At 64.1% G+C, this 57,671-nt stretch carries 48 protein-coding genes (1 of these 48 running past the window's edge); 31 read left to right on the top strand and 17 right to left on the bottom strand.

What is annotated here, in order from left to right; all coding sequences use genetic code 11:
* The 3 genes from BM175_RS14905 to BM175_RS14895 form a co-directional block, all read right to left on the bottom strand.
* Nucleotides 1–688 carry the 5' portion of a FadR/GntR family transcriptional regulator gene (locus BM175_RS14905; protein ID WP_425285281.1) on the bottom strand. It extends 20 nt beyond the left edge of the window, so only the first 688 of its 708 coding nucleotides appear in the window; its start codon is at nucleotides 686–688; its stop codon lies beyond the left edge, outside the window.
* Between the two features lie 325 nt (nucleotides 689–1,013).
* A complete protein-coding gene (locus tag BM175_RS14900; protein WP_425285280.1) occupies nucleotides 1,014–2,834 on the bottom strand; it encodes a TRAP transporter large permease subunit in 1,821 nt (606 codons plus the stop codon).
* Nucleotides 2,835–2,975: 141 nt separating this feature from the next.
* Nucleotides 2,976–4,028, bottom strand: a complete 1,053-nt coding sequence (locus tag BM175_RS14895) for a LacI family DNA-binding transcriptional regulator (RefSeq protein WP_090964369.1) — start codon at nucleotides 4,026–4,028, stop codon at nucleotides 2,976–2,978.
* Between the two features lie 105 nt (nucleotides 4,029–4,133).
* Here BM175_RS14895 and BM175_RS14890 point away from each other — a divergent pair, with 105 nt between their 5' ends.
* From BM175_RS14890 to BM175_RS14870, 5 genes are all read left to right on the top strand, one after another.
* Nucleotides 4,134–5,150, top strand: coding sequence for a TRAP transporter substrate-binding protein (locus BM175_RS14890; RefSeq protein WP_090964367.1), 1,017 nt, complete (start codon nucleotides 4,134–4,136; stop codon nucleotides 5,148–5,150).
* A gap of 85 nt (nucleotides 5,151–5,235) precedes the next feature.
* On the top strand, nucleotides 5,236–5,775 hold the full coding sequence (locus tag BM175_RS14885) for a VOC family protein (RefSeq protein ID WP_090964365.1): 540 nt from the start codon (nucleotides 5,236–5,238) through the stop codon (nucleotides 5,773–5,775).
* 5 nt (nucleotides 5,776–5,780) lie between these two features.
* Complete coding sequence (locus BM175_RS14880; protein ID WP_090964363.1) at nucleotides 5,781–7,046, top strand: ribulose-bisphosphate carboxylase large subunit family protein; 1,266 nt, start codon at nucleotides 5,781–5,783, stop codon at nucleotides 7,044–7,046.
* Nucleotides 7,046–8,311, top strand: coding sequence for a four-carbon acid sugar kinase family protein (locus BM175_RS14875; protein WP_090964361.1), 1,266 nt, complete (start codon nucleotides 7,046–7,048; stop codon nucleotides 8,309–8,311). The genes BM175_RS14880 and BM175_RS14875 overlap by 1 nt, the downstream gene beginning before the upstream one ends.
* Nucleotides 8,312–8,452: 141 nt before the next feature.
* A complete protein-coding gene (locus BM175_RS14870) occupies nucleotides 8,453–9,742 on the top strand; it encodes a hypothetical protein (protein ID WP_139224653.1) in 1,290 nt (429 codons plus the stop codon).
* A gap of 2 nt (nucleotides 9,743–9,744) precedes the next feature.
* On the opposite strand, the gene BM175_RS14865 is transcribed toward BM175_RS14870, so the two are convergent.
* Both BM175_RS14865 and BM175_RS14860 read right to left on the bottom strand, forming a co-directional pair.
* The gene (locus BM175_RS14865) at nucleotides 9,745–9,978 is read right to left on the bottom strand and encodes a hypothetical protein (protein ID WP_139224652.1); all 234 of its coding nucleotides are present in this window, start codon (nucleotides 9,976–9,978) and stop codon (nucleotides 9,745–9,747) included.
* 883 nt (nucleotides 9,979–10,861) lie between these two features.
* The gene (locus tag BM175_RS14860) at nucleotides 10,862–14,515 is read right to left on the bottom strand and encodes an SIR2 family NAD-dependent protein deacylase (RefSeq protein ID WP_175526871.1); all 3,654 of its coding nucleotides are present in this window, start codon (nucleotides 14,513–14,515) and stop codon (nucleotides 10,862–10,864) included.
* Between the two features lie 698 nt (nucleotides 14,516–15,213).
* Here BM175_RS14860 and BM175_RS14855 point away from each other — a divergent pair.
* The 3 genes from BM175_RS14855 (at nucleotide 15,214) to BM175_RS14845 (ending at nucleotide 18,016) form a co-directional block, all read left to right on the top strand.
* Nucleotides 15,214–16,488, top strand: a complete 1,275-nt coding sequence (locus BM175_RS14855; RefSeq protein WP_244546024.1) for a hypothetical protein — start codon at nucleotides 15,214–15,216, stop codon at nucleotides 16,486–16,488.
* Between the two features lie 433 nt (nucleotides 16,489–16,921).
* Nucleotides 16,922–17,680, top strand: coding sequence for a DNA/RNA non-specific endonuclease (locus BM175_RS14850; protein ID WP_175526870.1), 759 nt, complete (start codon nucleotides 16,922–16,924; stop codon nucleotides 17,678–17,680).
* A gap of 6 nt (nucleotides 17,681–17,686) precedes the next feature.
* The gene (locus BM175_RS14845) at nucleotides 17,687–18,016 is read left to right on the top strand and encodes a hypothetical protein (RefSeq protein WP_244546023.1); all 330 of its coding nucleotides are present in this window, start codon (nucleotides 17,687–17,689) and stop codon (nucleotides 18,014–18,016) included.
* A gap of 9 nt (nucleotides 18,017–18,025) precedes the next feature.
* On the opposite strand, the gene BM175_RS23240 is transcribed toward BM175_RS14845, so the two are convergent.
* From BM175_RS23240 to BM175_RS14820, 5 genes are all read right to left on the bottom strand, one after another.
* Nucleotides 18,026–18,151, bottom strand: a complete 126-nt coding sequence (locus BM175_RS23240) for a hypothetical protein (protein ID WP_280141117.1) — start codon at nucleotides 18,149–18,151, stop codon at nucleotides 18,026–18,028.
* A gap of 74 nt (nucleotides 18,152–18,225) precedes the next feature.
* Complete coding sequence (locus BM175_RS14835) at nucleotides 18,226–18,462, bottom strand: hypothetical protein (protein ID WP_090964347.1); 237 nt, start codon at nucleotides 18,460–18,462, stop codon at nucleotides 18,226–18,228.
* A 16-nt stretch (nucleotides 18,463–18,478) separates the two neighbouring features.
* On the bottom strand, nucleotides 18,479–19,786 hold the full coding sequence (locus BM175_RS14830; protein WP_244546022.1) for a PAN domain-containing protein: 1,308 nt from the start codon (nucleotides 19,784–19,786) through the stop codon (nucleotides 18,479–18,481).
* Between the two features lie 2 nt (nucleotides 19,787–19,788).
* Complete coding sequence (locus BM175_RS14825; RefSeq protein WP_139224650.1) at nucleotides 19,789–20,076, bottom strand: excalibur calcium-binding domain-containing protein; 288 nt, start codon at nucleotides 20,074–20,076, stop codon at nucleotides 19,789–19,791.
* 112 nt (nucleotides 20,077–20,188) lie between these two features.
* Nucleotides 20,189–20,551 (bottom strand): hypothetical protein, encoded by a 363-nt coding sequence (locus BM175_RS14820; RefSeq protein WP_139224649.1) that lies wholly within the window; start codon nucleotides 20,549–20,551, stop codon nucleotides 20,189–20,191.
* A 342-nt stretch (nucleotides 20,552–20,893) separates the two neighbouring features.
* Between BM175_RS14820 and BM175_RS14815 the strand changes: the two genes are divergently transcribed.
* The 3 genes from BM175_RS14815 to BM175_RS14805 all read left to right on the top strand — a co-directional run bounded on the left by BM175_RS14815 (nucleotide 20,894) and on the right by BM175_RS14805 (nucleotide 23,755).
* Nucleotides 20,894–21,358: a hypothetical protein gene (locus BM175_RS14815; RefSeq protein WP_090964343.1), complete on the top strand. Its 465-nt coding sequence runs from the start codon at nucleotides 20,894–20,896 to the stop codon at nucleotides 21,356–21,358.
* 2 nt (nucleotides 21,359–21,360) lie between these two features.
* Nucleotides 21,361–22,560, top strand: a complete 1,200-nt coding sequence (locus BM175_RS14810; protein WP_090964341.1) for a hypothetical protein — start codon at nucleotides 21,361–21,363, stop codon at nucleotides 22,558–22,560.
* Between the two features lie 244 nt (nucleotides 22,561–22,804).
* Nucleotides 22,805–23,755, top strand: coding sequence for a hypothetical protein (locus tag BM175_RS14805; protein ID WP_090964340.1), 951 nt, complete (start codon nucleotides 22,805–22,807; stop codon nucleotides 23,753–23,755).
* 32 nt (nucleotides 23,756–23,787) lie between these two features.
* Here the strand turns inward: BM175_RS14805 and BM175_RS14800 are convergent, their stop codons facing one another.
* On the bottom strand, nucleotides 23,788–25,257 hold the full coding sequence (locus tag BM175_RS14800; RefSeq protein WP_090964338.1) for a YARHG domain-containing protein: 1,470 nt from the start codon (nucleotides 25,255–25,257) through the stop codon (nucleotides 23,788–23,790).
* A gap of 151 nt (nucleotides 25,258–25,408) precedes the next feature.
* Complete coding sequence (locus BM175_RS22435) at nucleotides 25,409–25,684, bottom strand: hypothetical protein (protein ID WP_139224648.1); 276 nt, start codon at nucleotides 25,682–25,684, stop codon at nucleotides 25,409–25,411.
* Between BM175_RS22435 and BM175_RS14795 the strand changes: the two genes are divergently transcribed.
* From BM175_RS14795 to BM175_RS14765, 8 genes are all read left to right on the top strand, one after another.
* Complete coding sequence (locus tag BM175_RS14795; RefSeq protein ID WP_090964336.1) at nucleotides 25,677–26,765, top strand: type I restriction endonuclease; 1,089 nt, start codon at nucleotides 25,677–25,679, stop codon at nucleotides 26,763–26,765. The genes BM175_RS22435 and BM175_RS14795 overlap by 8 nt on opposite strands.
* Before the next feature lie 407 nt (nucleotides 26,766–27,172).
* Entirely contained in the window at nucleotides 27,173–28,441 is a 1,269-nt protein-coding gene (locus tag BM175_RS14790) for a hypothetical protein (protein WP_139224647.1), read from the top strand.
* A gap of 31 nt (nucleotides 28,442–28,472) precedes the next feature.
* Nucleotides 28,473–29,246, top strand: a complete 774-nt coding sequence (locus BM175_RS14785; RefSeq protein WP_090964332.1) for a hypothetical protein — start codon at nucleotides 28,473–28,475, stop codon at nucleotides 29,244–29,246.
* Nucleotides 29,246–30,577: a hypothetical protein gene (locus tag BM175_RS14780; protein ID WP_090964330.1), complete on the top strand. Its 1,332-nt coding sequence runs from the start codon at nucleotides 29,246–29,248 to the stop codon at nucleotides 30,575–30,577. Before BM175_RS14785 ends, BM175_RS14780 begins: the two co-directional genes overlap by 1 nt.
* 75 nt (nucleotides 30,578–30,652) lie before the next feature.
* The gene (locus tag BM175_RS14775; protein WP_090964328.1) at nucleotides 30,653–31,648 is read left to right on the top strand and encodes an OmpA family protein; all 996 of its coding nucleotides are present in this window, start codon (nucleotides 30,653–30,655) and stop codon (nucleotides 31,646–31,648) included.
* 660 nt (nucleotides 31,649–32,308) lie between these two features.
* The gene (locus BM175_RS14770) at nucleotides 32,309–32,692 is read left to right on the top strand and encodes a hypothetical protein (protein WP_090964326.1); all 384 of its coding nucleotides are present in this window, start codon (nucleotides 32,309–32,311) and stop codon (nucleotides 32,690–32,692) included.
* 11 nt (nucleotides 32,693–32,703) lie between these two features.
* Nucleotides 32,704–33,105 carry a hypothetical protein gene (locus BM175_RS22430; RefSeq protein ID WP_139224645.1) on the top strand — a complete coding sequence of 134 codons (402 nt, stop codon included), beginning with the start codon at nucleotides 32,704–32,706 and terminating at the stop codon, nucleotides 33,103–33,105.
* Nucleotides 33,106–33,372: 267 nt separating this feature from the next.
* The gene (locus BM175_RS14765; protein WP_090964324.1) at nucleotides 33,373–35,394 is read left to right on the top strand and encodes a hypothetical protein; all 2,022 of its coding nucleotides are present in this window, start codon (nucleotides 33,373–33,375) and stop codon (nucleotides 35,392–35,394) included.
* Nucleotides 35,395–35,634: 240 nt separating this feature from the next.
* On the opposite strand, the gene BM175_RS14760 is transcribed toward BM175_RS14765, so the two are convergent.
* Nucleotides 35,635–36,732 (bottom strand): type II TA system antitoxin MqsA family protein, encoded by a 1,098-nt coding sequence (locus BM175_RS14760; RefSeq protein WP_090964322.1) that lies wholly within the window; start codon nucleotides 36,730–36,732, stop codon nucleotides 35,635–35,637.
* On the bottom strand, nucleotides 36,725–37,069 hold the full coding sequence (locus BM175_RS22425) for a hypothetical protein (RefSeq protein ID WP_139224644.1): 345 nt from the start codon (nucleotides 37,067–37,069) through the stop codon (nucleotides 36,725–36,727). Before BM175_RS22425 ends, BM175_RS14760 begins: the two co-directional genes overlap by 8 nt.
* A 353-nt stretch (nucleotides 37,070–37,422) precedes the next feature.
* On the opposite strand from BM175_RS22425, the gene BM175_RS14755 reads away from it, so the two are divergent.
* From BM175_RS14755 to BM175_RS14745, 4 genes are all read left to right on the top strand, one after another.
* Nucleotides 37,423–39,369 (top strand): tetratricopeptide repeat protein, encoded by a 1,947-nt coding sequence (locus BM175_RS14755; protein WP_175526869.1) that lies wholly within the window; start codon nucleotides 37,423–37,425, stop codon nucleotides 39,367–39,369.
* Between the two features lie 105 nt (nucleotides 39,370–39,474).
* Nucleotides 39,475–39,621 carry a hypothetical protein gene (locus BM175_RS22760; protein WP_175526868.1) on the top strand — a complete coding sequence of 49 codons (147 nt, stop codon included), beginning with the start codon at nucleotides 39,475–39,477 and terminating at the stop codon, nucleotides 39,619–39,621.
* An 89-nt stretch (nucleotides 39,622–39,710) separates the two neighbouring features.
* Complete coding sequence (locus tag BM175_RS14750; protein WP_425285279.1) at nucleotides 39,711–40,907, top strand: YcaO-like family protein; 1,197 nt, start codon at nucleotides 39,711–39,713, stop codon at nucleotides 40,905–40,907.
* Complete coding sequence (locus BM175_RS14745; RefSeq protein ID WP_090964318.1) at nucleotides 40,904–41,776, top strand: TfuA-like protein; 873 nt, start codon at nucleotides 40,904–40,906, stop codon at nucleotides 41,774–41,776. The genes BM175_RS14750 and BM175_RS14745 overlap by 4 nt, the downstream gene beginning before the upstream one ends.
* A 236-nt stretch (nucleotides 41,777–42,012) precedes the next feature.
* On the opposite strand, the gene BM175_RS23355 is transcribed toward BM175_RS14745, so the two are convergent.
* The gene (locus BM175_RS23355; RefSeq protein WP_090964316.1) at nucleotides 42,013–42,285 is read right to left on the bottom strand and encodes an integrase core domain-containing protein; all 273 of its coding nucleotides are present in this window, start codon (nucleotides 42,283–42,285) and stop codon (nucleotides 42,013–42,015) included.
* A 408-nt stretch (nucleotides 42,286–42,693) separates the two neighbouring features.
* Here BM175_RS23355 and BM175_RS14735 point away from each other — a divergent pair, with 408 nt between their 5' ends.
* The 8 genes from BM175_RS14735 (at nucleotide 42,694) to BM175_RS14700 (ending at nucleotide 53,169) form a co-directional block, all read left to right on the top strand.
* Nucleotides 42,694–44,154 carry an alpha/beta hydrolase gene (locus tag BM175_RS14735; protein ID WP_090964314.1) on the top strand — a complete coding sequence of 487 codons (1,461 nt, stop codon included), beginning with the start codon at nucleotides 42,694–42,696 and terminating at the stop codon, nucleotides 44,152–44,154.
* A 192-nt stretch (nucleotides 44,155–44,346) separates the two neighbouring features.
* Nucleotides 44,347–45,639, top strand: a complete 1,293-nt coding sequence (locus BM175_RS14730) for a GTPase-associated system all-helical protein GASH (protein WP_090964312.1) — start codon at nucleotides 44,347–44,349, stop codon at nucleotides 45,637–45,639.
* Nucleotides 45,640–45,800: 161 nt separating this feature from the next.
* On the top strand, nucleotides 45,801–46,595 hold the full coding sequence (locus tag BM175_RS14725) for a TRAFAC clade GTPase domain-containing protein (RefSeq protein WP_139224643.1): 795 nt from the start codon (nucleotides 45,801–45,803) through the stop codon (nucleotides 46,593–46,595).
* Nucleotides 46,592–47,419, top strand: a complete 828-nt coding sequence (locus BM175_RS14720) for a TRAFAC clade GTPase domain-containing protein (RefSeq protein ID WP_090964308.1) — start codon at nucleotides 46,592–46,594, stop codon at nucleotides 47,417–47,419. Before BM175_RS14725 ends, BM175_RS14720 begins: the two co-directional genes overlap by 4 nt.
* Nucleotides 47,416–49,893: a GAP1-N1 domain-containing protein gene (locus BM175_RS14715; protein ID WP_244546020.1), complete on the top strand. Its 2,478-nt coding sequence runs from the start codon at nucleotides 47,416–47,418 to the stop codon at nucleotides 49,891–49,893. The genes BM175_RS14720 and BM175_RS14715 overlap by 4 nt, the downstream gene beginning before the upstream one ends.
* Nucleotides 49,890–50,936 (top strand): caspase family protein, encoded by a 1,047-nt coding sequence (locus tag BM175_RS14710; protein ID WP_090964304.1) that lies wholly within the window; start codon nucleotides 49,890–49,892, stop codon nucleotides 50,934–50,936. The genes BM175_RS14715 and BM175_RS14710 overlap by 4 nt, the downstream gene beginning before the upstream one ends.
* 604 nt (nucleotides 50,937–51,540) lie before the next feature.
* A complete protein-coding gene (locus BM175_RS14705; RefSeq protein ID WP_090964302.1) occupies nucleotides 51,541–52,608 on the top strand; it encodes a spore photoproduct lyase family protein in 1,068 nt (355 codons plus the stop codon).
* A 225-nt stretch (nucleotides 52,609–52,833) separates the two neighbouring features.
* The gene (locus BM175_RS14700) at nucleotides 52,834–53,169 is read left to right on the top strand and encodes a DUF5983 family protein (RefSeq protein ID WP_090964300.1); all 336 of its coding nucleotides are present in this window, start codon (nucleotides 52,834–52,836) and stop codon (nucleotides 53,167–53,169) included.
* Between the two features lie 142 nt (nucleotides 53,170–53,311).
* Here BM175_RS14700 and BM175_RS14695 read toward each other — a convergent pair whose 3' ends face one another.
* Nucleotides 53,312–56,554 (bottom strand): beta strand repeat-containing protein, encoded by a 3,243-nt coding sequence (locus BM175_RS14695; RefSeq protein ID WP_139224641.1) that lies wholly within the window; start codon nucleotides 56,552–56,554, stop codon nucleotides 53,312–53,314.
* 93 nt (nucleotides 56,555–56,647) lie between these two features.
* Nucleotides 56,648–57,457, bottom strand: a complete 810-nt coding sequence (locus tag BM175_RS14690; protein WP_090964296.1) for a DUF4347 domain-containing protein — start codon at nucleotides 57,455–57,457, stop codon at nucleotides 56,648–56,650.
* Nucleotides 57,458–57,671 lie beyond the last annotated feature (214 nt).

Raw genomic sequence — 57,671 nt, 5'->3', positions numbered from 1 at the left:
GACGGGTCCGGGTCAGCGCGCGGTAGCGCTTGATACCGCCCTGGAGGTGATGACGCATCGCCTCCCTGGCGCCCTCGGGGTCGCGACCCGAGATCGCGTCACCGACCGCCTCGTGTTCCTTCAGGATGATGCGGTCGCGATTGGGAAGGGGGTCAACGCCGCCCATCACCGTCCGGAACTTCACGCGCGGGATGATCCGCTTGCCGATGTGCTCCAGAAAGGTCTGGAAGCGCGTGTTGTTCGTCGCCTTGGCAATGGCCATGTGGAACGCGAAGTCGGCCTCGTCGGTCGGCTCGCCGCGTTCCACCCGTTCGCGAAACTCGTCGATGAGCGACAGTATCTCCGCCTCCTGCGCGGGAGACGAGCGCATAGCCGCAAGGCCGGCGGCTTCGACCTCGACCCCGATGCGCAGTTCCAGTTCCTCGATGATGTCCGAGATCTTGTCGGTCGCCTGTCGGAAGAGCTCCAACTCCGCGCTCGGCCGCTTTGGGCCGATCACGAAGACGCCGACGCCGTGCCGCGAGTCGACCAGGCCGTCGGCACGAAGCGCCGCGATCGCTTCCCGGATCACCGTCCGGCTGTAGCCGAAGCGGGACACGAGGACCGGTTCGGTGGGCAGTTGATCACCCGGCGCATAATCGCCGTCCTCGATCTGCTGACGCAAAACTTCGGTGACGATCTCCCGCAGGGGGCGGGACTGGGTTGCGACGCGTGCTCGAGCCAAATGCGCTTCCGCCACAATGCGGCGGCCTCCATGAGCGAGCTATAACAGAGGCCCGCACGTCATCATATGACTGGCATTGGTTTGTGTCTATCGCTGTGCGAAGAATGCGGGAGCTTTGGAAGACAAAGCAGTCGGCTGCCTTTGGACGCTGCGGGCCATCAAAGCTGCGCCGCGATTGAATCGTTGTTCCACGTCTGCTGTCTCGCCGATCGACGGTCTGGCCGGGTCTTAAGCGGAGCGACGGCTTTCCGCCGGACAAATCCGAAAGCCGGCTGTCAGCTTGCGGCTCTCAAAGGTATCCAATCGAGAACGCAGGCACCACGGCGATAAGGAGTAGGCCGACGAAGAGGGCCGCAATGTAAGGCCAGATCGCGCCCATCGCCTCGTCGGGCGACACGCTGCCGATCTTGCAGGCGATATAGAAGCCGACCCCGATCGGCGGGGCCATGAGGCCGATGTTCATGGCCGTCACCACGACCATCGAATAGTGGATGTCGTGGATGCCGAGGTTCTTGGCGATGGGAAACATGATCGGAGCCATGAGCACGAGCGCGGGTAGCCCTTCCAGCACGCATCCAAGCGCCATGAACACCGCGATCGTGACCAGCATGTAGGTGAGCCAGCCGCCGGGGAGATCGGTGACGAGCGCAGCCATGTGGAACGCAAACCCGGTCTGCGTCAGGGTCCAGGCCATGGCCGAGGCGGTGCCGAGGATCAGGAGGATGGCGCCCGACAAAGCGGCGGTCTCGACCAGCATGGCGTACATTTTCCGGGGACGGATGCCGCCGTAGAGGACGGCCCCGATCACCAGCGCGTAGAGGACGGCAATGGTCGAGACTTCCGTGGCGGTCGCCACGCCGCTCCCGACGGCCGAGCGGATCAGGAAGGGCAGGACGAGCGCCGGCGCCGCAACGAGGGCGGCCTTGCCGACCGTTCTCATCGGCGCGCGGCGGATGCCCTCCATCGCCTCGCCGCGCGCCTTCCAGCGGGCAAGAATTGCGAGCACCGCAAGCAGTACCATGGCGATCACGAAACCGGAGGTGAATAGCCCGGCGATCGAAACGCCGGCGACCGATCCGAGCACGATCAGCACGATCGAAGGGGGCACCGTGTCGGCCATCGCAGCGCCGGTGGCGAGCAGCGCGATCATCTCCTTGGGCTTATGGCCGCGCCGCTTCATTTCCGGAAACAGGGCGGGCGCCACCGTCGCCATGTCGGACACCTTGGAGCCTGAAATACCGGACACCAGGAACAACGAGCCGAGAAGGACGTAACTCATGCCGGCCTTCACATGGCCGAGAAGCGACGCCAGGAACTCGACGATCGCGCGGCCCATGCCGGTGGCATCGAGGATGCAGCCGAGCAGCACGAAGATCGGCACCGAGATCAGGATCAGTGCGGACATGCCCTCGTCCATCCGCCCGATCATCACCATGGTCGGAATGGACGTCGTGAAGGTGAGGAAGGCGAGCGCGCCGAGGCCGAAGCAGAAGGCGATGGGCACGCCGAGCGCCAGGAACACGGCGACGAAGCCGACAAGGAAAACCAGGATGTTGCCGTAGCCGAACGATGCGAGGCCGGGGGAAAAGACCCAGAGTGCTGCGAGAACGAGGCCGATCGCAGCGAGGCAACCCGCGACATTCATCGGCGTCCCCGAGCGGAACGCGTCGCGCAGAACAAGAAGCAGCATGAGGCCGATGCCGACGGGGAGAGCGGCGACGCGCCAACCCATCGGGATGTTGAGCGCCGCCGAGGTGAGATAGGATTCCTCCACCACGTATTCGATGGCCGGCTCCAGAAGGGCCGCGAGAAAGGTTGCGACGAGCAGCAGGCCGAGCGTCGAAGCGAGCCCCCGGAGCCGCTCGGGCAGCATGTTGAGAAAGATCGTCAGCCGCAGATGCTCGGCCCGGTCGATGGCGATCGCGGAGCCCAGCATGGCCAGCCACAGGAACGCGATCGAGGCCGCCTCGTCGATCCAGACCACGGGAATGGAGAAGACGTAGCGCGACACGACGCCCATCAGAAGAAGCCCGATGATGCCGACGAGCAGAAGCGCGGCGACCGCTTCCACGGGCCGCATCAGCGGCGAGCCGGAGCGCACCTCCAGCATCTCCTCGGCCAGGGCCCCGTAGGTCGTCTCGTCCGTGTGCGCCAGCGACATCGCGGCCTCCTCCCGATGGGTCGATGCGGCCCCTCGGCCGCTTGAATTTTCGTCGGCGCCGGGGCGGTCCTCCTCCGCCCCTGCCCCCCCTCAAGGCAGGTTCTCGCGGAACACGACCTCAATTCGCATGGTCGCGCCCGCCGCCTCGGCCGGCCGGCCGGCGCGCATGTCGGCGAAGATCGCCGCGCAACGGCGCACCGTGTCCTCGGCGCTTTGGGTGATCACCGCGTCCATCGTGCCATCCACCAGGTATTCCCGCGTGTCGGGCGTCAGCCCGTGGCCGACGAAGACGATGTCGCGCTCGCGTCGCGCGTCCTTCAACGCCCGCCCGACGCCGGACGCGCCGCCGCCGATATTATAGATGCCGGCGAGATCGGGATGCTGCGACAGGAGCATGCGCATCTGCCGATGGTTCAACGCCTCGTCGTCCTGCCCCTCGCGCAGGCCGACCACCTCGATGCCCGGATGCTCCTCCTGCAGGAGGTCGAGGAAGCCCATCTCGCGCTCGCCATGGGCACGGTAGCCGAGGCTGCCGGCGATCATCGCGACCTTGGCGGGGCGCCGTGTGATGAAGCGGGCGAGGAGATAGGCCGCCATCCGCCCGGCCGCGCGGTTGTCGAGGCCGAGATAGGCGGTTCGACCGGGGCTCGCGACATCGGAAATGAGGGTGACAACGGGCACGCCGGCCGCGCCGATGCGCGTCACGGCCTCGCGCACGACGGGGTGCTCGATGCCCATGAAGGCGATGCCGGCGGCGGACTTGGCGTGCTTCTGGAGCGCCTTGGCGAGAAGCTCGGGGTTGAAGGAGCGGATGTGCTCCACCGTCGGGCGCAGCGACAGGCGGTCGAACTGGGGCGCCATCTCGGTGATCTGCCGGCCGAGCTGCGTGAGGTAGCGGTTGGTGCCCTCCGGCAGAAGGAACACGATCTGCCCCTTGGGCACCACGTCGCGCGCGCGCTCGTCGCTCTCGTCGACGTAGCCGAGCTCGGCCGCCGCCTGCATGACGCGGCGGGTCGTGAGCGCCTTGACGCCGGCGCGTCCGTTCAGCACCCGATCCACCGTCGCGGTGGAGACGTCGGCGAGCCGGGCCACGTCGGTGATGGTGGCGCGCCGCCGCACGGATCCGTCTTCGATCACGCTCATCTAATTACATCATTTCACATCAAAATCATGATTTGACCCAATCATTGGTATGATCGATTTTGCATGGAGGGAAGCCCAAATCGATCCCTGGGGAGGAAAACCGACATGACGCTCACCCGACGCACGCTGCTGCAGGGCCTCGCCGCCGTTCCGGCCGCCGCCACGCTCTTCTCGATCCCGCGCTATGCCCATGCCGCCGAGATCACGCTGCGCTACGGCAACAACCTGCCGCTCAGCCACCCGCTCAACATCCGCGCCAAGGAAGCCGCCGACCGCATCGCCAAGGAGAGCGACGGCCGCGTCGAGATGCAGATCTTCCCGGCGAACCAGCTCGGCGGCGACACGGACATGCTGTCCCAGGTCCGCAACGGCGCGCTGACCTTCTTCACGCCGTCGGCGCTCGTGATCGCGACCCTGGTGCCGGTCGCGGCGATCAATGCCGTCGGTTTCGCCTTTTCCGACTACGACCAGGTCTGGGCGGCGATGGACGGGCCGGTCGGCGCTCACGTGCGCAAGGCCATCGAGGGCTCGCGACTCCATGCGCTGGAAACGATGTGGGACAACGGCTTCCGCCAGATGACCACGAGCGGCGAGCCCATCACGTCCGCGGCCTCGCTTTCGGGCCTCAAGATCCGCGTGCCGGTCTCGCCGATCAGCATTTCCATGTTCTCGGGGCTCGGCGCCGCGCCGGCCAGCCTTCAGTTCTCCGAGGTCTACACGGCGCTCCAGACCAAGGTCGTTGACGCGCAGGAAAACCCGCTGCCGATCATCCAGGTCGCCAAGCTCTACGAGGTGCAGTCCTCCTGCGCGCGCACCAACCACATCTGGGACGGCTACTGGTTCATCGCCAACGGCCGGCAGTGGTCGGACATGCCCGACGACGTGAAGGAGATCGTCTCGCGCGCCATCAACGAGGCGGGCCTCCAGCAGCGCGCGGACATCAAGGCGCTGAACGCTTCCGTCGAGGCGGACCTCTCGGGCAAGGGCCTGACGTTCAACGAGGCCGATACCGAAAGCTTCCGCGCCAAGCTGCGCGAGGCCGGTTTCTACGGCGAGTGGAAGGAAAAGTTCGGCGAGGAAGCGTGGGGCCACCTCGAAAGCGCCGTCGGCACGCTCGCCTGACCGGCCGGGCGGTCCGCCCTGACCGCCCATTCCCTTCCTTCAAGGCGGGCGCTGCCCGCCAGCCATCCCCAGCGAAAGGCGTTCCATGAGCCGATTCTTCGGTGAGATCAAACAGGCCGGCTATGTCGTCGACGACATCGAAGCGGCCATGGACCACTGGTCGCGGGTGCTCGGCGTCGGGCCGTTCTTCTACAAGGAGCGGGTACCGATCGAGAACTACCAGTATCGCGGGACAAGCCACACGCCGCACAACTCGGTGGCCCTGGCCAATTCCGGTCCCCTGCAGATCGAACTCATCCAGACCCGCAACGACGCCCCGTCCATGTATCGCGACTTCCGCCAGGCGGGTCATCGCGGCCTCCAGCACGTCGCGTACTGGACGCAGGACTACGACGCCGATCTCGCGCGCCTGATCGCGGAAGGGTTCGAGCCCGTGATGAGCGGCGAGGTCGGCGAGCGCGGCCGCTTCGTCTACTTCGACACCGAGTTCCATCCTGGCACGGTGATCGAGCTGTCGGAGGTGGCGGGGCCGAAGGGGCGGATGTTCGACATGATCCGCGCGGCGTCCGAGAACTGGAACGGCCGGGATCCGGTGCGTCCGTTCCCCGATCTGGCGAAGGTCTGAAGGCCGTGAGCGCCGAGACCTTCGAGGCGACCTATCTCGTCGAGACGCCGCTGCCGCTGGAGACGGTGGCGGAGATCATGGCGGGCGAGCAGTCCTGCGGCACCTTCGCCCGCGTCGAGGGCGAGACCGATGCCCTGCGCGAACGCGCCCGGGCGATCGTCGTCTCGGTCGCGGACATCGGCGAGGTGGCGCACCCCTCCGCGCCGAGCGCCTGGCTGCGCCGGCGCGGCGAGACCCGCGCCTCGCGTCGGGGCCGGGTGGTGATCCGGTTTCCCGTGGCCAATGTCGGGGCGAACCTTTCGACGCTGGCCGCAACCGTCTCCGGCAACCTCTTCGACCTCGGCGAGACGACCGGGCTGCGCCTAGAGGATGTCCGGGTTCCCGCCGCCTACCGCCGTCGCTTTCCCATGCCGCGCCACGGTGTCGTGGGTACGCGGCGGCTGACAGGCGTCGCCAATGGGGCGATGATCGGCTCGATCATCAAGCCCAATGTCGGCCTGTCCGCAGCCGAGACCGGCGAACTCGCGGCACGCCTGTGCGCCGCCGGGCTCGACTTCATCAAGGACGACGAAATCTCCGCCGATCCCGACCACGCGCCGCTCGCCGAGCGCATTCCCGCCGTGATGCGGGCGGTCAGGGCGCACGAGGACCGCACGGGCAAGTCCGTGATGGTCGCCTTCAACATCACCGACGAAACCGACGCCATGCGCCGGCATGCCGACCTGATCGCCCGAGAGGGCGGCACCTGCGCGATGGTCAGCCTCAACTGGTGCGGCTTCTCCGCGGTGGAAACGCTGCGCCGGCACACCGACCTCGTGCTCCACGGCCATCGCAACGGCTACGGCGCCTTTTCGCGGCACAAGGCGCTAGGGATCGGCTTTCGCGCCTACCAAACGCTCTGGCGGCTTGCCGGCGTCGACCACATGCATGTCCACGGTCTTTCGGGAAAGTTCGCGCAGGAGGATGACGAGGTCATCGACAGCGCTCGCGCCTGTCTGACGCCCCTGGCCGGGGACGACGACCGTGTCCTGCCTGCCTTCTCCTCCGGGCAGTGGGCCGGCACGGTGGCGCCGACCTATGCGGCAGCCGGAACCAGCGACCTCCTGTTCATGGCGGGTGGCGGCATCATGGCCCATCCGGGCGGGCCGGCGGAGGGAGTTGCCAGCATCCGGGCTGCTTGGGCTGCGGCCGAGAACGGAATCGATCTCTGCGAGGCGGCCCGTACCGATCGGGTTCTGACGCAGGCGCTCGACTTTTTCGGCGCGCGCTGATGGACGCGCCACGCTACGGCTGGTTCGGTGACGACTTCACGGGTGCGACGGATACGCTCGCGACGATCAGCGAAAGGGGACACCGCGCCTTCCTGTTCCTCGGAGTTCCCGATGCGGCTTGTCTACGCGCGGCGGGGCCGCTCGATGCGGTCGGCATCGCCAGCGCCACGCGATCGATGGGGTCGGGCGAACTGCGCGCGGCGGTGGAGCCGGCCGGCCGTTTTTTTCGCGCGCTCGGCGTCCGCTTGGTCCATTACAAATGCTGCTCGACCTTCGACAGCGCGCTGGAGGTAGGGAATCTCGCGATCGCTCTCGAGACCCTTCGCCCTTTCGTCGACCAACCGACCGCCGTGATCTTGGGCGGCCAGCCCTCGCTCGGCCGTTATTGCGCTTTCTCCAACCTCTTCGCCGTCGCGGGCGAAGAGACCCATCGGCTTGATCGGCATCCGACGATGAGCCGACACCCCGCGACGCCCATGGGCGAGGCGGACCTGCGACGGCATTTCGCGACGCTTGGTCTCGAAACGGTCGAGGGGATTCACTACCCGCTTATGGATGACGCACCGCATCTACTAGATCGACTCACCTCGTCGAGGGACGAAGCGGTCCTCTTGGATGCATTGACGCAGGAGCATGTGTCCGTGGCGGGCACAGCTTTGAGACTGCTGTCGGAAAAAGGCTCCGTTCTGGCAATGGGGGCGAGCGGAATCGCCGAAGCCTTCTTTCAAACCCGCCAATCACCGACACGCGCGGCAACCGACGATCTGGAGGTTTCGCAGGTGCTGGCCTTAGCTGGATCCCTGTCGCCGACTACCCGTGCGCAAGTCCTTGCATCGCGACGCTACCGACGGCTCCAGATCGATCCGATCGCTCTAGGCGTCAGCAGTGCCTATCGGGAGGACCTTTTGGCGGAGGCGATGAAGATCCTGCAGGTTGGCGACAATCTTCTCCTTCACACGATGTCACTGGATGGTTCAACACCCGATACAGCCGAGGCCTCGCTCGCTCCGGAAGGAGCTAAGCTCGTCTGTGCGATCCTAGCCCAGTGTCCGGTTCGTCGCGTGTTTGCCGCCGGCGGCGACACCTCAAGCCATCTCGTCCAAGCGCTTGGCTTTTGGGGTCTTGGTTTCGTTGGCCGCGCTGACAAGGGCGTCTCGATCTCCCGAGCGCGCTCCGACCGACCCGATCGCGACGGCATGCTGCTGCTGCTGAAAGGCGGTCAGATGGGAGGTCCTGACCTAATGGATCGGTTCGTCGGACGTTGAGGTACTCAATTCCTCACCGGAATTAGAAACTCTAGCTACTCGCGGCGACAAGTGTCGAAGGCAGGTTGCTCGCTATGCGGTGGTACACTCCCATGGACGAAGCGATTCTTTCAGCGGCTGCGCAAACTCGAGGGACTTCGCATGTGCCCGTGGTTGGTCGACGAGAATCTTGGGCGTTTGTTTCGCGCTCGCTCGAAAAATGTCCTGCAAGCGATGGATCGCTCCGGGCATGCGGGACGCCTTCCAAAAGTAATGACAGGCCCGCGGGCACATTTCTTGGCGGCCGCTTACCGTCGACTCGTGAAGGGCATGGCAGATCCAGCAACGCAAACCCCGCTTCGTGCTTGGGTCAGGGAATTGAAGCGAGCCGGTCCTCCTCCATACGAGTTCGACGATACCCGCAGAACGCTGTGGTTGAGTAGGGTCGGACTCTGGGACATCGATCCGAATGAGCAGGTCGAGCTCGAGCAACACCATCTTTATGCTTATGCTCAATGGCAGGCTGCCGATCCCTCCCTTTGGGGTAACCCGGCGGCTGGAATCGTTCATTCGGCTGTACAGTTGGGGTTCGCCTCTGAATTGGAATGGGCTGGCGGCAAGAAGGAGCCTACGTTCACGGACGCGCTTGTTGCCAGGATCGGCAAGGAGGCTGCGGAGTTGCTCGATTCGATTAACATGTCGCCGACCGATCTTCCTCCCGGCATGTTTCTGCACTTCCTCACGGTTAACATGCAGACGTCGAGAGACGAGCTCGACAGTGATCTCGCCATCGTCGTCGGATTGAGGATTGAAGGGAGACCTGTTTATAGGGTGTGCTTGCTTCAAGCGAAGTGGAGGCCGGACCACGGTGGCAAGATCGGCGTGCGCGGCGGTCGCCAGCTCACTGGCCTGCGCGGGACGGGGATGGGCTTCTACCTGTTCTATCCGGCAAGTTCACCTGAGAAGTATGACCGCTTCCGGTTTGCCTCCGTCGTCTCTGCGGAAGACGTCTTCCAGGACGTCTGGGGCTTGGGTGAACCCCCCCGGTTCCAAAGCGTGGACACGCTGGGTTCGCCGTTTGGAAACGCTTGGGATCTACCGACCTTCGTTTCGCGGTTGCTGGACCCGATGGTTTCCGGGGCTTGGCTGACTTTCGACACGTTAGACGAAGTCAAAGAAGCACTCCGAGGGGAACGGGTTCTTCCCTTGACGCAACGGCGGCTTGTGGCATTCGATACCACGGAGAACGATATGCTCGTCGCCACGCTGGAAAGTCTGTACGACCCCGGACCTGACGAACCCGAACCGGACAAACCCCAACCGTTCATCACCAAGCGTCGCTTGAAGCCGCCGCCGGCGCACGACCTCGACAATGATCCAGAAGACGAGCCAGAGGGAGCGGAAGAGGAACTGAGGTTTCGGAGGCAGCGAGGTTGGAACCCCTTCGGATAGTCCTAGCAGAGAAACAGCGAAATCTGCTCGGCAACCACAAGGCCGTTGGCCCTCGACCGACAGGGTTCAGGCGCAGTGGCAGCCAGTTCCTGCAGCATGTCCCAGTCCGGGCCCACATCGACCAAGCGGTAGATGGCTTCTTCCACGGCAGGATAGCTTTCCGGGGGCACGGTCAGCAGCAAGGCTTCGATAAGAGCGCGGCGGTGCTTCGGCATCCGAAGGAGGCGGTCGCGCACCGTTTTCGCAAGCCGACGACTTCGTGTCCCGCAGGGTGCGCGAAGCGCTTGGGCCGAGCCGTCGGCGCGAAAGCATCGGTCGCGGAATAGACGGCGGAGCCACTGTATGTCTTCGCGGGACGGCGTGGGACCGCCGATCGAGGTGCGTGCCGATGTGGATGAGCTCGCCGTTCCCGAGCGGGAGCGTCTGGTTGGAAGGATGTCTTGCAAGGCGGATGCGCGCGTAACGGCATGTGAGGTATCCACGGCGATTGTGTTGGCTTCGCCTGACCCGGCGAGCGCGAGACCGGAGACGGGCGTCGACGGTATGGACGGCGCCGTTGGCCTGAGTTGTTCCAAAGACGCCTCCCCGTTCATTTCCCTCAACGTTGCGGGGAAACAGCACAAGAGGGAAGCCCGCGAGTGGTCACGGCGGAAGTTGAGTTTCGAAGCTTCCGAAGCGGCATACGTCCGAGTTTTCCCAGGCGATACCCGCCTTAATGGGACTGGCCGGCGGTCGCGCTCGCCGATTGCAACAGCGATGCGCACGTTCGGTGAACCCAGGTTGGCGACCTTGTCCATGGCTCTCGCAGCGGCATGCACTGGAAATCCGAATAATCTCATGCGGCTATCGGAAGCTCTACCCTTCAGCCTGCATCGAGATTGCGCCGGAGCCCAAGTTTGGCCTTTCAGCGGAGGTATCAGCGTCCAAAATTCGGACGCCGATCAGGCGTCAGTTTTGCAGGCCGTTTGACCGCTAGACCGCCCCCGGGGCGGATCAGAAACAAGCCGCCGTCTAAACTGTCAGTTTCAAGCTGCGTCAATTGGATTTGTCGATGTCCCTTGTTGCGTGATTCGAAGCTGTCGCGGGGCGCGGAACCCACGCTAAAAACGCAGCGGCTTCTCAGGCGCCGCCTATGACGACCATCGGGGCATTCCTGATTTCGGGGAGTTCGTCGCCTTCTTGCACAGCGATCCAGCGGTCTGCGGCGGCAGAGGACACCCCGAGTTCGACCAGGACCCTCGACAAGGTGACGCAAGAGGCCCTGACGAGGGTCAGACGCGCGCTCTCCTCGTCCGTACCACGCCAATCGCCGTAATTCGTCTCTTCGAGGAGTTCGTGGAGCGCGAAAGAAACACGTTCGATCTGTGTCGGGGACAGCGTTCCGGCCGACGCGACCAACGCAACCGCCTGCAGGGCCTGCGGCAAAGCCGTCTGCACCCGGAGCGCGACGTGGGCGACGACGTCGTCGACCAGCGTGGCGGGAAGCGGACCGATGGCAGGGTCGTTCGGTGCGCGCGACCAGCCGACGAGCGTAGTGAGCGCAGCCGAAATCCTGCGGTCGCATCTCGAGAGCAAGCCGCCCCTCAATTTGGTCGTACCGGCATCTATGTCGACGATACCCAACCGGATCGCCTGAGGCACCAGCGTGAGGTGGTCCGGCAGGCGCGGATCGGTCAGGAGTTGCCGAATGGCGCCCAAGCGTTCCTCGCCCATCGTCTCTGCAGTCATGGCCGGGAGCACGGTCCCGGCTAACGCGGACGCGATCTCCCGGCTCGTTCGCACCTCCTCGAAGGCAAGTCCGAGCAGGTCCGTTGACCGATCCTCCTCACGGGGGCGCCAGCGAACCAAACCGTCGAGCACTTGGAGACGATCATCCGATCCGAGGACCGTTCGGATGTCGAGCGAGGGCATAGTAGCCATCCGGCAAAGCAGTCCCCGGACAGGATCGAACGGCTGGCCGAAATCGTGCACGCTCGACAGCACGAGACGCCGGACGACCGAACGTCGTTCGGCCTCGTCGTTCGATGGCACGTCGAGGAGTGCCATGACCGCGATGTTCCCGTGATAGTCGGGCCCCTCGGCACGCCTTCGCCTGGACTGGAATGCTTCGTCGAGGGCGGCAAGCTCGCTGTCTCGCAGGAGGTTCCCTCGAGCGAGAGCCAGCAGTCGCAGGATCGCCAACGATGCCTCGAAGGAGGATCCGTCCCGGGACAGGGCCAGCATCCGCGAGATCGCGACTCCCCATGTTCCGTCGTCGTCGGGGCGGATGTCGTCGGTACGGATCAGACTCCCGGTATCCGGCCAGCCCGGCGTCGGCGGCAGTCCGAGATCCGAAGGAAGCGGGAAGGCGATCAGAGCGGGAATGTGCGGTGATCGGCTGGAGGGTGGAAGAGCCTCCATCGATCGAGACAGGAGAAGACCGACCACCCGACCGAGGCCGGCCCGCCCCCAGATGGGATCGCTCGTGAGGTCCGCGGCAAGACGCAGGCAACTCGAAGCGTCGGACGGCGACATCCGGATGCAAAGCCGCGAAAGCAGGCCGACAAGTGCCTCGAGTCGGTTACGCCAGAACATGTCCGCGGGACGCGCTGCCAGCGCATGCTCGATCGCGCGTCTTGTACGGCTCGTGAGATCGTCGATCACGCTACGCTCGAATCGGGCCACGCTGATGCGGTCGAATGATCTGTCGAGGAGGGCAGCCTCTCCACGCGATATGCAAAGGAGGAGAGCCGAGGGGTCCGGACCGGACGTATCGGCGGTCGCCTCGAGCGCAGAAGCGAAGCGGCTCTCCATGACGTTGACGAACCCGCCCAGCGACGCGGGAAGACCGACATGGTCTGCAAAGCGGGCGGCGAAGCGTTCGATCGAGGCAACCGGCGCCCTTGTCCAACGCGTGGGAGCCGCACGGAACATGCCCGCGTCGAAATGCGGACCCCTGTCCCGGAGTTCGCGGCGTCTATCGCGTTCCGCCTTCACGATGGCGTCGTCCAACGCCTCCAGGCGATCCCACGGGTTGCAGAGGCCGATCTCGAACCGACGGTACCAGTCGTCCCGGTCCAAGCGCTCCTCGATGACCTCGGCTCTCAACGGGGCCCCTGGCGTTCCCTGCACCAAGGCGTTGGCCAAGAAAGCCGCCCAAGCGAACCGCGATCTGAGCGAGAGCGACGTTCGATCGCGGGCAACCAACCCTTTCAGACGCGAAAGCGTTTCGAAGATTGTCTCGGCAAATTCGTCGTGGCGGCCCAGTTCCGCTAGCAGCGAGGCCCGGCGAAGTCCCCAGATCGGATCAGCGCCCGCGATGTGGGTCAAATGACCTTCGATGCTTTCGAAGTCGACGTGATCTCGCGCCCACAGGGCACTCTCGTAGGCGACCAGCGCCGAAAGGTTCCTGTCGGAAGTGTGGATGGCGGAAAGCCTCGAGATCCATCGCTCGAAGCCCTGTCGATTTTTCGCCTCGCGGTAGGTCCTCAACATCAATCGTCCGACCGGGGCTCGGTCCTGTCGCCGGAGCCTTGTCAGATCGAGCGCGGCGAGCATGGTCTCGATGCGCGCGAGGTCGTGGGGGGCAATGTCGCCATGCACCAGATCCAGGCGCCACAACACGTCGCCCAGCATGGCGTGTCGATCATCCTGTCCCGATGCGGCATCCGACAGCACGGCTGCCACATGGTCCGGAAGATTGAGCTCCACCTGCCGCCGCACCAATGGAGGCGGCTCACACCAACCCGGATAGCTCGCGCGTTCATCGCGCCAGCGGGATGCGCAGGTCTCCAGATAGTTCAAACAGAATGTCGCATCGCTGAAATCGAGCCAAGGTGCGTGCGGATCCGTCGGGTCTATCGGCGGAATGGCCGAGGGTGGCCAAGGCGTCCGGGACGGCCATGCATCGACGGGCAGCGGTCTCATGGACTCGATGGTTTCCAGGAAGAGGCGCGCGGCGGCGGCGTTGCGTTCGTCGATGTCCCCTGTCTCCGTGGGAACGAACGGGCCGAGATCGAGGAGGCGTACTCCCCGTCCATCGTAAAACGAGCGCATCCGATCGTCCGCGTCGAACACGCCGACGAGGAAGATCGTCCTTCCGTATTGTCCGATCTCGGCTTGGACCCAATCCACCCAATTGCGGAAGTTTGGGTCGTCGCCCGAGAAGCCCAGCATGCATACGTCGTTCTCCAGGAGTACGTGACGGGCAAGGTTCACGAAGGGTCCGAAGTTGTCCGCATAGGTGCGGTAGTCCGAATCAGTGATGATGAAGGGCGTGTGCGACGGCAGTGATCCGTGCAGCTTGACGACGCGCGGGGATCTCGTCCGGGCGAGGTCAGTCGGCGTCAGAACCGTTTCGTAGATGGGTTCGACGATCTGCTCGGCCGCTCGCTCGAGCAGCGTATCGTAGTTCGTCGTGAGGACCTCTGTCCAAGGAAGGCCGAGCAGCCGTCTGTGTAGGTCCCCGGGTTGCCAACTGCCATCCGGAACGAGGCGGCGGATCAGGCCCTCCAGCCTCGGTCGACCGAAGGTCTCCTCGTATTGCGCCGCCAGCGCGGGCGCGGACTGGGCTGAAACTATCTCCGGACCAAGTTCCGCGCGCATCTCGGCTTCGAGGTCGCGCCATAGCGGAGGGCCTCGGCTGTCGTGCGCCGGTAGGTCCGCGTTGCGCGAGAAGCCTGCGCCGATCATGAGAGCGGCGCCCCGCAGTTCCGTCTCGCCCCACAGCGATCGTGCGAGGGATCGAAGAAGCGGCAGGGAAGCCAGACCGGGCATGGGGCTGGTCGTGGACATGGAGCGGACGTTTCCTGTGGCAGCTTTGGCCCAGCTGAGCATATTGAGGGGCGCCACGCAGCAGCTCGATGGTTTGCGGTGAGATGCCTCCTCGGTCCGGCTGTCGCAGATGCCTTGGCGGCAGACACAATGGAAGACCGGTCGATCGAGTTGCCGCGGACGAATTCCACGGGGAACGGCCCTACGGCATCCCGCTCGTGCGGTGAGTCGTCCTTTTCGCTGCTCAATAAGGATGCGAAAAGTTTTCCGATGCCCGAACGCGGGGTGCCGCTCGTTCCCGCGTTGCGTTCGCACCGAAGCTCATCCGATGCCCAGCCGGGGCATCCCGGTCTTTTATGACAACCCTGGCGGTCGCAGTCGTCTGCAACGCGGCGAGCCTTTCCCTTGGTCGCGGTGCCAGGGTTGGCACTACGTTGGGCAGCATGTATCGGCGATCGCGAAGTGGGAGGCATGCGGGCAATTTCGCTCGACGCTTACGGGTGTCCGTCCACCTGTGTGCCCGACATAAAAACTGTTTCTGAGGCCTGCCTCGTTTTCGACCGCGCGGGCGGGCTTTGGGTCCCAGGACCGGCCGGCAGCCAACCGCGAACTTCAACCCCGAGGCCACGACGTGGTGGTGATGGCTGGTCGATCGCCCGATCAGAGAGAGAAAATGGGGTGTATACGTGATTTATGAGCGGCGTGGGCTGCAACGGCGGTTGAACGAGCTGCGGGATGTCCTCGGCGAGAAAGCGGTCGATGGACTGGTGCATCGCCTCAACCGTCCCGGGAAGGATCGCCTCGCTGCCATGTGGGAGACGGTAGTGCTTCACGCTCTCTCGAATGTCGGCAAGCTTGAGAGCGAGGTCGAACTGGCTTCGGGGCGCCGCCCAGACATAAAGCTCGAAGCGTCAGGTCTTCTGATCACCGCCGATGTGACGGCGGTCTCGGACGACGGCCTGGACAACGACAATCCCTATCTCGAGCTGAGCCACCAAGTTGAAAAAGCCAAGCGTAGGCTCGGGCTTCCGATCGGGGGACTCGACCTGCAGGTTCGCGCCCGTCACAAGAAGACAAGCCGCGGAACGCAGACGGTCCTTCTCCTGCCGCCGAAGAAACAGCTGGATACGTTCGTTCGGGACTGCATCGTTCCGCAGCTGCGCAACCAGATTGAGGCGGGCGAGCGTGTGCTGCGCGTCTCGATCGACGACGAGGACGTCGGCATCGACGTCACCGTTGATCCAGATCGATCGCCATACATCTCCATGGGCTTCGCGGCCTACGACGTGCCGAAGATAAAAGACCGCAACCCGCTCTACAACGCGCTCAAGGCAAAGGCGACGCAGCTTCGAGGCGCGGAAGGGATCGTCGGGATCGTCGTCGGCGATGGCGACTGCTCAGCTCTCGCCGGGCGGCCGCCCGGCCGGGACCGTGTCACCGCCGACGTCATTGTAGGAGAATTTTTCCGACAATTTACCCGCGTCGATTTCGTGCTGCTTCTCGGCGTGACCGAGTCCAGAAGGAGCTGGAGACCAAGCGGGACCGTTCGGCAAAACGCTGCCGGACTCCATGTTCGTGACGGAAGCAACCTCAGGAGCCGTCTATGTGCCCTGTTCGACGAGATGCTGACGCACTTCCCGACGCCGACACGCTCGCCAGTGAACGGCGCGCTTCGCGCTCGCGAGGAAGGCTATGACCTCGGCCATCACGGAAGCTATACCATGTCGCAATCTTCAGTCCGTCTCAGCCTTCGCGAGTTCACGGAGATACTCGCGGGCCTGAGGACACTTGCAGACAACGGAGCGAAGAATGTCGAAGCCGCACGCAAGCTTTCCGGAACGTCGAACCGAGCGCAGGCGATGATCGAACGCAATCTCTCGGAAGGGCGGCTTCCGTCGTCGATCGAGGTCTTCAAGACCGGCGAGAACGACAGCGACGACTATGTCGAGATTCGGTTTGGCGAGGTCGATCCCGCCATCGCCCCATTCCGATAGAAGAACTCCGAGCGACTTGGGTTTGTCCTGAGAGACGCTGGCCGCGTTCGGCCCACGTTGGCGGATGGATTGCTCGATGCGGGAATGGTCAGGCCGCGTCGGCATCGGCGACAATCGTAGGCTCCATCAGCGTAGAGCTCGGTCGGTTGGCCCCGGAACGCCTCCGGGACTGGGAAAGGGAGGCACCGCAACGAGGACCTCCTCCAGCCAGGGGATCTAATGGGGTAGACGTCCCCCTCGCGGTAGCGGTCGAGGCTGGGCATACTGCCAGGCGAAATCGGCCCGGCCGCGTCTCCGATTTGGGGCGCTATCCCCGGAAACCTGCATGCCGACTGGATCCGTAGATGGCCTTGCGCGCGCCCGACAGGCACGCCACAACCTCTCTGCAAGACCGGCGGCGGGGAGCAAGGACATGCGGGGCGTAAGACGAAGCGTGTTCGTAGGGTTTCTCCTCCTTTGCGGCTTCACGGCTGCGCCGGCCGCCCCCTCGACCTGCCCGGCCTCGTACCTCGGCGGCCAGATGCCGGACTTCTCGCGCGTCGCGCAGGCAACCCCGGCGCGCGAGCTGTGCTACGCCGAGTTCGCCATCCTCCATTCGGGTGCTACGCGGACGCCCTTGTGGGCCGGCGAGCACCTGACGACCGCGCAGGTCCGGGCGGCCGAGGCCATGTCGCGAACCGACCGCTTCCATGCCGAACGGCGCCTGCCCAGGCGCGAGCGTTCCGAGCTGTCGGACTACCGTCGCTCCGGCTTCGACCGCGGGCACATGGCCCCGTCCGGCAACATGCCGGATGCCAAGAGCCAAGGCGACAGCTTCAGCCTCGCCAACATGGTCCCGCAGAACCACCGCGTGAACACGGGAGTATGGAGCCGGATCGAGGAGACAGTGCGCGACGTCGCGACCCTCGACGGCGAGGCCTGGGTCGTGACGGGGCCACTCTTCATCGGCGGCGACGTCGGAGCGATCGGAGCCAACGATGTCCTTGTGCCGACGCATGTCTGGAAAGCGGTCTACGATCCCAAACGCGAAGGTGCCGCGGTCTACGTTGCCGACAACGCCGACATTCCCAACTGTCGCATCATGACGGTTCCAGCGTTCCGGGCATTCAGTGGGATCGACCCGTTCCCCGCGCTGCCCGCGGGTACGGGACGACTGGCATTGACCCAGCCCAAGAGCTGCCGAGCGGAGTAGACACGGATGGCCAAGCGCAGGAACACGGCAGGCGGCGGAGAAGACGACGGGAATTCGTTGGAGACCTCAGAATTCCGCCCGTTCGCCGATGACGAGACCGCAGTGACGATCGGCGGGGTGACCATCGAGAACGGGACAGACCGTGTCTCGCTGAGCGGCTCGCTCGACATCGCACCCGACCAGGCTGGGTTGGAAGCGGCCGAGGCGTTGCAGCGCGCGGTCAACGCCATCGTTGAGGCATTGAAGGCGAAGGGCGATCTGCCGGAGCGGGTGGGGTCCGAAACGGAGACACAGGACGCTCCTGCGCCGAAGCGGGTGCGGAACCCGTTCGCCTGAGGGACGCCGTCAGTAGGCAAGCCATACCAGCGCCGTGACGACGGCGAGGCCAACCATGAGGATCGCGCCGTTGCCGGCGCGGTGCGGACGCGCGAAGTCCCATCGGCCCGTATGTGGATCTTTCGTTGCCGGCATCGTGCCGTCCTCGTCCGGGGTGCCATCCGCGGCGCGGATGGCCGATCCGAACCGTCGATCCCAGTCGCGGTCCATCATCCCTCGCCCCGATCACGGATGAATTGACCCCGTTTGGTCAGGTGCCACCAGCGCGTCCCGCGCCACCCTGCCTCGACGTGCGCCAGGCCGAGGCCTTCGAGTTCAACGACCGCCTCGATGAGCGCGGGTGGCAGGCTGTCTTCCAAGGCGCCGATCGGGATCCCGTCGGAAGCCCAGCCGACGATGCGCGTCATCGCCTGGCGCTGGGTTGGTGTCAGGTCCTGGAAGCGCATGGGCGTACAGCTCGCCTCAGTCCAGCGTGATCGTTTGGGCAGAGAAGCTCTCGACCTTCTTGATCCCGGTCACCGCGCCCGCCATCGCCCGCGGCGAACCGGCGCCGCCCTTCAACCAGCACTGCTTCTTCGGCTTCACGTAGGTGAAGGCGACGCATCGGTCATCGGCAACGCATGCCCGGCGGCACTCGAACTGGGTCGCGGCCGGGTTGGGCCGGCGGGACAGGTCGTAGCCTGGGAGGTCGACGTTCTGAAACAGCGCGGTCTCCGGATCGATCACTGGGATCGTCATGGGGGACGGATCGCGATCCGACCGTGACAGGAGTTCGCCCGAGAAGGCCGCCGAGTTGCCGTCCACCTCGCCGCGTCCCGACTTAAGGAAGCAGTTCGGTCCCCGGCCCGGGCGCGTCTTCATGTTGAACGTGAAGGCCCGGCACTGGCCGCCCAACTCGAAGCACTTGGCAGCGCAGGCCGGAGCGTCCGCGACGAACGTGCTGCCCACGTCCTCGCCGAAGAAGTCCAGACCCGCGTAGATCGCCATGCGTGTCGGTTGCTTGGTGTAGGTCTCGAGCGTCGAGAGCGCCGCCGCCGTGCGGTCCGACATGGCGGGGGACGGGGCGGCGAGTGCCGCGGCCTCGGTCTGCGTACCGTCGTTCGGCATGCTGACGGCGTCGGCGGGTGCCGGCGTGATGCCTTGGTTCGCATCGGGCGAAGGGGAGGGTGCCATGGGTGCCACGGTCACGTCGGCCACGGCTGCGCCCGCCGTCTTGTTGATGCCGAACCGCGCCACCTCGTCGGGCGTGAAGAAGTGCATGTCGTCGGGTGGCGTGCGGAACATGATGGTGATGACGCCCGTCGGCGTGCCGAAGCGGTCCAGCGTGTCGATGACGTCGGCCACCGACATCTGCGCCGATTGCAGGTTCGGCCGTTCCGACCACATTTGGTGCACGCCGAGGCGGCCGTCCGCCTGCCGCTCGTGGCCAGCCAGGAAGATGTAGGAGCAGGCCGAGGCGCAGGTCGACCCGTCCGGAATCAGCGTGTCGAGCTTGCGGGTATGGACGTCGTCGGCGATCAGGAGCCCCGCATCGACGTCGCCGCCCGGACTGTTCAGAACGAGGAGCCTGGCGTTCGGGGCGGCGAGAAGCGTCCTGCGGAAGGCGAGCGCCGCGCCAGACGTCAGGGCGCCGTCAAGTTCCACGATGTCGGGCCGTTTTGGATCGAAGCGGAAGGGGGCGAGCGCCGAGGGCTCGGCCGACGACGCGGGCATTCCGCCGAGCGTGACGACCGTGAGCGCCAGGATGCCCGCCAGGATCGTTCGAACCACGCTCAGCATCCGATCTCGGCCTTGATCGCCTCGACCTCGGATAGGGACGAGCAGACGTTCTCGCAGGGGATGCCGTCGTTGTCGCCGTCAGCCCGGCGGTAGCCCCCGCACCAGAGGCGTACCGCCTCCTCGCAGCTCGACACCGCCTTGCAGGTCCGGGCCTGGGCATGGCGTTCGTCGCGGGGATGCGACTGCCGGCCCGTTCCACCGTCGGCGTTGCGGAGTATCGCCAAGCGCTCGAGCGACGGGAGTTCGCGCGCGAGGGCGATCCCGCCCAGCGACGCGGACATCTGAATGATCACGACCGCGATCAATCCACGAACCCATCGAATCATCGGACGCCCCTCTCCCCCCGTCGGTCGGGATCATCCTTGGGTTGTGGTTGCCTGTCCATGTCCGCCTTCAACGCAGGCACGCGTCAAAGCATCGTCCCGAGCGGTAGCCCGGTCGGTTGAATGCCTGCGCGGACGTATCGATGCGGGGTGCCGAACGGCGTTGCTGCACGGCGGGTGCGATCGTCCCCTCCTGCGTCGCCGCCGTGGATCTTTCCCGCGGAACCTGACGCCAGCCCTGAAGGGTCATGCAATTGCGCATGAAGCCTGACTTGCGGACCTCGTTGTCGATCGCGTTCCCGATCGCGCTCCCAAGCACGAAGGCAGCGCTGCCGTACGCGGCGTAACCCTGCTCCGTTCCCAGGGCCCGGATTTCGCACTCGGCCTTGGCGTATTCGAGTTCGGGGCCGTAGCCGATGCGTTCGTAGGCCATGTTCGATGTGGCGCACCCTGTCAGGGTAAGGGCGAATACGGTCGCGAGGGTGAGGAGAATCGGTTTGCGCATCGGTGTGTCCCGGTTGAGGAGGACCGACGTGCTACCTTGGCGTCTGTCGTTGCACCCCTAACGCGTACGCCGGATTTTCCTCCATCTGCCGACAGGGTTTCCGCCCGCATAAGCCGTTGCAGAGAATGCCGGGCATTCCCCGAACTCCGGAAAGCTGGGGGTCGCGACATGTAGGGGACGTAGCCCCTCAAGAACGCCGTGAAATCCCGATTGCAAGCGAGGGGCGTTTCGTCGTCATTTCGGTCCATGGTCCCCGGGAGAATCGAAGACATGCTCCGAACCGCGATCCTGGCCTTCGTCGTCCTGGCAACCGGAACTGCCCGTGCCGAGGACGACGAGATCTACTACGGCTCCCGTGCCGGGATGAGCGTGACGACCGTGTCGAAGGCGGGCATCGGCACCTCGATGGCCGTGATCCGCGTCGAGCACCGCCCGCGGAACGCGAAGGCCTTTTATGTGGATTACGTGCTCGACAACTCGATGGCTTGCGTCCGTAAGACGATGGCGAGCGTGAAGGTGCGCGACCGCGTTACCGCCGACTGCCGGAAGCGAACCTGGACGGACCTCTACGGCGAGCGCTTCGCGTTCCTCGGCCGTCAGAAGGATCGCGACTCCATGGCTGACTACGTCGTGAAGCGTCTCGACACCGGAGAGGTCCTCGACGGCTCGAGCGCGTCCGGCTACCCGACCGCGCTTGGCATTTTCCAGGTCCTGTGCCCCGGCATCGCGAAATAGCCGTGCGCCTCGCCACCCTGGTCCTCGGCGCCGCTCTCGCGTGGACGGGAGCCGCGCACACCGCCGACTTCAGTTCGCGCAACGCCCCGGATCCCATCGGCACCACCGCGCTCGTCATCACGCTCGGCGGGGCCATCGTCGACGGTGACGTCGAACGTTTCGGGAGGGAGGCGTCGAAGTCGTCGCCGGATGGGGAGCGCGTCGTCGTGGAACTGAGAAGCCCGGGCGGCTCCTATGTGGAGGGCCTGCTCCTCGCCGCGGCGTTCAGGAGGGCGGGGGCTGCAACGGTCGTGAGGGGTGGCGCTGAATGCTACTCGGCCTGTGCGCTCGCCTTCCTCGGCGGCGCGGAACCGTTGCGCGACGTTGGCGTCGAGGGTGACGACATCCCGAACCAGCCGCCGTCCCGCACCCTAGAGCCGGGCGGGACGCTGGGCTTTCATGCACCCTATCTCGACGTCCCGGAGGCGAGCTACTCGTCCGCGACCGTCGGCGAAGCGTACCGGGCAGCGGTCGACGGAATCTCGCTTCTGATCCAACTCGCCGACCGTCTTTATGTCGAGCCGACCGAACTGCCACGCCTGCTCGAGCCCGATCGCAATGCCGCGTTCATGGTCGACACCGTCGACGCCGTCCGCTCGCTTTGGATCGACTATGCCGACCGCTCCCTCCAGTTCAGAAATCTTCCGTCGATCACTCCGTCGATGGTCCGCAACGCGTGCATCAACCGCTGGTACCACCGCCAGAGACGGAGCGCGTTGCCGGGCTACGGCATCGCGACGCGTGCGATGCGGGACTTCGAGGAAGGCAGCGAGCTTCTCGACAACGGGGAGGTGGGGCTGGGCTTCGGGGTTCGAACCGTCCGTCAGGGCACGAAGCGGTCGTGGGTCGCCTTCACCCCGATCACGATGACGCCCGACGGCAAGGAATTCCTTTGGTGCGTGTTCGACTCCGGTCTTGGCAGTCCGCGGGTGCTGTACCGGGCCGCAGGCACCGTCGAGGAGCTCTTCGAACCGCTGGGCGACGGGGACTTCTGGGAGTTCTCGTCCTCCGAAGGGATCGTGAATCCCGACGCCGACGTCGGCGTCCCCAATGGGATGCTGATCGTCATGGACACGGTCCCAGCTGACACGCCCCTCGCGGGGGTTGCCTCTGTCGTCGCGAGCTATCAGTCGGAAGAGAAGGGCCTCGCCGCGGGTCGCTAGCCGCCCATGCGTTCGAGCCGAAGATGGCGTTCGGTATGTTTACGATGCCTCGGCGGCTGGGGCCACGTGCATCTGCCTTCACCGCCCGCTCGAGATCGCAGTTGGGCGCCAGTCCGGTCCGAACGGTTCGGGAGGCGGCTGCATCAAGGAAGGTTGCTCGACTCCGCAGGGTCGAGCAGGATCACCTCGAAACAAACAGAAACTTTGGGAGCGCGTCGTGTTGCGGAGATTGGTCGCATTCTTTTTGGCTGCATCGACCGTGGTGGCAAGTGCGGCCAGCCTCCGTCCCGAGGTGGAAAAAAAGACCGGGGACTGGTCGGCGGTTCTCTACCGCAACGAGAGCAGCAACCGCCTTTTCTGCGCCCTCGAGTCCCATGACGGCGATACGGTGTTCCGGATCGTTCGCTACAAGGACCAGAACGACACGTTCCTCGAGGTCCACAACGCTTCGTGGGAGCTTCTCGAAGGGAGAAGCAAGTTCAGCATCGAATTCGACATCAAGGGCGAGAGCTATGCGGCCGAACTCATGGGAATGCGCGACCCCAACTCGTACTATCACGACTTCACGGGAGCGCAGACATACGCTGCCCTGCTGGGGATGATCGCGCAAGCGACGACCGTGACGGTCCTCAACCCGAACGGCACCAAGATCGCGAGCTTCCGCGGCCGCCAGAGCGACGTGGCGCTCAACAACTTCGGCGACTGCCTGCAAACGGACTGGACGGCGGGCACGTCATCGCAGTCCGGTTCTGCCGAGGTGCCCTACAGGTTCGCTGGCTTTCAGGCACAGGTGCCGAAAGCGACGTCCACGAAATTTCCGGACTTCCAGCGCCGGGAGAAGGATTTCTCGTCCTTCAGGACCCGCATCCGCGAGGGCATGAAGGCCGGCCCCAATCTTGCGGGCCACTACTCCGTCACGGTCATCGGCTGCGGTACCGCCTGCGTGTTCGCTGTGGTCGGCGACAACAAGACGGGCAGGCTCGTGCGGTTTCCCCGCGGCGGGGAGGACAACATGTACCTCGGGATACACCACCGCATTGACAGCTCGCTCGTCGTAGCCCAGTGGGTGGACCCGTCCGACGGCAACAAGTGCAAGCGCGAGTACTTCAATTTCACGGGCGATAAGTTCGACCTACTCGACACCCTGGAGGTAGGCTCCGAGAACGTTTGCCTGGACGAGCTTCCGCTCCATTGAGACCGCAAATTCCTTGCGAGATCGGCGACGCCTCACTGGAACAGCGCGTCGAGATCCTCCTTGGTCGCCGATCCCGCCTGGAACTCGCTGGCGCCGACGTCGGCGACATGGCGCAGGTATTTACGCAGCACCGCCGTGCTCTCCATCGAGAAGGCGTAGGCGCGCTCGAACGAACCCTGCCGCGTTCGCAACAGGGTCGCCGTCGAGCCGTCGTCGTCGATCTGGAACAGGATCCGCGTGACGAGGCCGGACGTCGGTGCTGCCGATCCCTCGCAGCGAGCTGCCGGCAGGCATACCGCCTCCTTCTCGTAGCGCTTGCGGATCTTCTTCTCGGTGGCCGTCCGGCTCCAGTCCTCGACGCTGGAAAGGGCCGTCTCGAGCCGACCGATCTCGTCCGGGGTCATGGGGATGGCAATGGCGATCTTCTGGTAGTCCGCCTCGGGATCGATGAAGTTCACGTCGAAGCGAAGCTGTCCGGCGTCGTCGACCTTGGGCTCGACCCACATCTCGCCGACTGTCTTGGTTCCGGGCACGAAGTAGGGGACTTTTTGGTAACGCTCCGACGAGCGGCGGGCGTCGGTCTGGAGGTTGCTGTTCTCCGGGCGCACGGGCGTCTCGTACGTGCGCAGCTCTTCGGTCGTCTCGCTGCGCTGCGCCTCGAGGGTCGCGATGCGCTCCTTCAGAGCCTCGACCTCCTCCTTCGCAGCCGACCGTTCGGGGGACGGCTGAGGGATGCTGGCCGCGACCTCGCGCTGCGCGACCTGAGTGGAAAGGTCGTGAAGCTGGCCCGAAATGACCGACAGGTCCTCACGCAGTTCGTCGGTCCGCGACGCGTCGCTTTCGATCTCGATGTGGACGGATGAGGAGCTGGCGGCACCGGCGACCGCGACTGCGGCAGGCGCCGATGGGATTGGGCGCAGGTAGCGCGAATGGGACCAGCCTTCGCCGCCCGCGTAGCGAAGGTGAAGCCAACGCCCGGACGCCTCCATGACAGTCACGCGGTCCGCTTGGTAGATGCGACCGAGCTCGCGAAACTTGCCTCCCGGCCCGCCGCGCACCGACAGGAAGCCGTCGCCGTTCGCATCGAGACCGACGACTTCATAGGTCGCGGTGTCGGGTGCCCGCGTGGTGACGCTGCCGAGGTAGGCGTCGCCTCGTCCCTCCTCGAACGCTCGGATCAGATCGATGTTGGCCTTCTCGACGGCGGAAAGCGCGACGTTGCGTGTCGTCGGTCGGTACCAGCCCTTCGACCCGAACACCTGCATGGCGCGAGGCGTGTCGAAGGCATAGCCGTGCCGCGCCATGATTTCGTTGCGCGCCTCCCAAAGCGTCTGGGATGGCAGGTCGGCCAGCCATTCGGGTCGAATGCGCTCGAAGCCGGATGTTGGAAAGCGGAAATCGCAGGACGGGTCGCGTGCACAGATGCCTCCGTCCGCATGGGCGGCGAAAGGTGCCAGGGTCGACAGCGCGAGGGTCAGAAAGAGGCGTCGCAGCGTCGGCATGGGTCGTGGTCTCTCGGACGGAGTCGGGACAGCCCACCACACAACAGCGCCGCGACCTTGGCAACGGTGGTTGCGCTTTTGGTGCGGAACTACAACCAAAATCGGTGAACGGAACTGTAGGGGAGACCGTCCCGTACGGGGATGGTTCGTCTCACGGTGAAGTAGCGATGGCGACGTTCGTCCCCGATTGCGCCAGGTTCGCCACGTCGCTCGCCGCCTTTGGATCCGACACTGCCCAGCCGACGGCGATCATCACTCCTTTGGTTCGACGGATGCCTGGCATGATCAGGACCTGTTCCTTTATTGAGATGGGTGTCGAGGCGACCTTGGTCCGTCCCACATGGATCCGAACGTGGTCCTTCCACGCTCGTGGGTTGAAACCTACAGTCGACTCTCGAATCAATTGAGAGGCGACGCGCATGAGCATGGAAGAACGCCTGCGGGCACTCAGCGACCGCATCAAGAACCACTCCTCAGCGATGGCGACCGAGGAGGCCGTGAAGACCTCCGTTGTCCTGCCGTTCCTCGCCGCGCTCGGCTACGACGTGTTCGATCCGGCCGAGGTCGTGCCCGAGTACACCGCCGACGCCGTCGGAAAGAAGGGCGAGAAGGTCGACTATGCCATCAAGATCGACGGGCAGATCCGCATCTTGGTCGAGTGCAAGCCGCTGACGACCAACCTCGACAAGATCCACCTGGCGCAGCTCTACCGCTACTTCTCGGTCACCGACGCCAAGTTCGCGATCCTGACCAACGGGCGGTCCTTCCAATTCCACACCGACCTCGAGGCGCCCAACAAGCTCGACGACAAGCCCTTCCTGACGTTCGACCTCGGCGAGCTCAACACCGCGCTCCTGCCTGAGCTGACCAAGTTCGGGAAGGAGGGCTTCGACGTCGACGGGGTCCTCCAGTCGGCGCACCGCCTGAAGTACACATCGGGCATCAAGCGCAAGCTGACCGCCCTGATGGACGACCCGACCGAGGAGTTCATCCGCATGGCGATCGCCGAAGTCTACGAAGGGCGGTTCACCGCGACCATCAAGGAACAGTTCTCGCCGATGGTGAAGAACGCCTTCCGCGAGATGGTGCGCGACATGGTGCAGTCACGGATCTCGTCGGCGCTGGCAACGACGAGCGTCGTTGAGATGGACCCGGTCGACGCGGCGCCCGCCGATGAGGACGAGGTCGTTACCACCGAGGAGGAGCGCGAGGGCTTCATGATCGTGCGGGCCATCGCCCGCGAGGCGATCGCGGCGAACCGAATCCACATGCGCGACAGCAAGAGCTACTGCGCCATCCTCGTCGACAACAACAACCGTAAGCCGCTCGTGCGTCTGCACTTCAATCGAGCAGTTAAGTACATCGGCATCTTTGACGGCAAGACCGAGACGCGGCACCGGATCGAGTCGCTGGACCACATCTACGACCACAGCGATCGGATCCGGGCGACCGCGAAGGCCTACGCGACCGGTGCCGTGAAGGAATTGCCAGAGGTCGTGGAAGGGTAACCCATCGGTGACCGACTGTACGGCCTCCAGTCCACGATGCATGGCTTCCCGATGGTTCGGGACGGGGACGGCGCTTGGTTCCGGATGCGCTCTTCACCGATGGTGAAACCTCCCCATTCCGCCGCCACCCTTCTTGGCAGCCACGGTCACTACCTCTAATCGTAGGGATCACAGCTCTCGGCCCATCGGGACGCGCGACGCTTCCATCACCATTCAGGCGACTCTCCTTGAAACCCAGTGCCCTGTCACGCCTGCTCGAAGGCGTCGGACGTCCGAACCACGACAAGCGTCCCTCGATCGAGACGTTCGCCGACTTAGACGTGAACCGCGTGGCGTCCGAGCTGTCGCTGGAGGCGTTTGCGGCGGAGCGCGGTGCCCGAGAGGAGCCGCCGACCGGGTCTGTCGCGATGGACGAGGTCGAGGCGCGTATCGTCGAGCGTGTGGAGGCCGAACGCAAGGCGTCCCATGCTTTGGTCGAGGACCAGTTGCGCACCTACGCCGAACGCTTGGCCGCGCTGGATTTCGAGGAGCGCTTCAGCGGCATCCGTCAAGCGGCTCCGGCCTGCATCGGCGAGTTCAAAGCCGAAGTCGCCAAGGGGCTCAACGACCTTCATGGACGGCGGCGGGACCTGCGGGAGGCCGAGAACGAGCACGACGCCTTCAGGCGCAAACACCGTTTGGAGCGGACGGCGCAGGTGAAGGGAGGCGCATGGCACGCCATGAAGTGGGCGCTCCTTGCCTTCCTTCTTCTGATAGAGGCCGTGTTGAACGGATCGTTTCTGTCGGTCGGCAACGAGCAAGGACTGTTGGGTGGCGTCACCGAGGCACTCAGTTTCGCGTTCCTGAACATCGGCGCCGCCTTCATGCTGGCGCGATTGGCAGGCCAACTCTCCCACCGCTCCATACTCAGGAAGGTGGTGGGGCTGGCTTCGGGCGTCGCTTACGTAGCGTTGGCCGTAGCGCTGAACTTGGCTCTCGCGCACTATCGAGAGATCAAGACGACTGTCGATTCAGGCGCCGGTCGGCTGGTAATGGATCGGTTGCGTTCCGATCCTGCCGGACTGGCCGACTTCAACTCGTGGGTCTTCTTTGGCATCGGCATCCTGTTCTCGGTGATCGCCTTTGCAGACAGCCTGTCGATGACGGACCCTTACCCCGGTTTCGCGGGCGTTCAGAAGCGGTTGACAGAGAAGCGGGAGGAGTATTCCGGGATGGCGAGCGAGCTCATCGACGGGCTCAGTGACATCCGCGACCGCTACCAGGACGAGATGAAGGAGTTGAACCGCGATCTCTCGGTTCGCCGCGGCGAGCACGACGTCGTCCTGACCAACCGCTCCCGGATGGTCCAGCTCTTCGATCAGCACCAGACCCAACTGGAGCGGGCCGGCAACACGCTCCTCGGGATCTACCGGGAGGCCAACGTCCGCGCACGCCAGACCAAGGCGCCCAAGAGGTTTGCCGTTCCCTACAAGATGGAGCGCGTAAGCGTGTTCGCGAACACGTCCGCTGAGTGGGATCCCAGCGAACTTCGGCAGCGCATTTCCGAAACGCAGGAGCTCCTGACCACGGAGGTCGTGGCGATTCACGCAGAGTTCGAGAACGCCGTGCGCCAGTACCGCAGCCTCGACGACCTCGTTCCCGACGAAAGGCAGATCGATGGCGCGCAGCCGGCGTAGGGGGAGGCGTTCCGGAGGATCCGGCACGCAGGTGCTCGCTGCCTCGCTTCTGGGGGTGGCGTGCCTTGCCATCATCGGTGGCTTCGCCTGGTTCAAGCTCACGGCTGAGAAGCGGCCCGAACTCGTTGCCGAGACCCTGTGTCCGGTGGACGGGCCACGATCCGTGACGGTTGTGCTTCTGGACACCTCCGACGACATTCCGGCCGTAGGTCGTCGTCAGCTCGCCACCTATCTTGGCGACCTCGCAGACGAACTCCCGGACTACGGCTTGCTCGAGCTTCGCTTGCTGGATCCCTCCGTCGACGGCGGGCGGACCGTATTCTCCAAGTGCAATCCCGGCAACGGCGCAAACCTCAGCCAGCTCGTCGCCAACCCTGCCGCGGTCCGCCGCCGATGGACGGAGACGTTCCAGGCTCCGCTGCGCGCCGCCCTCGACCAAGGCATGGCTCCGTCCGCCTCGGAGTCCTCGCCCATCATGGAGACGATCCAGCGGATCGCCGTGGAGCGTTTCGACGGACGAAGCGTCGAGGACGTCGACAAGAGGCTGGTCGTAGTGTCGGACATGATCGAGCACGGTCCGATCTACTCGCAGTACAAGGAGGGCGTGTCCTTTGCAGCGTTCTCCAAGTCGGCCGCCAGCCGCGCCTTCGCCACGGACCTGCATGGCGCCGACGTCTCGATCCGGCTCATCCAGCGCGCTTCCGCGAAGTTCGACGCGAACGGGCAGGTCGCCTTCTGGCAGGAGTGGTTCGAGGCGAACCGGGGCAGGGTGAGGGACGTCGAGAAGGTGCAGGGAGCGGGATAATGGCACGGGACCAGGACGCCTCGGCCGCTGCGGCACACGCGAACTCCATCCTGTTTTTCGTCTTCATGGCACTTGGATGCGCGTACATCGTGATGTCGAAGTTCGCGGGATTGCCCCCGGTCGCCGTGACGTCCGTCCCGGTCCTCGTCATGCTGGCCTATGCGGGTTGCGTGAAGTTCGTCCCCTTCGTGCGCCTGCGGGACGACCAGGCGGGTGACAACCTCTACTACCTCGGTTTTCTCTACACCCTGACGAGCCTCGGCGTGTCGCTCTACCAGTTCCGGGCCGACGGGCCGGCCGAGGAGATCGTCCACAACTTCGGCATCGCGGTCGCCTCCACGATCGCCGGGGTGGCGCTGCGCGTCGTCTTCAACCAGATGCGCCGAGACCCAAGCGACGTCGAGCATGCAGCGAGGCTCGAGCTCTCGGAAGCCGCGAGGCGGATGCGGCGGGAGCTGGACGAGACCGTGGTGGAGCTCGCCCATTTCCGCCGTTCGGCCCAGCAGCAGGTTGCTGAAGGCTTCGAGCACGTCCGGGTGAACATGGAGGAGGTGTCGGGGCGCATTCTGTCGACGTTTGAGGACATGACGAGGAAGGCGTCCGGTCCATTCGAGGCGGCCTCCGAGAGTTCTGGCGTCGTCCTCTCGACGCTCGCCCAACGGATCAGCGACAGCCTCGACGGGTCCGCTCGCCGACTGGCGGAGGAGAACGAGAAGCTGGCGACTGGGACTGCCGAACTGACCAAGGCCCTTCGCACGACGACCGCAAGGCTGGCGGACATGCAGATGCCGGACAAGGTCATCGCGGTCCAATTCCAGCCCATCGCAGCGTCATTGGAGGCGACCATGAAAGGGTTTGCCGCCGAGATACGTCGAAAGGACGAGATCGATCGCGAGGTCATCGACGCGATCACCCGATCCGGCGCACAGCACCAGAAGCAAGCCAGCTCGCTGGCGAGCTTGGCGAGGTCCATGGAAAAGCGGGTCGAAGCCTTGGCCGAAACGGAGCGTCAGGCGACCGAAAGGGCGGAGGGGACATTGCGTCTCTTGCAGCAACTGGAAGCCGACCGCGCGAGGGATTTCGAAGCCGACGCTGTACGGTCGCGTCAGATCCAAGCATTGACGAATGCCGCCGCCGGGCTGACCGCCGTCGCCGCAGCCTTCGGGGAACAGTCATCCGCCGAGCCAACGGCCAGAAACGAGAGTGTCATTGCGCCCTCGCACGACGACGGCGCCGGAGACGACGCATTCGCGGATGCTCTGGAGCACGATCTTCGAGACCAGTTCGGGGTTCCGTCCTCGAACGTGCCGGAATTCAGTGGAGTCAGGTAGACGATGAGTCGTGTCTCGACATCCATAGACCGTGACGGCTCCGCGTACCGCCGAGGCCTCGTACTCGGGCTGACGATGGCGGAGATCATGCTACTCCTCGTCTTCTGCCTCCTGATCGCCGCTGCGGTCATCTTCAAAGAAGACCGCAGGGTCCGCGACGAACTACGAACGCAGCTCACCCAGCGGGACGCCGAACTCGCGGACGCCCGCGACGACGCGCGGCGGCAGACGGCGGAGGCTGTGCGTTTGAAGCGGCTGGTCGTCGAAAGCGGGAGGTCCCCTGCCGAGCGACGGCAGCTCGACGAGGAATGGCAGCGCCTCGTGGCGTCCGACGAGGTCGTCAGCCGCATGCGCGAGGCCGGGCTGTCCCCGGAGCGGCTGGTCACGTCGGCGGCCGACGTCGCCACCGTGCAGCCCCTCTTGGAACGGGGCGTGACGGGAGAGGAAATCGCGCAAGCCGTGACGGCCTCGCAGGCGCTGGCCGACGCGGTTTCGGCGCAGGGAAGCGTAAGCACGCTATCGCCGGCCGAACTCGTGCGCCTTGCAGGCCTCGGGCAGGCTGCCGAGCGGTCGGGCAAGGGCGAGCATGACTGGCCTCCCATCATCAACTTGAGCGAGGCGGCCGGCTACAGCTTCGCGGTCGGGAGTGCCGACCTCACGCCGGAGTTCGCCGAACGCCTCAGATCAAAGATCGCGGAAGAGGTCGTCAAGATCATGGGTCGGTACGACGCGGGCGTCGTCGAGGTGATCGGCCATACCGACGAGCAAGCGATGGGAAAGCGGGAATCCAACCTCGACCGGGACCTCATTCCGGTTCTGTCGGGAAAGACCGACATCGGTACGCTCTCCCCTGCTGACAATGCCGGGTTGGGCATGGCCCGGGCCGTTTCGGTCGCCAGACTGTTTCGCACCGACCCCCGGTTTTCGAATGTCACGGTGATCCCGCTGTCCGGCGGACAGATGGTCCTGCCCGGCGATGCCGTCAGCGACGGGTCGTCAGCACGCGATGCCCGTGAGCGTCGGCGCATCGAGATCCGCGTTCGCCGACCCGAGCAGCCGACCCAGCCTTGATGCAACGTCACAGGTAGGGCCTTCGGGATTCTTAACCGATCCGCCTGCGTCGTCCTCAATCCACAGCACTTGTTCTCTCTGCCTTCCGAAGCGAACGGCGCCTGACTTCGGATTGAACGCACGCGCGGTTTGGGTCCGGGCGTTCCGACGGGGAACTTTTGGAAAAGGTCGCGCTTGCCGCGGCCGTACCTTTAGCGATTGAAGAGCTTCAGACGATCGACGTGGCCCTTCGTCTCGTCGTTCGATCAAGACATGCACGATTGACGCCCTTGTGACGCCCCGGTGGGAATGGTCCGCACAATCATGGCCACCGTTGCTGGGAAAGTTTGATGCGAACGTTTGACGGCTGAAGTCGACGCTACTCTAAGCCTGGCGGGCTTCGTGCATCTCGGGTCATCCAGACTCGCCGCAAGGCTGCACACACTCGTGCAGATCGCCCCGCAAAGCTGGACCGGCGGGCATGAATGCGGTCGATGGCTTTCCCGATGCGCAGCTGCGGCTGCAGCTGCGCATCGGAATGACGGCTACCGTTCGATGGTCGGCGCCGTACGCGAGATCTCCCAAAAGGATCACCCACCACGCGCCGCTTCCCGCCCGATCGGCGAGATCAAAAACTTCCCTTGACTTTTTGGGCAAAAAGTCAAAATCTAAAGGCATGACATGGAAGACGAATTCGACGTCATTGACGCATTTGGTGGTGAGGCCCTCGGTGATCGCTTCGCAATCTACATTCCGAACAAGGACCGGCACGGTGAACCTGTCGACCAAAAGACTTGGGTTGCCGAGGCTCTGTATCTTCTATCCGACATTGGCGGCGGGGCGACCGCAATGCCACCCGTCACAGGAGCCTGGGTGAACCCTCAGACAGGGCAACTCATTCTTGAAGAGCCAGTAGTTGTCTATTCGTACGTAGACCCGGACAAATTCGTTGCCGAGATTGATAAAGTGATCGATTTCGTAAGGCGCTTGGGACGGGAGACAAACCAAGGCTCAGTCGGAATGGAGTCGCTCGGTACATTCTTCACGGTGTCAAATTTCGATTAGGCGAGAAAGAGATGAAGCTGAAAGCGGAAAAAGCGGTCGGGCGAAGGGTTCTGAAGGCTGACAAGCTTCCGAGCAAAGTAAGCGTCGAAGACGTAGCCCTCGCATTCGGTGCGGTTCAAGGGCGTGCCGTCGGAGATGACGACAGTCCGTTCTCTTTATGGCAGGTCGCGAAAGAGATGGAGCGAAGGTTAGTATCTACTGGAGGGCGGCCCAGCCTTCCAGGAGCGAGCGCTCAGTTAAAGGTGAACTTGCTCGACGAAGATGTCGAAATTTTGTCAAGCATTTCTGATTCGATTGGCGTCGAGAAGTATAAGCCTTCAAAATCGCAAATCATTACAATTCTCGTGCATATGGCGCTGTCACAGTTTTCGAAGGATGACATCAGGAGATCGTTCGCTAGCACGATCAAGTGAGTGGCGTTCCCGCGATCGTATGCAAAGACAGACTTGCGCCTCAATAAAATCCGTAGGAGCGGAGTCGGCTGGCGAACAGGACGAGTAACTGTCTAAAGCCAGTGTTGGCGAGTCGCGGAGCCTATTTCGGCTTGAGCTTCTGGGATGCTGTCTTAAAATAGCTGTGTTCTCATAACGGTTCGAAAGTCTTCCTCCGGCTGAGAACTTGGCAGGGGATGTTTTTCGCCTTTGCCGTGCTTCCATTTTGCGAAAGCCGATAATCCAATCATGAGCACCGAGACTTCCCGTTTCCGCCAGATTGTCAAAAAGCTGAAGCCGCCAAGTTCTGCCGCGTTCGAGGCATCAGATTGGCAGGAGGCATTCACGGCTGGTCCCGTCACGGATGAAGATAGTCGATTGTACGATGCTGCGATCTGGCTGGGCCAGGAAGGAGCAGCCGCCAGCAGCTTGCAACATCCGGAAATCGCTAAGCTTTCGCCCGAATGGGGTGCTGTTTTGGCGGTCGCTGCCCTGAACCGGGAGTTTCGGACTGCTTCAGAGCTAGGCAGGAAGACTCTCTCCGAAGCCATAAAGAGCGGCGTCCGTTCGCTGGACGCGACCGCGAACCAACGTATTCGTGGCTTGGCCAACCAAAACTTCACGGTTGCCGACATCGCGGAAGTGGGCGTGGACCTTACGGAGAACTGGTTATACGACGCGGCGCAATCCACGGGCGCGGAAGGCGAGAACATCGCCGATCTGGCGCCGATGGCGGTTGCTGCCACGATGTTCTACAGCTTTCGAAAAAGCCTCAATACCCTTTGGAACAGAGCTTGGATCGAAGGATGGCATCTTCGTGACGAGCAGGCCCGCGGCATTTGCTGGATCCCACGTGATTTCGACCGCGAGCGATTGGTTTATGCGTGGAGAGTGCGCCAAGAGGCGAACTTCATGAATTATCCGAGCATCGATCGCGCCGCTTGGATGCGCATTGATCCCGAGCGACGCCGAACGCTGGCAAGGACGTTTTCAGTCACGGAGATCGAAGGGTACGGCAAGAAGCTCAAGTTGAAGGTTCGGGCCATTTCGTACCGTTCGAAGCACATGCCTTCGTACATGTACGACAAGGGGATGCTGGAGGGCAGTTATGTGGCTGACTTTATCAAGACACCTATGCCGCTGCACAGCGATTTGAACGTTGGCTTGCTGCAAGAAGCGTGGCACGTGATCTTAGACATAGCCCGACTACTCTCTAAGAGGGTAGCGTTGCCCACGTCGCTGAGCCCGACGCAGGCGAGGCGGCTCGCCCTTGCTGTGGAAGCATCAACGCTGGTGGAGGCGATCAGCTCCTCACTCAGGATCGACAGAGTTACCGCCGAGCGTGTGGTGGCATTCCTGACGTTCTCGTTCCAGACTGGTGGAACACGGAAGGCAAAAGGCAACAAAGGGCTTTGGGCAGCGCCGCTGGTCGCTGTCCCGGAGACGGATGAGCTGCTGCTGGCTTTGCCTGCTCTGGTGACGAGCAATCCAGTTAGACGAGCGGAGGCTTGGCTGGAGAAAGGCGGCATCTCCGATAATGCTTCCACTGCTCGCGGAGACCGTTACGAGGTCCTGTTTCGGGACCGGATCCGAAAGGCGCTCGAGAGCAACAAAGCTTTTGCAAATCCGCGACATGCGCCGGATGGTATCGCGAAATCCAACCGGTTCGATGAGCAAGTCGACCTCGTCCTGTCGTTCGGGGGGCTGTGCCTCGTCTGCGAGGTCAAGTTTTTCCTGATGCCTGCGGATCCTCATGAGCGCGAGCGGTTCGACAAAAAGCTTCTCGATGCCGCTTCTCAAGCAAGTCGGAAGGCAGGCAAGCTCGAGCGACGTCGGGATGTGCTTGCCGATGCGCTTGGGATAGTCGAAGCCGATGCCGCTGAGCTGGATGTCATGCCGCTCGTGGTGACGAACCAAGGATACGGCTTCTCAGAGCGTGTTGATGGTGTCCTCGTCGTCGAAGCGGAATTTTTGCGAACCTATTTGAGTGGGGGGAGTCTCAGCATCGGGATGGTATCGGACTCGATGGGCCGCAGCGTGACGCAATCGACCACACTTTACCGGACCGAACGTGAAGCTGCCAAAAATTTCGATGAACGGATGTCGTCGCCTTATACGCTAAGACGGTTCTTGAACAGGATCACCTGGACCGTGAGCGAGTTGCCCACTCTCGTCAGCGGGGCCACCCGTATCGCGACTCCGCAGACCGAGGATCTACAAGGCATCGAACGACTGCAAAGCGAGATTCTAATCTCCCAACTGTCGAGATAGCCGGCGTTGTACGCCCGTAGGTGGTTGAGCGCAAATACCCACCACAAACGGCCGAATGTTCGAATTCGGACGTATGCGGTGGGGCAAAGGTCTGTTCAAGTGGTTGGCGCAGGACGCCCGGCGAGCGGGGTACTGCTTGGAGTACGATCGCTTGTAGCAGTAGTTTGATCAGAGCGGTCGCTTTGCCGCGGATCCGAGCTGCGTATGCCTTCGCGGCGCAACCAAAACGTCAATGCAGGTTCAGTTTTGCCGTGGTCTCACTTTGGTAAGACCGAGGCCGAAAAGGCGCCATCCCATACTTTCGTGGGAGACTTTGAACCGTCTCGCCAACTCCGCGGCGTCATTGGTCTCGGCGAATGCCTCTCGCAGCGAATTCTCCGGCATGAGGAGTTCGGCAGCCATCGCGTTGGCTTCCCTCTCGATCGGATCTTGCCCATCGAGGTTCCGATTGAGTACTGGCTCGGTTATGCCATTGCCAATCCGATCGCGATGCATAACGTAATGCGCGACCTCATGCGCGATCGTGAACCGCTGACGGTGAGGGTGCTCGCGCCCGTTTACGGAAATGAGGAAGCCGGCGGCTCCCGTCGGGCGTGTCTCTCGCGTGATGCTTCCCGACGAGCCCATCGTCATTCGCGTGTCGCGGGCGATCGAAATGCCCAAATCCCTCGCCAATCCCTCGACGTCGACGGGCACCCTTTCTTTGTGGCGGGCGATTGTCGCATCAATATCAACATAAGCTTTGCGGACGTCGAAGAGCCTCTTCCGGACTTCCGAACCCCTTCCGAGCACAGAAGACACAATGACTTCGACTGGCTGCCTTTCGGGCGCTGGAGACGCACGGAATGCATCGCTGTGGGTTCGAACCTCGCGTTCGCACGCCTCTTCGATCACTCCCAAGGCTGTTTCGTTGCTCACGCCCTTTTCTTCCATGAGCTGAAGCAGATACCTAGGATCCTCGGCGATGCGCCGGATCACCTTATCCGACTGAGGAGAAGGCACGACACGTCCGCGCTCCCATCGAACCCAAGTTTTGGGTCCGGTGCCGATAAGCGCTTCCATCTCTTCCTGTTGCAGGCCATAGCGGGTCCTGATCTCCTTCAGATCGGCTACCGACAGCAAGCCATCTTCTTCCCGGATGCGTTCGCCAATCGCCTCCAAGTGCTGATCAGCCATCTTGCCCGGATGGCTGATGGACCCGCAGGCGCCGCAGCGCATGTGGCGGTCGGCGGGAAGCACTACTGTCCTACCCCGGACGTTCGCCGTGACCTCCGAAACCTCTTCCGTGACGTTCTCGCTGCCACACTCAAGGCAGAAGATGGCTCGAGAATCAGTCATTGCTGAATTCCTTGAAGGATGTAATCACGAGAAGTCCTTGATAGACCGCAAATTTCAGGAATATATTCGTCCTGCACGGTGCAACGTACGCTTGATAATAATAAGATAGCGTATCCGGCGGGTATTTTTCCGTCGGCTTGGACTTGATGAACGCGCAATCTCTTCGGGCAATATGTGCGCTAAATTCAGAAAGCCAATCGCAGACATCATCGGAATCCAACCCGAAACCGTAGATGTCATCAAGAGGCTTCACCCTTACGTCAATAAGCCGCTCCTTCGCGAGGCGCTCCACCTCCAGAGGGTCGAACCCAACCGCCCCAAGATTGTGATCACTCATGTAGCACCGTGATACCTAATATTCAACGTGGCAAGTCAGAAATTTCTGAAACTGCCGCTGGCCACTCCAACGGCTGGCTGTCCGGGTCGCGGAGCGTTCCCAACCGTGCGGTGGAGGAACGCAGCGTTCACTGCGGCACCCGGCGAAAGATCGCCGTTACCGAGGCGATCGGGGAAAGGCGGTCAGGGACCATACTGCGGTCTATCGCTTCACTGGCGTCACAGAGGCGTCACACCGTAATTTTCAGCGAGGTAAGCATCTGGTAAGCGGAAGCGACCGGGAGGGACCCGTGACCAAAGCGGTCCGCCGGCAGACTTCAAACAGCTCGTTTGAAAGACATGTGGAAAGCACGCATGCTGGAGTTCGTCCGGGGACCTATCCCTCCTTGCGGTACCCTCGAACTGCTCGGTCGGCCGCAAGCGCGGATCCACATGACCGGTCTTGCCATCCCTCAGAAGGGATACTGCCTGCTGGCGTTGCTGCTGCTTTCACCAGGAAGGACGGTCGAGCGGCGAGATGTCAAATCACTACTCTGGGGCGATGTGCCTTCCAGCCGTCAATCCGCCAACCTCCGGCAATTGCTGTTGAGGATGTCGAAGCTGACCGAACTATCCGACTGTTTGGTTGCCGGCGGCGAAACCCTTCGTCTTGCTGGGACGCGCTGGCGTGTGGACGTCCAAGACCTGTTGGGGACGGCGGCAGTGGAACTCACGTCCGACTTGCCGGCCTGGCTTACGTCTGGCGAGCTGCTGGAGGGAGTGGATGCGCAAAGTCCCGCCTTCGAGGAATGGCTGCAGTCGGCTCGGAGGACGGTCTCACTCAAGCGCGCCGCCCTCCTGTCGGGGCTCCTCTCTGATGGCGGGCGGGCGGTAGAGCCAGCCATGCGGGTCAGGCTTGCGGAAGCGTTGACGGCGATCGACCCAACGGAAGGTTTCGGCCATCGGGCACTGATGGAAGCCCACGCCGACGCGGGATCGGCGTATCTGGCGCGACGCGCTTGGCATGAATGCCGGGTCGTAATGAGGGAGGAGGCCAACTCGTCACCGGATGCCGCGACGCACGCCGTCGCCACGCGACTTGGTCTCGGGAGCCCCACACGGGCTTCCCGTGGGTCGGTACCCATCAATTTGCGCGGGGGCGCGGGAGTGCCCCGTGTCATTATGATGCCACCGACGGGACTCGACGACGAGCCGCTTTACGAAAGGCTGGGCAAGGCGTTGATCGAGGACGTCACGGTCGGCCTCAGCCAGTACAGGTCTTTTCGGATCATCGCGGCCCATACGAGTTTTGAGCTCGCCCGGATCGGAAAGGAGTCGGTGGTGTCCCCTGATACGCAGTTCGACTACGAGGTGACGATCTCGGTTCGAGGCGGATCGGGTGAGCTCGGTGCGTCCTGTCGCTTGACGCGGGTGGCTGACCGGGAAGTGATCTGGGCGATCCGGGCACCCATCGATACCACCGACCTAAAGAAGTCGCTCGACATCGTCGTGCGCAAGACGGTCTCGACACTGGCGGACGCCATGGACAGGGCCGAATCCATGACGCCCGTGGACGACAACGATTCGACGGGCTACCGACTGTATCTCGAGGGTCGCCGGGCCATCGGGGGTACCCGCCTCGAATCCTTACGGCAGGCCCGGCGATGGTTCAAGGCGGCGGTGCGCAGGTGTGACGGCTTCTCCTCGGCGTTCGCCGGACTGTCGCGGACCTATTCGATGGAATGGCTGGTCCGGGGAATGACGGAAAGCCAGCTGCTCGACGAATCCTTGGCCATGGCCAACCGTGCCCGGCATTGCGATCCCAATAGTGGGCGAGCGCTGAGGGAACTCGGCTTTGTGTCCCTGTACCGCAAGCGCCATGCCGAAAGTCTCGAGCACTTCTCGGAAGCCAGGTCCCTGATGCCGAACGACGGCGATCTCCTCGCGGACTATGCCGACGCGCTGCTGCATGACGGGCAGGCGGACGAAGCTCTTGTAGCGCTGGCCGAGGCGAGGCGCGTGAACCCGTTGCCGCCCGACTACTACCGCTGGATCGAGGCGAGCATCCATTACCAGTTGGAGGATTACGTAGGGGCTATCCACGCGCTCGAACCCGTCTCCGAGGTCGCCGCTACGTCCCGACTGATGGCCGCCAGCTGTGCGATGGCAGGGCGCAACCTCGACGCCCGCCGCTTTGCGGCGGTCGTACGGGAGAACTATCCAAGCTTTCGGGTTGAGCAAGTCTGGCAGATTGTCCCCGATCGAAGACCCGACGATACGCGTAAGCTCATGGAGGGCCTGCTTTTGGCGGGCCTTGACTAGGGCCGACGCTTCGTAGCCGTCACGGGCTGATCTTGGCCGTTGACGCCCGTGTGACGGCCTTCGATCGAAACATTCCCCTTCTCGCTGCCGTGAAAGGGAATGCACATGAAGGCGAATGCGACGATCAAGGTGGCACCTGCCGCTTGCCCAGTCCACCTTTCCGCCGAGGCCCGGGAGGCTATCGGCTCCTGTTCGGTCATCCCGCGCGACAACGGCATGGGCTCCGTCGTCCACGCCATGAAGTTCCGCTAAGGACCAACATAGTGACGTTGGGTTCCGGATGCTTTCCCACAGATCACATCAGGCTGCTCGAGGCCGACCTCGTCGGGACCGATCGCTTGATGGGGGTCTACGGCGACCGCGTCCGGAGGCCCTGCGAAACCCTCGCGAAGCTCCGTCCGCTGTTTCCCGATTTGGGTATCACAAGGTTGGGGTTGCTAACCGGACTGGACGTCATCGGCATACCAGTGGCGTTTGCGACCAGACCCAACAGCTTCACGCTATCCGTTTTCCAGGGCAAGGGATTGGACGTTGACGCCTCGATGGTGTCCGCGGCCATGGAAGCGTTCGAGACGCGCATAGCCGAACTTCCGCCAGCAGGACTGCGCGTCGGTTCGGTAAGGGGAATGCGGGCACAGGGCAGGCGGACGATACGCTTGGATAGGACCGCGCGATGCGTCCCTTGGGCGTTCGGAGAGGACGCGGCGATCCCTTGGTGCTCGGGGCTGGATCTCATGGGGGGCGTCGAGATCGCGGTCCCTTGGTGGCTGGTGGGCGTCGACCATCGCGATCCTCGCCCTCCCGGTTTCGAGCAGTCCAGTGATGGACTTTCATCGGGGAATTGCCACGCCGAGGCTGTCTTGCACGGCTTGTGCGAGTTGATCGAAAGGGACGCTTGGACGCTGATGCGGCTTTGGCCGGCCTCGCGATTGGCCCAAGCCCGCATCGATCCGGCACAATTCCGCGATCCGGTCATGCAGACGCTCGTCGCCCGCATCGAACGTGCCGGCGTGGAACTGATCCTTTTGGATATCACCTCCGACATCGGCGTTCCTTCATACAGCGCGGTCATCGTCCCCCAGCTGACGAAAGGCGGCCCCGAACACTCGCTGTCCGAGGTCTGTGGCGGTTCCGGCTGCCACCCTATCGCATCCCGAGCGGCGATACGCGCCGTCGTCGAGGCTGCGCAGTCGCGGTTGACCGCCATCGCGGGAAGCCGAGACGATTTTTCCGCCGCCCTCTACGAGAGCGGCAGCTTGAACGGCGATACCGTCGTCGCGAACCTACGCCACGCAGGGATGAGCAGCGAACCACGGCCCAGCGGGGACCAGGACGCATCGTTGCAGGACCAGATCGCGTCTGTGCTGAACCGTCTTTCGGCAGCCGGGATCGAGGAGGCAATAGCTGTCCCGATGGGCGATCCCTGTTTGGGCCTCTCTGTGGTCAGGATGGTGGTGCCCGGCTTGGAGGTCGACATTGGCGGTGAGAACGTCCAGCTAGGCTTGCGAGCTGCCAGGATGATGCGAGCCGCGGCATGAAGTTCATGTTCGTCGGCCCCAGCCTCCACGGCCAACGCGAGCATCTTGCCACGCGCCACCCCGACTTCGTGCTGAGGCATCCGGCCGTACGCGGCAATGTCGCAACGGCGGTCATCGAGGGAGCCACGGCGATAGCGATCGTCGACGGGTGCTTCGGGGCTATGCAGTCTGTCTGGCATAAGGAGATCCTGTTCGCGCTCGAAAAGGGGGTCGCCGTCGGCGGCGGAGCAAGCATGGGCGCGCTTCGGGCCGTTGAGTGTGACGCGTTCGGGATGCATGGGGTCGGAGAGATCTACGACGACTACAAAACAGGCCGCCTGAATGACGACGAGGAGGTTTGCTTGGCGCATGGGCCCGCCGAGATCGATTGGCTTCCCCTCAGCGTTCCATGGGTCAACTTCGCCGCCACTGTCGTCGGAGCGACTGTCAGGGGAGAGGTGACCTCGGACGAGCGCGATCTCGTGATGATCGCCGGCCGCCACCTGCACTACACGGAACGAACCTTTGGTCGCGCCCTTCAGATGGTGGAGGGCATGAGGGAAAGGCGGCGCACGATCGTCTTGGAGAGGCTGCTCGCAAACGTTCGGGACCGCAAACGGGAAGACGCCTGGAAGGTCGTGGACTGGTTGTCCACGGCTCGCAATTCGGCCCAGGTGCCTTGGACCCTGTCGAGAACTTCGCATTGGATGTCGCTGGAGCGGGATCTTGAACGCGTCCTCGGCTTTCGACCGACGGGCTTCTCCGACACGAGACAACCGAATGCGGCCGTGCCCACAGGTGGAGCGACCAACGTCACACGATCCGCGTCATCTCGGCCGGGAACGGAGCCGCTGGCCGAAGCATCAGTCCACTCCGTTTGGGATGGCTGAGAAGGGCAACCCGTTCAGCCTTGTCTGCTGCTGCGTCGAGGGAGGATGGCGAAGTCGGTTCTATGGTCCATCACCCCACCAGGCATGCATGCGTGTTTCGATCCAGCCGCAAGCGGACCGGCGGCGGCTGATCGAAAAGGGCAAAGTCGACGGAAACATCGCGTCGCGCAGCGGAATATTTTTCCGATCGCGACCTACCGAAATCCAGCCTGCCCATTCGCTTAGGGTTCAGGCGCTCATCGCAATGGGCGTCCACTGAGTACAGGTAACGACGTCGGGCAGCCCTGGTGGTAAGAATGGAAGGATCTGAGCGATGCGGGAAACTTCGTTCCAGACGACCGGAAGAGGTTGGTTCTGACCCGGAGTTTGGCCCAGGCGTCTTGAGAGCTCTCGGGCTCTTCTGAGTTGATCCGCGACCTCGGCGGGATCGAGCTTCCCAAGCTCGTGTGCGGACGGTGGTGGTTGTAGTCATCCCGCCATGCACCGATCCGGAACCGGGCATCGGCCATAGATAGGAACTAGGAGGCGTTGAGGCATTCGCTCCGCAGGCGGGCGTTAAGGGCTTTCATGGAGGCATTGTCCATAGGCTTTCCCAGTCTCGAGAAATCCAGTCTCCAGCGCTGGTTGGCGGCCGTCCTCTGTCGTTGGGCGGACTCTATCCATCCGTGGCGGAAATTCGGAGAGGCACGTCAGCGGGTCTCGCATCCTAAGCCATTCCGGGAACGTGCCGGACCGCTCGCCGTCGCCGTGAGTCGTCCAACAGTCACCGATCGGTTTTCCCGGTCGAACGTTACCAATGCCCGACGCTCAGTCTTTGACGTCCCGGCGGTGCGTCGAAGAGAAGCTGTGCCGCCGGCGGTGTTCGTTGACGGTCGATCGACGCCGGCTATCATCCTAACAACGAAAGGGGTCAGTGAATGGACGAGGCTCTGCTTTGGCGTCGCCTGCTGATAAACAATCTTGTCGAGTCTGCTTACCGTTACGGACTCCTTTCGGGATCCTTGCGTGGCTTCGTCGCTCCGGTGTTCAGGGCCCTTTCAGAAGAGCGCTCGCAATTGGCCGGCGAGATTCTTTCGGATCACCCGGACGAGGCCCTAAGGGAGCAACTCGGACGTGCCGATCTCGACACCACCGGGTACTCGGTCGTGGAGGAAGAAGCGAGGGTCGCCGCCGAGCGGGGGATGGCCTTCGCGGCGGAGTTCGCGATCGAAAGGGAGGAGGATTTGCTCGACCTGGTCGGCGATCCCGCTGATCTCGGTCTTTCGGAGCCGCTCCGCCTCCGGCTGACGGAAAGCCTGCGCCGCGGGATCCAGCGGCTCCGTACGGCCGTCGCGCGAACCCGCGCCCGGGACGATCTGATCAATTTCTCCAGGAAGTCGTCCGATACGACTGCCGGGGGAGAGCGCGTCTACGAGGTATGGTTCGGCACCAACCGCGCCCCGATCGTCGAGAACGGCGCGGTGCTCGGCTTCTCAGGCGAAACCAGCACAACGACGACAGTGGGCAGATGCGGTGTGACGATCCCTCGTACCCACAGGATCGGGGAGGGCCAGCCGCCGTGGTGGCGCCGCATCGTGTTCGGGGAGCGCCCTCTCTCCTTGGCTTCGGTCGTCGCCATGGACATCGAGGGCTTCTGGAAGGACATCCGGGCTCGACTGGTCGAAGGAAGCATCCAACCCTCCGACGCGATCGTGTTCCTGCACGGATACAATGTGTCCTTCGAAGATGCGGCGGTCCGTTGTGCCCAGATCGGGGCCGACCTCAATCTGCCGGGGGTAATGGCCTTCTTCAGCTGGCCGTCACGGGGACGCGTTCATGCGTATTCGGCAGACGAGGCGTCTATCGAGGCGAGCGAGAAGCAGATCACCGAATTTCTGGAGGCGTTCGCGTCGCGCTCCGGGGCGCGCAGGGTCCACTTCATAGCCCACAGCATGGGCAACCGGGGCCTCATCAGGGCTATGGACCGGATTGCAACCAATGCCGCGAGACTGTCCGGCAAGTCCTTCGGCCAGATCATCCTCGCCGCGCCCGACGTCGACCGCCGCACCTTCGCCATGCTGTCCAGGGCCTACCCCTCGCTCGCGGCTCGGACGACGCTTTACGTCTCCTCCAAGGATCTGGCGGTCCGGTCGTCTCGCTTCGTGCATGCCGCAGCCAGGGTAGGTTTCGAGCCGCCGCTTACGATCGAGCCCGGAATCGACACCGTAAGCGTCAGCAAGGTCGACCTGTCGTATCTGGGGCACGGATACGTCGCAGGCTGTCGCCCCGTTCTCATGGACATCCACCAGCTGATCGTCTCGGAACTGGAACCCGGCCGTCGGGCGGGATTGCGGCGCCTCAAGGCAACCGATGGTGAATATTGGGAACTTGCCGCTTGACGGCCCGCGCCCCAGGCGTTCCGATGCGTTGCGGTCATCGCGGCAGGTCGGTCGGCTCGGTCCACCCGAAGAACTGAAACCAAACCCATTAACTGGCGCCACCGGGCAGACGACGCCATCCACGGATGCGTCGTCGGGCCGCGTGATCCACGGCGTTAAGCAAATCATGCGAGGCATGCACGAGTGAATGTATTGCAGAGCTTCCTCAACGCCCGGCTGTTCGACGTGTCGGCCGACGACGCACGGCTCGAACGCCTTCGGGAGGCCGCTACGGACCTGAGCGGAACACTTAAGTCCTCGCCGGAACGGGTCGCATCCTTCACGATGGTCGGAATCGACCGGGAGGTTGGCCCGGACGAGCCGATCGTCAGGGAAGCGGTTGCGATACTTGGGAAGCGCTGGAAGAGCTATGCCGGCGCATTCTCCGACGAGCAGCTTCCTACTGTCGCCCGTGCGATCATCCTGCAAGCCCTCGCTGACGTCGTCGGCAACGACGGGTCGGCGGCTGCAATCTCCGCAACGAGCCGGAACCTGTTGCCCCATCTGGGAAGCCGGACCGACAAGGCCGTGTGGATCGAACTCGTCTCGGCCGCCGAAAGTCGTCTCGAAGAACGGGCGACGAGGGAGTGGGGGCTGCCGTCCGAGGGGTTGACGGCCCCGCGGTTCCAGGTACCCGAACATCAACCGATCGCGGTCCCAATCGTGAACCGAGATTTCCTCAAAGGAAAGATGGCCGCCGCGGTTGGACCCAACGACGAGGAGGGCAGCGCGCTGAAGGGCGCCAACCCGTACTGGCCGAACTCGGGGCAATCATGGTCCCATGCATTCACTCCCATCGCGGTGGATGGGATAGCTGACGTGATCGACGCAGTCGTGGCTAGGTTCGCTAAAACGCTCGATACCGTTCAAACTTCGAGTTCGATTGGCACGGCGCTCCAGGACTTCGCACAAGGACTCGCGCATTCGACCCAGGCCACCGTTCATGTCCTCGAACGCCGATCCCGGCTACTCTGGTGGAAGGAGGCACTATTCTCGCCGTCGAGCGGGCTATCCTACCGGGAGTTGAATCCGGCGATCGCGGCTGCATTGGCGTCAGTCGATGCCTCCGCACTGACGGGAGCATTCGCTCCTCGCATGGCCGAGCACTTCGTCACGGAGGCGGTGCGACGCATCGATCCTGACGCAATGACTACGTCGCTTTCGCTCGTCGAGATGGCGGCTGCGGTACAAGCGGACGCCAGTCCTGCCGGAGAGGCGTGCAGGGGGGCAATGGCGCCCATGCACGCCTCTCCGGGACGCACCACGCTGGCCTCTTTGATCGCGGGTGAAGTTCGGATCGACGCAGGCGTTCTGGCAGTGCGCACGGGGCTGGAGGCGGACACGTCCATGACGCCCATTGGGTTCGCCCTGTGGCTGTTTCGGGAGCAGCAGGCCGCCGCCGCGACGCCCAGAGTTGCCAAACGCGTGAAGTCCCTTCGACGATGAAAACTTGCTCCGACCCGAAATGCAACGCGCCCGGGGTGAGCTGCCGCATGGGCGAGCTCGAGCTCGAGGAGTGCCCGAATTGGAGGGACGCGGGCGCGCCCAAGGCCCGTAGCCCAGCCCCAAGGGAGGACGAAACCCGCCTGCCGTGGTCGGGAGCCGCGTTGGGAACGACCGATCTTCCATTTCTGGCTTCGCGCGGCGAGCCGAAACTGGTTGCGTTGGTCGGACCGCACAACGCCGGAAAGACGACCATCCTCGGTTCATGGTATCAGCTGGTCGGCAGATCGGGGCGGGCAGGCGAGGCGCTCTTCGCGGGCAGCTACTCGCTCGAAGGCTGGGAAGCCGTCGCTCACGCGTTGCGCTGGAACGGGGGCGCGCCCGGGTTCCCGCCACACACTTCTTCCGGCGCCGGACGCCGGCCGGGCCTTCTTCACCTGGCGTTCCGCGAAGCCGATCGGATGCCCGTCGACTACCTGTTCGCGGACGCGCCTGGCGAGTGGTTTCACCGGTGGGCGGTCGACGAGAACGCACCGGATGCGGAGGGGGCGCGCTGGCTGGCCGATCGCGCCTCGGCGTTCGTGGTCGTAGCCGACTGCGAAGCGTTGGCGGGCCGGTCTCGTGGGGAAGCTCGCAACGATCTTGTCCAACTCATTCGGCGACTGGGTTCAGTAAGACGCGGCAGGCCGGTCGCACTTGTCTGGGCGAAGGCGGACGTGGAGGTGTCTGCGGGGATACGGGATGCGATCTGGGGAGCGATGAGGCTTGCCGCGCCGGAGGCCGCACGATTCAGGACGAGCGTCAGCGACTTCAGCATCGGCGACATACGACATGACGCAGCCGAGTCGATGCTCGACTTGCTCGGCTGGAGCTTCGAGCGGACCGCCCGCGGGTTCGACATCCCCCGCTCGGGTGTCAGCTGCGATGATCCGTTTTTCCTGGTGGGAGCACGGACATGACGAGATCCGTGCTGCTTCTCGGTGAATCGGACGTGGGCAAGAGTCACTTCGGCGCCCAGTTGCTCGGTCGCCTGAACCAAGAGGCCGGAGCGTTGCGCATGGTCGGGGCAGCCCCGACGCTTCAGCCGTTCGAGGCGGTGGTCGCGAGCCTGAACCGCGGGTTGTCGGCGCCCCACACCTCGCGCGACCTGTATGTCGAAAGCTGTTGGCCGGTCGGCGATCGGGACGGCAACCGAATGGATCTCGTCTGGCCGGACTATGGAGGCGAGCAACTCTCGACCATCAAGACCGATCGCCGTCTTCCGCGTGCCTGGACCGAACGTGTGAACTCCGCATCCGGTTGGATCGTGATGATAAGGATCGGCAACGCCCAGTTGAGCGACGACGTCTTCAGCCGACCGCTCGGACCCGCCAGCGGCGACGTCGCGGGCGAAAGGACGTTCTCCATCTCGCAGCAAGCCGGCATCGTCGACCTTTTGCAATGGTTGATGTTCGTAAGGCGGACAGGCTCTCTGGCTAGGGTTGCCGAGCCCATACTGCTGTTGCTGCTCTCGTGTTGGGACGAGTTACCCCCGGCTCAGATCGCGTCCGCACCTCGCCAGGTTCTGCTCTCGCGTCTGCCGATGGTATCCGCTTTCGTCGAAGCCAACTGGTTGCCCGGCTCGTTGCACGTCATGGGCCTGTCCGCGCTCGGCAGGCCGTTGAGCGACCAAGTGGCGGACGAGGATTACATCGATCGCGGGCCGGAGAGTTTCGGCTATGTCGTCTTGGAGGACGGTTGCCAGGACCCGGACCTGACGCTCGCCGTCCGAGCCTTTACGTGACTTTGCCCCCGATCATTGGCCACGCCATCTTTGGCGAGCGCAATCGCGGACACGACCTGCTGGGTGCAAGCCCAGCGGCTGTCGGAGCTCGGAGACTGGCCGCGAAGATGGACCTGCGAGGGTCTCCGCCGCCTTATGCCGAATGGACGCCATATCTCAGCGGCTTTGCTGATGGCGAACATTACGTGCTTTCGAGAACAGCGCAGGATCCTGATGCCCCTCGCCATATGGTGTTCTCCCGCGCATTCCTGATCCCGCTAGAACTCGCGTCGCAGCAGGAGAACATCACGGGGCTCCTTGCGTTGCTCGAGTCCCTTGGACGGTCCAAAGACGAGCCGACCGACCTCGTATGGCCGGAGGGTACCACACCTTCGGCCCATCTCGGGCTTTCGCAGGCGCTCCTGAAGGATTCCGACGGTCCGGTGGTCTGGCCCGGCCAGGACGGCTTCGGCGACGCCATTGCGGGGATCTGGCGCAATCTTTGGCCGGCTGCCCGCGCGCAGCTCTCCTTCCGGCTCGCATTCTCACCACAGGACGTGCTTTCCGATCCACCGGACATCGCTTGCACTCCCGCGAAATTGCTTGGTCGGTGGTCGGGCTACCGAATAGCTCGCGACGGTGACGATCCCGAGAACAGGCTGGCCCTCGACATCTTGATGGGGGCGCACGGCGCCGGGTCCATTCGTCCGCTGGTGGGAAGCTTGGCTGCCGGCGGAGCTTCCCTCCGATCGACGGCCGTATTGGCGGAAGTCGCAGTCGCTGCAAGTTCCGGAACCGAACTGACAGACCTGATAGATGCCATGCGCATGGCTGCCAGCCTTGCGGCTGATCCGAAGGTCGGTGCCGACGTCAAACAAGCCTTGGTGACGCGTGCCGCAACGGCCTTCATGGCAGCGGGCTGTCAGGAGGCGAGGATGGCCCGCAACCTAGACTTGGCGGCCTTTGCTGATCCTGCCCCGTTCTGGTCCGGGCTGTCCTCCTGGGCAGCGGACGGGATCTGGAAAGAGCGCGACGGTTCCATGACGGCCCTTACGATCGCCGATGCGGTGTCGTCGGCCACCAACGCACCGGTTGCTTCCTGGCGAAAGGCCGTAGCGGACGGGCTGAAGGCGGCGTGGTCCGATCCCGGCAGCGAGGTGGTTTCTGCCACTTGGCGCGCGCTCGCGGAACGGCCGGGCCTGCTCGCGGACCTCATGTCCGTCTCGCGCCCCGCGAAACTGGACGTGACCCTGTCATCGCGACCGCCTGTCCGATTGGAGATGGACAGGGCGGAGCTTCTTCTCACCTCTGCCGTGAGGGCGAAGATGCCACAGCTGCACGCATCGGTATGTGCGATCGCGTTCACCCCGGACGATGCCATGGATCGGCATCTGGCGGACGGAGAATACAACGTCGAATCCCTGCGGCTCTCGGCCTCCAAGGCCACGCCACAGCAAATCCTGTCCGCCGCTCTGCGCCACGACAACGAGACCCTGACGGGAATGGGCGCGAAGGAGGCGGCTGCACAACCTGCCCTTCTGAAATCCCTGGATCCCGGCGACCCAAGGTGGCTGTCATTGTGGAGCCTCGTGCTTCAGGCCAATCAGGAAGCCTGGCAGGGACCGGCGCACCCCCGACGGGTGATGGATCGTCTGCTGACGGAGCTGTCGCAAGGCGGTGATGCGCACGGGTTGATCGACTTGCTGGCCACCACTCCGTTGGCCGACGTCCTGTGGTTCCCACGGCGAGCGGAGTTGTGGAGACATCTGCCCGGTACTGCGAGAGCAGACTACCTCGCCGCCACTGCCGACGCTTGGGTGGCGGCAGTCGGAAACGGCGACGACAGCGGAATGTTGGAGGAAGAGCTTGCGGCCGCAGTCGCGACGCCCGGCCGGATCGAACCCTTGCTCGAGCATGCCCTGTCCCGGCCCGAAATCGGCTGTACGGCATTCCGAGCCCTTCCGCGGTTGCGCGAAGGAGAGTTCCGGAACTGGTTCGGTCGGCTAGTCGATCGGGGTGGGCAGGTCGACCGCGAGAGCGCGAACGGGCTTGGGCGACTGGTGGCTTCACGTGGCTGGAGAAGCGCCGCCGTCGATATCGCCGACGCTGTCCACGACCGAAGCAGAGACGACCTGCGTCCGGCCCTTTCCTACATCAAGGACCTGCTTGGGTTCCTGACGAGGTGGCGCCTGAACATACTGGGCGAGTCGCCCGGCGTCTCGGACAAATGGCGCATCCTCGAGGAGGTCGCGTTCGAGCTTTACGGCTATGGCCCCGGAGCCGACAGCCTCTGGACCCGTGCCGGGGGCAAAGAAGCGGACATCCCGAAAGCCGACACCGGCCGAGAGGCTTGGAGGATCGTGATCTCCGCTGCCGAGCGGGGCAGGGGAGCCATCGACGTCGATCGCTTGATCGAGGTGATGTCGTGGGACAATCCCCATAACTGGGCGCTCAACAGGATGAAGTCGGACCCCATGTTCAGGACCAAGAAATGAGCGGCACCCACGGGGGGCGTGCCCTGATCGTCGGCATCTCACGCTACGAGAGCGTTCGGTCCCTGCCCACGGCCGTCCGAGCAGATGCCGAGGACTTGGCGGCACTGCTCGTCGATCCAGAACGCGGCGCCTTCGAGCCGGCGAACGTCAGGCTGCTGGTCGACGAAGCCGCGACCACCGATGCGATGCAACGGGAGTTGATCGCATCCAGCTCGGCGCCGGCCAAAGACCCTTTCCTATTCTTCTTCTCGGGACACGGTCATCGTGACGTTACGACGATCGGAAGTCGCAGCTGGCTTCTCACCTACGAGAGCACGATGTCCGACCTCGACGCTTCCGCGTTCGACGCGACGGACCTGTCGGACCTGCTTGGCGCCATCCCTTCTCTACGACAGGTCGTCCTGCTGGACGCCTGCCACGCCGCGGCCGTTGCGGCCGGCAAAGGCGACGCACATGCCCCGACGGGCATCGGTGGAATGCCCCATGATCTCAACCGGGGAGCTGGACGGGCATTGTTGTCCTCCTGCCGGGCGGAAGAAGTGTCCGTGGTCCTGCCAGGAGCGCGGAACAGCCTGTTCACCACCGCCCTCCTCGACGCCTTGCGAGGTCGCGCGCATGACAGGTCGGACGGTTTCGTGCGCCTGCTTGATGTCTTCCATCATGTCGCCGAAGAGGTGCCGCGGCACGCTGATCAACATCCCGTTCTCAGTACAGAAAACATCGACGGCAACTTTCCTATCGCGCGAAGAGCGAAGTCGACCCAAGTCGGGAATGCAGCGCAGCGCGGCGAGCGCGAGAAGGTTCTTGCAACCCTTTATCCGCTCGGGCCTACGCAGGATGAAATCTGGTCGCGCTCGGGAGGGGATCTGTCCCGTCTGAACGTCACGGGGAACGGTCTGTCACAATGGCATTCGGCCTTGCGTCGGATTGATGGTGGAGGAGACCTCCGGCTAATCACGTTGCTTCGCACTGTGGCCGACGACCATCCCGACAACGATGCGATCAAAAACATGATCGCCGATGCCATGCAAAAACTGCCATAGGTCGATGAGCGCTCGGAATTACGGCATCGAGCAACGTTACAGGATGCGTCAGACGAGGACTAATTGGTTCTCCAAGTCGCGCAAGGCTTGTTCCGCTTGGTTCGTGTTTGTCTCTTGGCCGATCTGGTAGCGAAAGTCCGTCAATCCCGCACGTACGTCGCGTGCATGGGGCAACAAGCGCTGGGGCGGGATAAAACGTGTCCAAGAGTAGCAACCGCACCGATCACCCCCTCTAACCTTCGGATGTTGCCGAATGCCCGGCCGATGACTGTTTGCCAAAGCGTTTCGATTAACGATGCGGACAGCATTGGTTCGTCGGACGGAATCTGATCGATCGGTGACCAAGCGCGAGCGCCACCGAACGTGCTCGGTACAGAACCAGAACGTCGCCAAGTCGCGCTTGCCAGTCTGTATCAAGGGCACGACACGCAGCTTGATCCCGCCAGGCAGCGCTCCTTGGGCCGTCTCCGCACTCCGCGGAACTTTTAATTGCTACGCGCGTGCGACGTAAGCGCTGCCCTGACCCTCAACCAACGCAGATGAAGTTGGGTCCATGAGCCGCAATCGCATGGCAGGGTGCGGGAGCATGGCCCACATAGTAAGGATGCCCAATCCTTCCGCGCTCCTCGACCCGAAGCTCATCTACCTCGAGCCTTCCGTCCTCGGCTACGAGCGCGGCCGCGAGATCCTCGCGCGGTTTCCCGACGCCGAGCGCGTCGAGGTGAAAAGCCACACCAGGATCCCCCAACTGTACGGCGACAGCGCCTCGGCCGAGGACTGGCTGCGCCTGAAGCGCGAGGTCCTCGTCCTTGGGGTCAAGAAGGGTCTCCAGATGCGTCCGAATGGCCGGAGTGCCGACTTCATCGCGCCGTCGTCGTCCAACGGCTGCGCCATGGCGTGCTCCTACTGCTACGTTCCGAGGCGCAAGGGTTACGCGAACCCGATCAGCTTGTTCGTGAACGTCGAACAGGTGGCGGCGGCGATCCGCAAGCACGCGGAGGCGACCGGACCAAAGGCGGAGCCGAACCAGGTCGATCCGCACGCATGGGTCTACGACCTCGGGGAGAACGGCGACCTCTCCGTCGACGCACTGGTGTCGGACAACGTGCGCGACCTCGTCACCGCCTTCCGGGGGATACCGCACTCGAAGGGGTCGTTCGCCACGAAGTTCGTGAACCGCGATCTCCTCGACTACGACCCGCAGGGACGGACGCGGGTGCGCTTCTCGCTGATGCCTGCCGAGATGGCGAAGGTCGTTGACGTGCGGACCTCTCCGATGGGCGAGCGCATCCGCGCGATCAACGACTTCGTGGAGGCCGGCTACGAGGTCCACGTCAACTTCTCGCCCGTTGTGGTCCACGAGGGCTGGCAGGTCGAATGGCGGCGCCTATTCCGGGAGATCGACGACGTGCTGACGCCCGCGGCGAAGGCCCAGATCAAGTGCGAGGTTATTATGCTGACCCACAACGAGCGGCTGCACGATCTGAACATGTCGTGGCATCCGAAAGCGGAGAACTTTCTCTGGCGGCCCGACCTGCAAGAGGACAAGGTCAGCCAGAACGGCATGACGAACGTCCGCTACAGGCACGGCTGGAAGCGCCAGTGGCTCGACCAGCTCCTCGGCTGGATCGGCGAGGCCATGCCCTACTGCGGGGTGCGATACGCGTTCTGATGTCCGGACCCGCGCGCGTTCGCGCGCGCTGCACGATGACAACTTCAGCGCCATCAGCCTATTTCCGAGTGGCGGCCTCGTATGGCTGAGTTGCCCGTCGGCCAAACTAGCGGCGTCCCCTGCACGTTGCCCACGTGTCGAACTGCCCAGATCGTCCATCGTCGTGCCCCTGGTGACTTGCACGACGGCGGCCGATCCTCCGTTCGTCACGGGAGTGGGCGAGGCATGGCAATCTACGCATTCATGGACATCTCGACAGGGCACCTGACGGCGGAGGACGTCGCGCTCCTGGACGGAGCCGAACTGCCGTTCGACGTGATGCGCTACGACTACGGCTGGGTGGTCTCGACCGCCAAGCTGATCGCCGGTCCCCTGCGCGACGGCAGCGTCCGGGACCTGAACGGGTCCGGTCTTTCACCTCAGTTCATCGCGGCGGCCGAGCTCGCCGGAGAGCGCAACTGCTGGCTCCTTCGGTTTGACGCGGACGCGGATCTCGATCCCGACCTTCCAGTGGGAGGATACGGCATGGACGCGGACGAGCTCGCTGCCCCCAGTCCGTAGGCATTCGGATCAACGGAAGGCGTCGCTCCCGCATGCAGCCGAAGGTGGGTCTCCGCACACGGGTTCGGGATTGCGTCGGCGTGCTTTCGTCCGAAGCCGGGAACGGAAGGCAACCGCTGCTGCCTCCGCTCCCACCCGCCGATCACGCGAAGAAGTCTCCCGTTACGGCGTCCGCCGCCACGCCCTGGAGGACGATGTACGACCCATTGCCGAACGAAATGCCGGCGTAGCCTTCCGCCGTCTGCGACACCGTGTAGGCCTGACCTCCAGTCTCGATGCGGTCGCCCTCGAGCAGGTTGAAGTCGGTGATGAAATCGACCCCGCCCGCGTTCACGACGAAGCGGTCCGCTCCGTTGCCGCCGCTCATGACGTTCGCCCCGGGCCCCCCGACGATGCGGTTCCCACCCGAGCCGCCGACGATCGTGTCGTTGCCGAACCCCCCGAAGACCGTGTTGCGCCCGCTGCCGGCGATGACCACGAGATCGTCCCCGCCATTGGCGTAGACCACGTTGGCACCATTGCCCTCAATGCGTATCAGATCCGCTCCATCGGCCGCGTCGCCGTTGAACGAGCCCCCGTAGACGACGTTGTTGCCGTCGCCGCGGATGGTGACGACGTCGCCCGCCCCGGTGCCGCCGTAGACGGTGTTCGACCCCGAGCCGTTGATGACCACCTCGTCCGCACCGAAGCCGGCATGGACAAGGTTGTTGCCCGAGCCGCGGATCTCGATCCGGTCGGCGCCGCCGTTGCCGAACAGGGCGTTGGCACCGTTGCCGACCACGAGGATGCGGTCGGCGCCGTCCAGGGGATCGACGTTCGACGAACCTCCGAACACGGTGTTGGCCCCGTCGCCCCGCACCGTCAACACGTCGCCCGCGCCGCTTCCGCCGATCATGATGTTGGCGGCGTCGTTGGCGACCTCGACCGTGTCGGCGCCGACCCCGGCGTAAATGGTGGCCGCGCCATCGGCGGCGTAGGAGACGACGTCGTCACCGCCGTTGCCCCACACCGAAGCAGCCCCCCGACCGGAGATCGTCAGGAGATCCGCCCCGTCGTCGGGGTTGTTCGGCCCGGTCCCGCCGTAGACGTAGGCAATTTGCCTGAGGATCGGCGTGGCCATGATCTGATCCGACCCCGCCCCGCCGAGGAGCGTGTCATTGCCCGAACCGCCGACGATCGTGTCGTCGCCATCCAGGCCGTCGGTTGTCTCGGACGCAGCGGTTCCCATGAGACGGTCGGGGAAAGGGGTCGGTCCGGAAGGAGATGGCGTCGGCGGTGTGGGGGAGGGCGTGGAAGGAGGGGGCGCGGTCGTGTTCGTGACGTTGGTGGCAGCCTGGGACGCGAAGTCGTTGCCCGCGACATCCTGAACGGCGTTGGCGTCATCGCCCGGTGTCGGGTCGGCGTAGGCGACCGTGACGGCGGCCCCCGGCGCAACGGCCGAGGCCAGCGTCAATGTCGCTGCGGAGCCAGAAGTCGATACCGCGCCCACGGAGACGGGCATGCCGTTCGCCATGACGGTGAAGGCGCCCGGCAGCGCCGAGGCGGTGTCCAGCGCCTCGCCGAAGGACAACACCAGCGCGGATCCGTTCACGGTCGCCGAGGAGAGGACCGGCGCGACGGCGTCCACGACGACGGCTGCGTTGGCGCCGAGCGAGCCCGGGGCGCCGGGGGCGGGCAGCGCGAGCGCGGCGTCGTTGCCCGACGTGTCCCGAATGGTCCCGCCGTTCAGGTCGAACGCTGAAGTGCCGACCGTGTCGAGGTCGGCCGCCGCGTCGCCGGGTTGGACGTCGTAACGGAAGACGATCGTATCCGTGCCGGCGCCGCCGACATACTCGGCGAACCGATCGGTCGTACCCGTCTCCAGCGCGAGGCGCGGCACCCCCGCCACGTTCACCGCCTTCGAAAAGGTGACGCGGATGTCGATCGCGCTCCCCGCGGCGTAGGTGCCGCTCGGCGTCACGGCGGTCAGGGCCATCACGGAGGGCGCGCCCGCATCGACCAGAACGCCGGAGGTCGAGCCGACGTTGTTGAGTGTGAGGACGGCGTCGTTGCCCGCGACGTCCCGAATCGTGCCACCGTTGACGGCGAAGGAGCCGATGGCGATGCCGTCGGGGTCCGCATTCCCGGCCGCGACCGTATAACGGAAGAGCAGGCTGCCGCTGCCGGAGCCGGAAACATAATCCGCCGAGACGGCACCGCCCGAATTCAGGACCATGCCGAGGCGCGGAGCCCCGGTGACCGTGTCGACGAACACGGCCTCGTCGAAGTCGACAGTGAACTCGAGCCGTTGCCCGGCACCGTAGGTCCCGTTTGCGGGAACGGCGACGGATGCCACGGACGGTCCGGTGGCATCGACCGTGACGGACGTCGGGACGGCGGAGGTGCTCGTGTTTCCGGCGCTGTCCTGTGCCGTCGCGACCAAGCGGTAGGTACCGTCGCCAAGGCTAGACGTCGCCAGAGACCAGTCGCCGTTGCCGTCAGCGGTCGTCGTGCCGAGCGTCGTGCCGCGGTCGAGGTCGAGCAACCGGACGATGGCGCCCGCCTCGGCGTGTCCGCCGACCGTGGGCGTCCTGACGGCCGTCACGCCGTCCGTGGCCGACGCACCGCTGTCGCTCCCGGCAGCCAGGGCCAAAGCAGTCGGGGCACCAGGCGCAGTCGCATCGACCGTGACGGCGGACAGCGAGACCGAAGGGCCAACGTTGCCCGCCTGGTCGGTTTGGCGCACCTGGACGTCGCCGGCGGCGTAACTTCCGCTTGCGAGGGTGAAAGTCGAACCGGATCCCGGAACAAACGTGGCCCCGCCGTTCACCGAGTATTGCCAGGTTGCGTTGGTCTCGAGGCCCCCGACGTTCACGATGCCGACGTTGGTGATGCCGTCGGCTCCGCTGCTGCCCGTGTCGAGAGCGACCGACGCCGCGGGCTGGGCAGGGGTGTCGCGGTCCACGGCATGCGTGCCGCCGGCCGTGTAGGCGGAAACGTGTCCGTTGGTGCCGTCGCCGTTGCCCGTGGTGTCCGTGACGTCGGTGAGCGCGTTCAGGTCGACACGGAGGGTCCCGGTGCCCACGACGGCCGTGACGGTGACGTCGTAGGTCGTGCCGCCGCTTCCTCCCACCGGGGCGAGTCCGGAAATCGTACCGTTGGCCGTGCCGGCGGCAACGAGGCTGAAATCGGCGGCGGTGAGGTTCCGGACGGCCTCGTCGAAGACGACGCGATAGGTGATGACCGAGGCGTTCGCGGCAGCCGGACCAGTGTAGGCGATGCTGCTGACCGACGGCGGGGCGGTGTCGGCTGCGGCGATGGCCCTGATGTCGTCGAATACGTAGTCGTTGGTGCCGAAGTCGGCCGAATGGGTGCCATTCTGCGAGGAGACGGTCACTTTCGTCACGTCATCGATGGCCACCAATGCACCGAAGGTGGACACGGTCCGATCGCCGTTCGGCGACGCGGAGAACGTCCCGGTGGCGAACGAGCCGTTGGCCTACTCGACGCGCACCGTCACGGTGTCGACCACCGCGGTGTGGTAGGCGAAGCCGCCAAGGTCGAAGGTGTATCCAATCGGTGCGGCGATCGTGAAGCTCGTTGCGTCCGGCCCGACGCCCATATCGGACGACACCAGATAGCCGTGGTACGGGACACGCTGATCGTGGAGGTTGTCGAAGAAATAGCCGTCCTTTCCGGAGAAGCCGAAAGACTGCCCGCCAACGACGCGGTTGAAGTTGCCCGAGCCGCTGTTCAGTTCCGCCGCGGTGAAGGTGACCGTTTCGAGGATCGTCGCGATTTCGGAGAATTCAGTGTTCCCGACGAACCCGGTCTCGATCGTCCCGGTCTTCTTCTCGAGGGTCCAATTCCCTCCGAGCGACTTCGGACCCGTCAGGTCGTCGGACGCCGCGACGTCGGCGCCGGTGGCATCCGCGAAGGCCGTCAGGAATGCCTCTCCCGCGGACCCGGATCCTACGTGGCAACCGTAGAGCAGCACGTCCCCACCAGGATTGAGCGCACGTCCAATCCTTGCGAGGGTGCCGAGGTGGTTTCCGATGGTCGACCAGTCGAGTATCGTCTTCCCGAGATCGAGGGCGCCGCTGCGTCCATGGGAGATCAGGTGGATCGCGTCGTATCCGGAGCGTGCGGCGACCCAGTCCGACATCGCGCCGATACCGTCCTCGCCCGCGTCCAGGATCACGATCTCGACGCCGGAGCGGACGTTGTCGGCCAGCTCCCGCCAGTTCGGGACGTTCGTTTCGACGAAGGCGACTTCCCGCCGCGCGATCGCGTTTGAAGTCCCGAACATGCGTTGCCCCCGTTCCGTGAAACGAAATCCCTTCGACGCCGTCGCGCCGAGTTCGTCCGTACCATTCGGGTGAGGACGCCAAACAGGGTCTCGATACACCGCCGCCGCTAATTCTGACGTGCGGGTCCCGGCAGCCGTCACGACGGCAAGCTGCGCGCAAGGTCAGCATCGGGAAACGCGTCGCCGCCCTTTCGGACTTGTAATCCGAGGTCCC

Source organism: Aureimonas phyllosphaerae (assembly GCF_900113065.1).
GTDB lineage: Bacteria > Pseudomonadota > Alphaproteobacteria > Rhizobiales > Rhizobiaceae > Aureimonas > Aureimonas phyllosphaerae.
Note: the sequence above shows the minus strand (reverse complement) of the source record. Positions and strands in the feature narration are given on the sequence as shown.

Coding starts and splice junctions, on each gene's coding strand:
- BM175_RS14720 (WP_090964308.1), top strand. CDS start 46,592: ATGACGAGATCCGTGCTGCTTCTCGGTGAATCGGACGTGGGCAAGAGT.
- BM175_RS14700 (WP_090964300.1), top strand. CDS start 52,834: ATGGCAATCTACGCATTCATGGACATCTCGACAGGGCACCTGACGGCG.
- BM175_RS14790 (WP_139224647.1), top strand. CDS start 27,173: ATGGACGAGGTCGAGGCGCGTATCGTCGAGCGTGTGGAGGCCGAACGC.
- BM175_RS14750 (WP_425285279.1), top strand. CDS start 39,711: ATGGGGGTCTACGGCGACCGCGTCCGGAGGCCCTGCGAAACCCTCGCG.
- BM175_RS22425 (WP_139224644.1), bottom strand. CDS start 37,069: ATGAGTGATCACAATCTTGGGGCGGTTGGGTTCGACCCTCTGGAGGTG.
- BM175_RS14765 (WP_090964324.1), top strand. CDS start 33,373: ATGAGCACCGAGACTTCCCGTTTCCGCCAGATTGTCAAAAAGCTGAAG.
- BM175_RS14895 (WP_090964369.1), bottom strand. CDS start 4,028: ATGAGCGTGATCGAAGACGGATCCGTGCGGCGGCGCGCCACCATCACC.
- BM175_RS14690 (WP_090964296.1), bottom strand. CDS start 57,457: ATGTTCGGGACTTCAAACGCGATCGCGCGGCGGGAAGTCGCCTTCGTC.
- BM175_RS14755 (WP_175526869.1), top strand. CDS start 37,423: ATGCTGGAGTTCGTCCGGGGACCTATCCCTCCTTGCGGTACCCTCGAA.
- BM175_RS14860 (WP_175526871.1), bottom strand. CDS start 14,515: ATGTCCACGACCAGCCCCATGCCCGGTCTGGCTTCCCTGCCGCTTCTT.
- BM175_RS14770 (WP_090964326.1), top strand. CDS start 32,309: ATGGAAGACGAATTCGACGTCATTGACGCATTTGGTGGTGAGGCCCTC.
- BM175_RS14870 (WP_139224653.1), top strand. CDS start 8,453: ATGTGCCCGTGGTTGGTCGACGAGAATCTTGGGCGTTTGTTTCGCGCT.
- BM175_RS14820 (WP_139224649.1), bottom strand. CDS start 20,551: ATGGCCTACGAACGCATCGGCTACGGCCCCGAACTCGAATACGCCAAG.
- BM175_RS14775 (WP_090964328.1), top strand. CDS start 30,653: ATGGCGGAGATCATGCTACTCCTCGTCTTCTGCCTCCTGATCGCCGCT.
- BM175_RS14845 (WP_244546023.1), top strand. CDS start 17,687: ATGGCCAAGCGCAGGAACACGGCAGGCGGCGGAGAAGACGACGGGAAT.
- BM175_RS14735 (WP_090964314.1), top strand. CDS start 42,694: ATGGACGAGGCTCTGCTTTGGCGTCGCCTGCTGATAAACAATCTTGTC.
- BM175_RS14815 (WP_090964343.1), top strand. CDS start 20,894: ATGCTCCGAACCGCGATCCTGGCCTTCGTCGTCCTGGCAACCGGAACT.
- BM175_RS14780 (WP_090964330.1), top strand. CDS start 29,246: ATGGCACGGGACCAGGACGCCTCGGCCGCTGCGGCACACGCGAACTCC.
- BM175_RS22430 (WP_139224645.1), top strand. CDS start 32,704: ATGAAGCTGAAAGCGGAAAAAGCGGTCGGGCGAAGGGTTCTGAAGGCT.
- BM175_RS22435 (WP_139224648.1), bottom strand. CDS start 25,684: ATGCTCATGCGCGTCGCCTCTCAATTGATTCGAGAGTCGACTGTAGGT.
- BM175_RS14745 (WP_090964318.1), top strand. CDS start 40,904: ATGAAGTTCATGTTCGTCGGCCCCAGCCTCCACGGCCAACGCGAGCAT.
- BM175_RS14705 (WP_090964302.1), top strand. CDS start 51,541: ATGCCCAATCCTTCCGCGCTCCTCGACCCGAAGCTCATCTACCTCGAG.
- BM175_RS14890 (WP_090964367.1), top strand. CDS start 4,134: ATGACGCTCACCCGACGCACGCTGCTGCAGGGCCTCGCCGCCGTTCCG.
- BM175_RS14835 (WP_090964347.1), bottom strand. CDS start 18,462: ATGCGCTTCCAGGACCTGACACCAACCCAGCGCCAGGCGATGACGCGC.
- BM175_RS14875 (WP_090964361.1), top strand. CDS start 7,046: ATGGACGCGCCACGCTACGGCTGGTTCGGTGACGACTTCACGGGTGCG.
- BM175_RS14825 (WP_139224650.1), bottom strand. CDS start 20,076: ATGTCCGCGTCGCTGGGCGGGATCGCCCTCGCGCGCGAACTCCCGTCG.
- BM175_RS14760 (WP_090964322.1), bottom strand. CDS start 36,732: ATGACTGATTCTCGAGCCATCTTCTGCCTTGAGTGTGGCAGCGAGAAC.
- BM175_RS14710 (WP_090964304.1), top strand. CDS start 49,890: ATGAGCGGCACCCACGGGGGGCGTGCCCTGATCGTCGGCATCTCACGC.
- BM175_RS23355 (WP_090964316.1), bottom strand. CDS start 42,285: ATGGCCGATGCCCGGTTCCGGATCGGTGCATGGCGGGATGACTACAAC.
- BM175_RS22760 (WP_175526868.1), top strand. CDS start 39,475: ATGAAGGCGAATGCGACGATCAAGGTGGCACCTGCCGCTTGCCCAGTC.
- BM175_RS14900 (WP_425285280.1), bottom strand. CDS start 2,834: ATGCTGGAGGTGCGCTCCGGCTCGCCGCTGATGCGGCCCGTGGAAGCG.
- BM175_RS14800 (WP_090964338.1), bottom strand. CDS start 25,257: ATGCCGACGCTGCGACGCCTCTTTCTGACCCTCGCGCTGTCGACCCTG.
- BM175_RS14795 (WP_090964336.1), top strand. CDS start 25,677: ATGAGCATGGAAGAACGCCTGCGGGCACTCAGCGACCGCATCAAGAAC.
- BM175_RS23240 (WP_280141117.1), bottom strand. CDS start 18,151: ATGCCGGCAACGAAAGATCCACATACGGGCCGATGGGACTTCGCGCGT.
- BM175_RS14885 (WP_090964365.1), top strand. CDS start 5,236: ATGAGCCGATTCTTCGGTGAGATCAAACAGGCCGGCTATGTCGTCGAC.